A 57,671-nucleotide genomic window follows, 5' to 3' on the forward strand; every position below is an offset into this window, starting at 1 on the left:
GTGCGGGGGGGGGGGGGGGGGGGGGGGGGGGGGGGGGGGGGGGGGGGGGGGGGGGGGCGCGGGGGGGGGGGGGGGGGGGGGGGGGGGCCCCCCCCCCCGGCCCCCCCCCCCCCGCCCGCGGCGCGGATCGTCCCGGGCTGTGCGAACCGGCCCCGACTGTGCGGGGTTTTGGTTGTGGTGAGGGCCCGTCGGTTGGTCGACGGGCCCTCATTTCCAGCCGGGCGTCGTAACGCCACGTGAGGCGCTCGGCGAGCTTCTGGTGAGTGAACTGATCCTGGGGCTCTGCGTGCGCGCGGGCGACAGGGATTCGAGGGCAGGGGTGGTGGCGACCTGCCGTTGAGGGCCGCGGCCGGGTCCAGCGCCGGACAACAGGCGCCGCGGTCCCGGGAGTGCGGGCCGGACCGTCTCCCGAGAGCCCGGGCCGGCGGCTGGGGCCAGGGTTGGGACTATTCGGCGTCCGGGCCCTGCGCTCGCACCTGCTGAACGTGTTCGAGGGAGTCGCGCAGGTCGCTCAGCCACGTGTCCGCGTTGCGCTGCACCAGGCGGACGCACCAGGCGAGGGCTTCGCTGCGGCTTCGGGCGACGCCGCCGGCGATCAGGGTGTCGAGCGTCTGGCGCTCGGGCTGGCGCAGTCGCGTCATCACCGGCGCGGAGACCGTGGTGTACATGGCGCGCTTGCCGCCGCACTCCACGCCCCACGAGACCTTGCGGCCGAACCGGTGCTCGGCCTCGCGCGCGACCCCGATGCGTTCATCGCGGGTGCGTTCCCGGAACTCCGAGATGCGCCCGTCCAGGGAAGCCTCGCGTTCCACCTCGGATACCTCCGCGGCGAGGTCGGGCTCCGGGATCCGGCCGATGACCGTGATCTCCTCGCGGTCCACCGTGACGTCCAGGAGTTCGGCGAAGAGTCCTTCCGGCAGCCGCCCGGCGAACCAACCGCGCAGCGCCTGTTCCTGCTCGTTGGTAATCATGTAATTCAGATTACGCCGCTGACTCCTGGAGGGAAGAGGGTCAGCCCACGGCGTAACGCAGGTCCCGCCTTCGGTGTCCAGCGGCGGCAGGCCAACAGCTCGCGCGTCGCCGGAGCCCGGCCTAGAGTTGCGTATATCAGAGCAGAACGGCAGATATCCCCTGCCCGCGTCTCTGGGAGGGCATATGACCCGTATCTCGCTGACGGTGGACGGCACGGTGTACGAGGACGAGGTGGAGCCCCGCCTTCTGCTTGTTCACTACCTGCGCGACCGTCTGGGCCTCACCGGTACCCCCGTTGGATGCGACACCTCCAACTGCGGGGCCTGCACCGTCGCCCTGGACGGTGACAGCGTCAAGAGCTGCTCGGTACTTGCCGTGCAGGCCGATGGCTGCGACGTGACGACCATTCAAGGGCTCGCTTCCGAGGCCGAATGGGATCCGCTGCAGACGGCGTTCCATCAGCAGCACGCCCTGCAGTGCGGCTACTGCACGCCTGGCATGATCATGGCCGCGCGGGACCTGCTCAAGGAGAACCCCGACCCGACCCCGGAAGAGATCCGGCACGGTCTTGAGGGCAATCTCTGCCGGTGTACCGGCTACCAGAACATCGTGCGCGCCGTTCTCGCGGCGGCGGCCGAGGAGCGCCGCCGCCGCGCTCCCGCGCCCGAAGCCGTAACAGAAGCCGCTCCGGCCACACCAGCAGTCCCGGCCACGGCCGGGCGGGAGGCGCCGGTATGACCGACCAGCTAGCTGCCCCCGAAGTCGGTCGCTCCCGTATCCGCAAGGAGGACGCCCGGCTCGTCACCGGCCGGACCACGTGGACCGACAACATTGCCGTCACGGGCCTGCTGCACATGACGTTCCTGCGCAGCCCCATGGCGCACGCGAAGATCGACCGTGTCGATGTGTCGCCGGCGCTGCAGCGGCCAGGAGTGATCGCCGCCTTCAGCGGCCGGGACCTGGACGAGCTCGGCTCGATGCCCTGTGTGTGGCCGGTGACGGAGGACATCGTCATGCCCGACCACCCCCCGGTGGCCGTCGACGAGGTCCGGCACGCCGGCGACCCGGTGGCCGTCGTGATCGCGCGCGACCGGTACGCGGCGGCCGATGCGCTGGAGGCCGTGGAAGTCGACTACACGCCGCTGCCTCCCGTGCTCGACCTGGAGGCCGCGCTGGCCGACGGCGCCCCACTCGTCCACGCCGACAAGGGCACCAACCGCTGCTACACCTGGCCGCTCGCCACCGGTGACTACGAAGCGGAGAAGGCCCGGGCCGACCTCGTTGTCCACCGTCGCTACACCCAGCAGCGCCTCATCCCGAACGCGATGGAGCCGAGGGCCGTGGTCGCCACCCCGCCCACCGCGTCCAACGAATACACCCTGTACTCATCGACCCAGGTTCCGCACATCGCGCGGGTGACGCTGTCGATGGTGACCGGAATCCCCGAGCACAGACTGCGGGTGATCGCCCCGGACGTCGGCGGAGGCTTCGGCTCCAAGCTCCAGGTGTACGGCGAGGAGGCAGTCGCGCTCGCCGTGGCCAAGCGGCTCGGCCGACCGGTGAAATGGACCGAATCCCGGTCGGAGGGCTACCTGGCCACCCATCACGGCCGCGGCCAGATCCAGGACGTCGAGATCGCGGCGACCCGGGACGGCAAGGTGCTCGGCCTGCGCGTCGATCTGCTCGTCGACATGGGCGCCTATCTGATGCTGATCACCCCCGGCACGCCACTCCTCGGCGCGTTCATGTACCCGGGGATCTACAAGATGAACGCGTACACCTTCAACTGCACCGGCGTCTTCACCACCAAGACACCCACGGACGCCTATCGCGGCGCCGGGCGTCCGGAGGCGACGTTCGCGATCGAGCGGACCATGGACGAACTGGCCGCGGAACTCGGCGTCGACCCGATGGAGCTGCGCCGCCGTAACTGGATCGGCCACGACGAGTTCCCGTACACCTCGATCTCGGGGCTCACCTACGACAGCGGCAACTACGAAGCGGCCACCGACCGGGCGATGGCACTCTTCGGCTACGACGACCTGCGGGCCGAGCAGCGCGAGCGGAACGAACGGAACGACCCGGTGCGGCTCGGCATCGGCATCTCGACGTACACCGAGATGTGCGGACTGGCGCCGAGCCGGATTCTGCGCGATCTGCGCTACGTCGCCGGCGGCTGGGAGGCGGCAACCATCCGCATGCTGCCCACCGGCAAGGTCGAGGTGACCACCGGCACCAGCCCGCACGGGCAGGGTCACGCCACCTGCTGGAGCCAGATCGCGGCCGACGTGCTCGGCGTGCCCTTCGACGACATCGAGGTGGTGCACGGCGACACCAAGGCAGTGCCCCAGGGCATGGATACGTACGGCTCCCGCTCGCTGGTGGTGGGCGGCGTCGCCGTCCACGAGGCCGCGAAGAAGGTGGTGGCCAAGGCCCGTAAGGTCGCCGCGCACCTGCTGGAAGCGAACGAGGCCGACCTGGAGTTCTCCGGCGGAACCTTCTCGGTGAAGGGATCGCCCGAGGCGACGAAGACCATCCAGGAGGTGGCCTTCGCGACGTTCTCGTCCCACGACCTGCCCGACGGCATGGAGCCGACAATCAACGCCGAGCACCTGGTCGATCCGGAAACCTTCTCGTTCCCGTTCGGCACCCACCTGTGCGCGATCGAGGTCGACACCGAGACCGGCCGTGCCCGGATCCGCAGTTACGTCTGCGTCGACGACGTCGGCAAGGTCATCAACCCCATGATCGTCCAGGGGCAGATCCACGGTGGAGTGGCGCAGGGAATCGCCCAGGCGCTGTTCGAGGAGGCGGTGTACGACACCGAGGGCAATCTGGTCTCCGGCACCATGGCGGACTATCTGGTGCCCTCCGCACCGGACCTGCCCGACTTCGTCACCGACCGCACCGAGACCCCGGCGACCTCCAACGCACTCGGCGTCAAAGGCGTCGGCGAGACCGGGACGATCGCGTCCACACCGGCCGTGGTCAACGCGGTCGTGGACGCACTGCGGCCGATGGGCGTGCGCGACGTTGCCATGCCGTGCACACCGCAGCGGATCTGGCAGGCCGTCACGGCGGCCCGGGCCGAGGAGGGAACAGCATGATTCCCGCGGCATTCGACTACGCACGCCCGCAGACGATCGACGAAGCGGTACGCACCCTGGCGGACGGCGGCGAGGAGGCGAAGGTCCTGGCCGGCGGCCAGAGCCTGATCCCCATCCTGCGGCTGCGGCTCGCCTTCCCCGAACTGCTCGTCGACGTCGGCCGGATCCCTGAACTGCGCGGTGTCCGCGAAGACGCCGACACTCTCGTGATCGGGGCCATGACGACCCACCACGACGTCATCCACGACCCGCTGGTGCGCCGTCACGCGGGCCTGCTGGCCGCGGCGACCGAGACGGTCGCCGATCCCTCCGTACGCCATCGCGGCACACTCGGCGGCTCGCTCTCCCACGCCGATCCGGCAGGGGACCTCCCGGCGGTACTGCTCGCACTCGACGGCGAGGTGACCGCCATGGGGCCACAGGGCCGGCGCACCATCCCGGCACGCGACTTCTTCACCGACTACCTGCAGACGGCGCTGCACCCGGACGAGCTGCTGGTCGAGGTCCGGGTGCCGAAGAGCGACAACTGGGGCTTCCACTACGAGAAGTTCAACCTGTCCGCGCAGGCCTGGGCGGTCGTCGGCGTGGCAGCGATGGTGCGGCGCGACGACGGCCACCTCGTCGAGTCCCGGGTCGGCCTGACCAACATGGGCGCGACGCCCCTGCGGGCGAGGGCCACCGAAGAGGCGCTCGCCGGAGCGGACGCCGACCCGGCAGCGGTGGCGCAGGCCGCCGAAGCGGCAGCGGAAGGCACCCGCCCGGCCTCCGACCTGTCGGCTTCGTCCGAGTACCGCGAACACCTCGCACGGGTGCTCACCCGGCGCGCGGTGCTGGCTGCGGCCGGGATGGAGTGAGCGTGTGACGGACGGGCCGGACGAGTTGCGGGCGAGAGTGGAGAAGACCGGCTATCTCCTCGACGACGGTCTCGCCATCGCCTGCTTCCTGGCCCTGAAGCTGCACCGGCCGATCCTCTGCGAGGGCGACGCGGGCACCGGCAAGACCGCGCTCGCCTCCGCTCTCGCCCAGGTCCTGGACGCACCCCTGATCCGACTCCAGTGCTACGAGGGCATCGACGCCTCACAGGCCTTGTACGACTGGGACTTTCCGCGCCAGCTACTGCATCTGCGGGCCGCCGAAGCGGCCGGGGTCACCGATGCGGACCAGCTGGAGAGCGAGCTGTACAGCAGACGGTTCCTCATCGCACGTCCGCTTCTGCAGGCGCTGGAGACGCAGCCTTCGGTACTGCTGGTCGACGAAGTCGACCGGGCCGACGACGAGTTCGAGGCGTTTCTGCTGGAACTGCTCTCCGAGTACACCGTCACCGTCCCGGAGCTGGGCACCCTGCGGGCCTCGTCGCCGCCCGTGGTCGTACTCACCTCCAACCGCACCCGGGAGGTCCACGACGCGCTGAAACGGCGCTGCCTCTACCACTGGTTCGACCACCCCGGCTTCGAACGCGAACTCGCGATCGTCCGCAGGCGACAGCCCCAGGTGACCGAACGGCTCGCCGCGCAAGTGACCGCCGTCGTACAGACGCTGCGCAGCCAAGACCTGCTCAAGCCGCCCGGAGTGGCCGAGACCATCGACTGGGCCGAGGCCCTCGACGCACTCGGCGCGACGGAACTCGACGCGGAACTGGCCGTCGCCACGCTCGGGTCGGTGCTCAAATACCGCGAGGACGCGGAACGGGCCCGTTCACTGGACCTGTCCGCGATCCTCGCGGCGCGAGGAGCGTGAACACCATGCCCGCAGCACCGGCGGTGGACGCCACCGCGGTCGTCGTCGGATTCGCACGGGCATTGCGCGCGGCCGGAGTCGCCACAGGACCGGACCGCGTGCAGACCTTCCTGGGCGCGCTCGAACTCCTCGGGTCCGAGCTGCGTTCCGACGTCTACTGGGCGGGTCGGCTCACCCTCTGCGGCAGTCAGGACGACCTGGAGCGGTACGACCGCGTCTTCGCCGCGTTCTTCGCGCAGCAGCCGCAACCCGGTGACCGGGCGCGCGTCCCGGAGCCCACGCCACTGCTTCGCCTGGTGGCCGCGGATGCTGCCATGTCTCCCGACAGGGAGGAGGACGGCGCGGCGCTGCCGGCGGCCGCCTTGGCCAGCTCGGCGGAGGTCCTGCGCCACCGCGACATGGCCGAGCTGTCCGCGGCCGAGCGGGCACAACTGCGGCGGCTGCTCGCGGCGTTCTCGCTGAGCGGTGAGCCGCGCCGTACCCCACGTCTGCGTCCGGCCCGGCGCGGCGGCGTCGATCCCAGGCGCACCGTCCGTGAGCTGCTGCGCCGTGGCGGGGAACCGGCCCGGCTGCGTCACCGTGCCCCCGCCACCAAGCCGCGCCCCATTGTGCTGCTGCTGGACGTGAGCGGCTCGATGGCCCCGTACGCGGACGCGCTGCTGCGCTTCGCGCACGCCGCCACGCACGGGCCGCAGTCCCGTACCCAGGCCGAGGTGTTCACCATCGGCACCCGGCTGACCAGGGTGACGCGGGAAATGGCCCATCGCGATCCGGACGCGGCGCTGACCGCTGTCGGATCGGCGGTGCCCGACTGGAGCGGAGGCACTCGGCTCGGCGAGATGCTCCGCGCCTTCCTCGACCGGTGGGGTCAGCGCGGAATGGCGCGCGGAGCGGTGGTCGTCGTTCTCTCCGACGGTTGGGAGCGTGGCGACCCGGCGCTGCTCGCGGCTCAGATGCGGCGGCTGCACCGACTGGCGCACCGGGTGGTGTGGGCCAACCCGCTCAAGGCACGTCCGGGATACGCGCCGCTCGCGGCCGGTATGGCGGCGGCGCTGCCCAGCGTCGACGCGTTCGTCGAGGGTCACAGCCTGGGTGCGCTGGAGCGCCTGGCAGCAGTGGTGAGAGGTGCGTGCGATGCGTGAGATCCTCCCTGCGCTCAGCCGCTGGTACAAGGCCGGAACGCCCTTCGGGCTCGCCACCGTTGTCGCGGTCAGCCGCAGTGCGCCGCGCGGCCCCGGTGCGGCAATGGCGGTGGGCCCGGACGACGAAGTCGTGGGCAGCGTCTCCGGCGGCTGTGTGGAGGGGGCCGTTTTCGACATCGCCAAGGAGGTCGTGGAGACCGGTCAGGCACGGCTGCAGGCCTTCGGCTACAGCGACGAGGACGCGTTCGCCGTCGGGCTCACCTGTGGCGGTGAGATCACGCTCCTCGTACGCTCCGTGTCGGCCGCCGTCGACACCTCCTTCGGCGAGGTCGCAGCGTCCGTCGCCGAGCACCGCCCGGTGGTGGTCGCAACGGTGATCGACGGTCCTGCCCAGCGCGGCGCCACGCTCGCCGTGTGGCCCGAGTCGGTGTCCGGCTCGCTGGGATCGAGCGGCCTCGACGCGGCGGTCACCGCCGACGCGCGCGGAGAGCTGGCGCAAGGAGCGACGGGCCGGCGGCACTACGGCCCGCACGGCGAGCGGCGCGAGGACGACGTCACCGTGTTCCTGCAGTCCTTCGCGCCGCCACCGAGGATGCTGGTCTTCGGCGCGATCGACTTCGCCGCCGCGGTGGCCCGGATCGGCGCGTTCCTCGGCTACCGGGTCACGGTGTGCGACGCGCGCCCGGTCTTCGCCGACCCCCGCCGATTCCCGGACGGGGTGGAGGTGGTGGTCGACTGGCCGCACCGGTATTTGCGCGACACGGATGTCGACGGGCGGACCGTGATGTGTGTGCTCACCCACGACCCGAAGTTCGACGTTCCACTGCTCGAGGTCGCTCTGGACTCGCCGGCCGCCTACATCGGCGTGATGGGCAGCCGTCGCACGCACGAGGACCGACTGGCGCGGCTGCGGGAGAGGGGACTGGTCGAGACGGAGCTGGCGCGGCTGCGCTCGCCCATCGGCCTCGACCTCGGCGCCCGTACGCCCGCGGAAGTGGCCGTCTCGATCGCGGCGGAGATCGTTGCTCTGCGCTGGGGCGGCAGCGGCAGCCCGCTGGCGGAGACAGCCGGAGCCATCCACCGTCCGCGTCTGAGGCCGGTGTGAGGAGGAGACCATGGAACTGCAGAACTCGTTCACCGTCCCTGTCCCCGTCGACCAGGCGTGGCGGGTGCTCCTCGACATCGAGCGGGTCGCCCCGTGCATGCCGGGTGCCACCGTGGACAGCGTCGACGGCGAGACCGTCAAGGGAGCCGTGAAGGTGAGGGTCGGCCCGATCACCGTGACCTACCGCGGCACCGCGACCTTCCAGGAGAAGGACGAGTCGGCACACCGGATCGTCCTTGCCGCTCAGGGCAAGGAAGTCCGGGGCCAGGGCACGGCACGGGCCACCGTGACCGGAACGCTGGCCGATCGTGACGGGGGGACGGCGGTCAATGTCGTCACCGATCTGACGATCACCGGACGGCCCGCGCAGTTCGGCCGCGGAGTCATGGCCGAAGTCGGCGACAAGCTCATCGGCCGGTTCGCGGACTGCTTGTCGCAGCAGCTGGCCGGCGCGGAACCGGCTACGGACGCGCCCGCCGAGGCTGCCGCGGAGCCCAACGGCAAAGAGCCCAGCGGCACAGAGCCTTCCGTGGTCGCGGGTGCCGGAACGCGCGAGGCGGAGCCGATCGATCTCCTGCGTACGGCGGGAATGCCGATCGCCAAGCGCGTCGCGGGAGCCCTCGTTCTTGCCGCTCTCGCCGCGCTGACGGTCATCCTCATCCGCAGAAAGCGATGACCGGCCGCCGCCCTGCAGGCTGACACCGGGCTCCTGAAATGGGTGAACACGCACCGCCCCGGACGGTGGGATGAGGCGTCGTCCATCGCGAGGAGATGTGCGTGTCAGTCCTTGCCGAGCTCATCGCTGATCTCCAGGTCCGCGCACGGGGCGATGTCCCGGTGTGAGCCGGGCGGGCGGATCAAAAGCCCGGGTATTGACGGGAGTTGGCCACCGGTTCCAGAATGACACGTCATTCCGTAGCAGGAAGGGACCCGGTCGTGGCGCAGGGCATGGCGGACAAGCGGGAGGCGATACTGCGCGCGGCGGGCAAGGTGTTCGCCGAGCGTGGCTACCACGCGACCGGCATCTCCGACATCGCCCGAGAGCTCGGGGCTGGGCACGGCACCTTCTACCGGTACTTCAAGAACAAGGAGGACATCGCGCGCAGTGTGGTCTCGCGCGCGCTGGGCCAGGTCATGGATGCCCTCGCCGACGAGGACCCCGGCTCCTGCCAGTCGGTGGCGCAGTACCGCGAACAGGTCCGGCGCATCGGCCACAAGCTCTTCGACCTCGTGGCGGCGGAACCCGCGCTGTGCCGCATTCTCTTCTACGACGCCATCGCGATCGACCGGGCCGAGCCGGATCTGGCAGGCAAGGCCATGGAAGCGGCGGCTCAGTACACGGCTGCCTTCATCCACAACGGGCAGGACCGCGGCTTCCTGCGGCGCGATCTCGACGCCCACGTGGTCGGCCTCGCGGTGAACGGAATGATCGTGACCGGGGCGGTTCGGCTGCTGCATGCACAGGATCCCGGCGCCATGCGTGATCCATGGATCCGCACGGTGGAGACGCTCATGTTCGACGGCCTCGGCTCCCGTTGAGCCGCAGGCCCGCAAGGACCGCTCATTTCTTCTGCCTTGAGAACGGAATGACGTGTCATTCCGGAAAGGGAGCGCGATGGTCCAGGTGGATGTCTTCTGGTCCTATGGGATAGGCGCGAGTTTCGCGACCGCCGCCGCCCATCAGCTCGGGACCGGCAACGGCCGCGCAGGGCACGGCGGCCGGTGGTCCAACCCCTACCTGATGGGGACCGTCCTCTACTGCGCGGTGCTGTTCGCGCCCAGCGGCGCATGGCTCCTCTGGGGCTTTCCCGACTGGGAGACGATGCAGGTCGCAAGCGGCCACAGCTCGTTGCCCGCCTGGCTCGTCGCGCTGTTCGCCGCGACGAACGTGAGTCAGGGTGTGCTCGGCTTCTGGGTTGCGGAGCGCCTCATCGCCTCGGGCCGGGTGTACGCGGCTTTCCTGCAGGCGGGGGTCGGATACACCGGCATGTTCTTCATTCTTGTCCACGGCTGGGACGGCCGTGGGTACCAGCGGTTCTTCTCCGCCGACCGGGAGACGTTCGCGGCGGCGTGGCCGGAGCAACCCGGAGCGGGAGAGGCCCTGTCGCGTGCGGGCGACTGGCTCACCTCGCCGGTCGCGCTGACGCTGTACGCCATGGGCGTTGTACTCGTCCCGGTCATGCTGGCGCTGATGGCCTTCTGGATCCGCTCCGGGCAGCGCGATACGGGCGCTGAAACCGTGACGGGCCGCTTCCGCATCCTCGGCGCCGTGCTGGGGGCGGTCTTCGGGGTGGCGCTCGGCACGGCTGCCGTTGCCTCGATCCTGGTGCACCTGCTGGGCTGGTGGTTCGGCGTCCCGGTCGCGGTCCTTCTCGCGGCGCTCCTTGTCGTACGGCGGGGTGGCGCGGCCGATCGCGCCTTCGCGATGCTTGCGCTGCCGGACCGTCACGGCGGCCGGGGACAGAAGGTCCTCGCCACGGGGGACTGACCTGATCGTCATCGGCAGCTCCACACCGCGGCCGGTGTCGGGGTAGCGGCCCCTCGCCCAGGTCCGGCGCGCTGCCGGACCTGGGCCGTTCCCACGGGACCTCACCGGCTTCGTCCACCGGTGCCGAGCAGCGTCACTCCGCTCCGCAGTGGACCGTGGCCGCCGCCCAGTCCGCATGGTCGTGGGCGTTGCCGTCGCCGCCGTCGGTCACCCGCAGCCGGAGCTTCTGTGCGCCGACCACATTGGCCTCGACGGCGACAGCCGCATCCGCGTTGGTGAGCAGCCGGCTCGAGTGAACGCGCTCGCCGTCGGCGTAGACCTCGAAGACGACGCTGCCGTACGGGTCCGCCTCGTCGTCGAGACCGGCCTTGGCAGTGAACGTCGAGCAATTGCCGCCCAGGAAGACCTCCACGCTCGAGTCGGCGTGCACGCCCAGGCCGTGCTCGTACGTCGTACCGCCGATCGTGAGGACCTTCCCGTCGCCGGGGGCGGATTCGCCGTTGCTGGTGTTGCGCTCGACCGGGCCCCAGCCGTTGTCGGCGGTGATGAAGTCCATCGTGGACACACGCACATCACCGCGCGGCGGGGGCGGGGTTCCGTCGACATCGACCGTTGCCCTGCTGTCCACCCGCGCCCCGCCGGTGGAAGAGGCGGAGACCTGGGCGGCGACGGGCCGCAAGCCGTCCGGGGTCTCCTTGCCGCGGGTGATGACGGCGCTCACGGTCGCCGACGTACCGGGGGCCAGATCGCCGATGGGGGAGGTGCCCGGGTCGGCGGTCCAGCCCGTCGGAGGGTCGAAGGTCGCGGCGACGTCCTTCAGCGGCGTGTCGCAGCGGTTGGTTACGGTCAGCTTCGCCGGCGTCGACCGGCCCGCCGGCAAAGTGGTGTCATCGGCGGTGAGTTGCGCGTCCGGAGTGCAGACCACCGGTCCTCGCGGAGTCCCGGTACGGGCCTCCGCGCCGGTCAGCGGGCGCAGCCGCAGTGTGTACGCGTACTCCTGGTCGGGCTGCACCTGGTACTGGGGCAGCACGGTGTGGAAGGTTTCGCTGACCCCGCTGACGGCCCGGTTCAGGTGCAGCGTGTTGCCCTTCGGGTTCTTCCGCAGGGCGAACGGATAGGCCGCCCGGTCGATGCCGGTGTACGGAGTCACTCCCGCGGAGAAGTTCTGCGTCCCCGAGACCAGCAGGCCGCCCGTGCCGTCGGACAGGGAAGCCCAGCGGACGCCCTCGTGGTTGCCGTAGTCCTGCGGCTTGGTGTAGCCGGAGAACTGCCGGTCAACGTTGGTCGCGTACACGCCGACGGGAGCGCCGTCCGTGCGGTCGTTGTAATTCTCCTGCGGCCCGCGCCCGTACCAGGTGAAGGTGTCGTAGCGGTCCGGAAGCGTCAGGGCCAGGCCGATGCGGGGCAGGTAGGGCACCGTGCGGGCTTTGCCCTCGGCGTCGACGCGGTGGTCGATGCGTATCTCTCCGGTGCCCGTGACCGTGTAGCGCAGGGTCTGTGTGAAGGAGGAGCCCTTGACGCCGGGGGCGGCGGCCGTGCTGGGGACGGTGACGGTGACCGCCCCGTCCCGTTCGGCGACCGTGACCTTCCCCGGCGCGGTCTTGAGCCGGTCCAGTCCGGCCTCGCGCCAGGGGCCCTCCTCCGAGCCGATCTCATTGCTGACCGGCGGCCGCCAGGCGTCCAACTCCGGTCCCGCGCCCAGCAGTTCGCGCCCTCTCGCCTTCATGGAGATCAGCTCACCGCTTGTGCGGTCGAAGAGGTAGGAGAAGCCCTTCCCGGCGATCGTGATCCGCGTGCCGGTCTCGCTGGTCTTCACCTTGCCGGGCGCTTCGGCCTTCAGCACACCGGCGAGCTGTCGACCGCCGATGTCGAACTGCTCGACGGCGACAGGGTGTCCGGCCTTCGCCCAGCCGGTGTCCTTGGCCTGCACCGCCTCCACGGTCAGCTGGCGGTCGGCGCCCTTCGGGTTGGCCGGCGGCTTCGGCAGCTGGATTCCCGCCCTCTCACCGGGCTTGAGGGGGAGGACTCGGCCGCCGCGGGCGAGGGTCCTGTCTCCATCCGTGATCTTCCACTGCAGCCGCAGATCGCCGGTGCCGGTGAAGGAGCGCTCGTTGAGCACGGTGATCTTCCCGGCTCCGGCACCCGGGGCCGAGATACGCACGGGTGCGTGGACGGCGGCCATGGCTCGAGCCTCGGGCTGAACGGTGCGGTCGGTGGAGACCACTCCGTCCACGCCGCCGGTGCCGGACCCGTACGAGTAGTAAGTCCCCTTCGTGGTGAGGGTGTCGAAGTCGAGCGCGAGGACCGCGTCGGAGGCGGGGTCGGTCTCCAGCTGCTGCGGGGTGAGCGCCTTGTGGTAGACGCGGACCTGGTCGACCGTGCCGTGCGTCATGCGGGTGGTGATGTTCTCCTGGCCGGTCTCGGGGTCACGGCCGATGTTCACCGGCTGGGCGGAGTACGCAATCGTGCCCTCCCAGCCGGTCGCGGCCACCTCCTTGCCGTCCATGAAGACCTTGAGCGCGGCGCCGTCGAAGGTGGCCGAGATCCGGTGCCATTTCCCGTACCAGTCACCGGGCACCTTCGCCGCGGCCGCGTGCCAGGTGCCGCCGCCGTAGACGGAGAACTCCAGGGTGTCCTTGTCCGTCATCTTCAGCATGTAGCTGTGATTGCCCTTGGCGATCACGGTGAAGTCGCCGGTCCACTCGGCCGGCTGGACCCAGGAGTCAAGTGTGAGGCCGCCGGAGACCGCGTCGAGCTTCGGGTCCCGGTAGACCTCCACAAAGTCGTCCAGGCCGGAGAGCGCGAGCGCCTTGCCGCGGTGCCCGGCGACATGGTCCGGCTTTCCGGTGACGTAGGAGAGAATGCCGTTCCCCGAGGAATCGGGGGTGGTGACCAGCGGCTGGGCGATGTTCTGCTCCGCCCAGTCCCAGATGTAGCCGCCCTGCACCTGGGGGTATGTGCGGACCACGTCCCAGAATTCGCGGAAGTTGCCGAGCGAATTGCCCATGGCGTGGGCGTACTCGCCCATGATGATGGGCTTGGTGGTGGCCTTGGCCTTCTCCTCGAGGCCCGATGGTGACGGGTAGCGCGGCCCCCACACGTCGGCGAACGGGGCGTCGCCGTCGGGGGAGTTGGACTGGTGGTAGACCGGCCGGGACGGGTCGTTCTTGTCGAGGAAGTCCGCCATCGCGTAGTGCGCCTTGCCGAGCCCTGCCTCGTTGCCGGTGTCCCACATCAGCACGCTGGGGTGGTTCTTGTCCCGCTGGTACATCGCCGTGAAGCGGTCCATGAACGCTTTCTGCCACTCGGGCCGCTCGGCCAGGCAGTTGTCGGGGCAGCCGTCGTGGTGGTGGGTCTCGATGTCCACCTCGTCGTCGATCCACAAGCCCTGTGCGTCGGCCAGCTCGTACAGATACGGATCGGACGGATAGTGGGAGGTGCGTACCGAGTTGATGTTGAGCTGCTTCATCAGCGACACATCGGACGCGGTGCGTTCGCGCGTCGCATGGCGGCCGGTTCTGGGGTCGGTCTCGGCTCGGTTGGTGCCCTTGATCAGGATCCGCTTGCCGTTGACGAGCAGCTGCTTGTCCTTGACCTCTATCCCGCGGAAGCCGACCGGCTGGGCGGTGGTGTGCGTCACCTGGCCGTCCGCGCCCAGGAGTTGCACGACGAGGGTGTAGAGGTTGGGCGTCTCGTCGGTCCACTTCGCCGGAGCGGCGACGTCGGCCCTGAGGGTGGCGGATGGCACGCCGCCGCCGGGATCAACCTGGCCCGACATCGTTGTCACCTTGCGTCCGCGCTGGTCGTAGAGCGTTCCGGTGACCTTGTGCGCACCGTCTGCCGCCGTGTCCTTGGCGGTCACATCGACCTTGGCGCTCAGCCGCGCATCACGGTACTGGGCGTCCAGGTCGGTCTTGATGGTGACATCTCGTACGTAGGTGGCGGGTGTGGAGTACAGCTCGATCGAGCGGAAGATGCCCGCGAAGCGCCACTGGTCGTAGTCCTCCAGGTGAGCTCCCGAACTCCAGCGGTGGACCTGGAGCGCGATGGTGTTCTTCCCCGGGCGCAGATGCTCGCTGATGTCGAACTCGGCGGGTGTGTAGCCGCCTTGGTCGTATCCCGCGTACGCGCCGTTGACCCAGACCAGATAGCCGCTGGTGACACCCTCGAACCGCAGGAACGTCCGGCGCTTCTGCCAGTTGCCCGGCAGCTCGAAGTTACGGACGTACGCCCCGGTCGGGTTGACGTCGTGCGGGACCTTCGGCGGGTCGTCCGGATACATCTCGGTGGGGATGTTGCGGAAGACGGGGTGGTCGAGACCGTCCGTCTGCCAGGTGTGCGGGACCTTGACGCTCTTCCAGCCGCTCCCGGCCGTGTCGTACCCGGGCGAGAAGAAGCCCTTGGGGACATCCTCGGGACGCTTGGACATGTGCAGCTTCCAGGTTCCGTCGAGCGAGGCGGTCCACGGGCTGTCGGAGCCGCCTTCGAGCGCGCTCGCCGTGTTTGCGTACGGAGTCAACTCGGCGTGCGCCGGCTCCTGTCCGATTCCGGTCGCTTCCGGATCCTCGAGCAGTCGGTAGACGTCGGCGGGAGGGTCCGCGGCACCGGCTGCCGCGGCAGCTGCGGAGGGCACGGGCGCCGCGAGCGCCCCGGCGAGGGCCAGCACGGCCAGTCCTCGGAACGTACGGCGGAGTCGGAGCATCAAGTGGACCACTCTCCTGGTGAGATGCGAATCGCTCCAGAACCAACAGGACCGCACAGTAGCGAACGCGAACACATGCGCCTAGAGGTCCGATGCGATGACTTCGCGCCCAGGAGAGAGAGGCGAAATGACTGTGCCGACGCGTGGCGTTGGTCGCCGACCGGCATCTGGCGGGGCGTGTAGCGTCGCTTCACTACTTCTGGTTCGGGGTGGGTGATGGCGGGTTGCATGGCAACGTATGTGCTCATCCCCGGTGCTGACGGCCATGCTTGGTACTGGCATCGCCTTGTGCCGGAGTTGCGCCGGCGGGGACACGACGTGGTGGCTGTCGACCTGCCTCGGGAAAGCTCCGCCGGGCTCGCCGAACACGCGGACGCTGTGGTGCGGGCGATCGGCGACCGAGCCGGCGTGGTGCTCGTGGCGCAGTCACTCGCCGGGTTCACCGCGCCTCTGGTCTGCGAACGGGTGGCGGTCGACCAGCTGATTCTCGTCAATGCCATGGTGCCGGCCTACGGCGAGACGGCAGGGCAGTGGTGGGAGAACACGGGCCAGGCCGCGGCGCGTTCGGCGTACGCGGTCGGTCAAGGACGCGGGCCGGCCCCCGAGTTCGATCTGCTGATCGACTTCTTCCACGACGTTCCGCAGGAAGTGACCGAGGAGGCGATGGCTCAGGGAGACTCCGAGCCGTCCGCGGCCCTGTTCACCCAGCTGTGGCCGCTGCGGGAGTGGCCGCATGTGCCGACACGGTTTGTGCAGGGCCGCGAGGACCGGTTCTTCCCGATCGAGTTCCAGCGCCGGATCGTCGGGGAACGGCTCGGCATCACCGTCGAGGACATGCCCGGGGGACACCTCAGCGCGCTCAGTCGGCCGGCGGAACTCGCCGACATGATCTGTCGCTCATGAACCGTCGGGCGCACAACGGTTGCCGCTCTGCTCGGGCGTGTCTCAGGGAGCGTCCGCACCTCGCCCTGGCTCGTCGGGGGCGACGAGCGACTGGGTGAGCGGGATCCGGGAGAGCGTGAAGACGCCCGTGGCGATCATGAGGACGCCGAGCAGCTGCGGCAGCAGCCACCAGCCGGAGCGGACGTGTTCCTCGTAGATGATGATGCCGAGGGCCATGCTCACCGTCGCGTCGCCGAGGGTGATCGCGGGCTGGGAGGCGACCAGGGGGCCGGCCTGCATCGCGTTCTCCAGCAGGAAGAGCGCGCCCGCGCCCATCGCCGCGAAGGCATAGGTCTGCCAGGCGGTGAAGAAGGCCGCGACCCCCTCGTCGTCCAGGATGTGCATCGCCGCCTTCATCAGCGCCGCGGTCACCGCGTAACTGATGGCGGTGGCCGTGCCCAGACAGGCCGCGCGGGCACGGCCCTCGGGGCGTCCGAGCGCCGCCAGGGCGAGCACGACGACCGCTCCGATGCACACCGCGAGCGCGGGGACCCAGCGATCCAGCGGTACATGGGTGCGGTTGCCCCTGGGTGACGAGGCGGCAAGGGCGACGCCGAGACCCGCCACCACACAGGTCACGGCGACCCAGCCGACGCGGGGGAGGTGCCGGCGCAGCAGGAGCGAGGCGACGATCAGGGTGAGCGGCAGTTCGAGGACGAAGAGGGGCTGGACCACCGTCAGCGGCCCCGTCGCCAGGGCCACCGCCTGGCAGACGGCGGCGGCGATGACGGCGAGGATGCCGGCCAGCCAGACAGGGCGCCGCAGCAGATCGAGCATCAGCCCCGCGCGGAAGCCGTCGGATCGCGGCACGCTGAGGGCCGCCCGGCGCTGCAGCACGGTGGCGACGGCGTTGCTGAGCGCCGCGCCGAGCGCGAAGGAGACCGGCAGCAGGGTATGCACCGTGGTCGGCCTCCGGCGGTCAGCGGTCGTCGAGGTTCAGACCGGAGGCGGGCTGTGAGAACAGCCGTCGGGCGTTGGCGTCGAGGGCGGCGAAGCCCTCGACCAGCTGTGCCGCGACCCGCCAGCCGCCGTCCGTCCCGTCACCTGATCGCCCGTCACCCGGAGCGTCACCCGGCGCCTCGGCCGACCGTCCGTGACCCGGTGCATCGATGGGCTCCAGCGGTGGAGCGAACTCCCAGACGTGGAACGCCTTTCCGGTAAAGGTGTCGCTCACCGGCGATCCGTCGAGCCGGTGTCGTAGAAAGAATTCCAGCCGGGTGTGGGCGCGCCAGCGGCCGTCGGGCAGCCGCTCGGGCCGGGACATCTGCTCCACCGTGTGGGATTCGTCGAAGAACTCGGCACGGGCGTCGAGGAAGTCCCGCAGCCCCTGCTCGCCCTGCCAGATCAGCCCGTCGACGAAGCCCGTACGGAAGTCGTCGGTGAGCACTGCCTCCCGCATCCGCTCCGCCGGCGCATGGGCCTGCAGCAGAGCGAAGTACCGCTCGATCGTGTCCCAGATCAGCGGGGCAGCGCGCTCGGAAGACATGCGACCTCCCACATTCCGGCTCGGTCCGGCGGCCCGTACCGCCGCCGGACCGAGCCCGTGCACTTCCTGCCATGGTGGCCCCGGACCGCCTTCCCCCGCGATCGGGACCGGCCGGGCTGCGGACCGGCGACCGTGAGCCGACAATGGGACAAGGGCGCCCGCCGGACCCACTCGCGACGTCGTGACGGAGTCGGCTGAGAGGAACGTGCGCATGCGCGCAGAGTCGTCGTCGGCCGTGCGGAAAGGGGCCTTCACCGCGGTCGCGGTCGCGCTGTTCTGCATTCAGGTCGACTTCTTCGCGCTGAACCTGGCCATCCCCGGAATCGCGGACGAGCTCGGCGTATCGTCTTCGGCCGCCCAGTGGACGCTCTCCGCGTACATGCTCGCTCTCGGCTGCTTCTTCATCGTGGGCGGCAGACTGGGGGACGTCTTCGGTCGGCGGGGCATCCTGCTCGTCGGTATCGCGCTGTTCGTGGCCGGTTCCGTGGGGTGCGCGCTCGCTCCCCAACTGGCGCTGCTGGTGGCCGCCCGGATCGTCCAGGGCATTGGTGCCGGCCTTGTCTTCCCGGTGTCCGTCGCCGTGATCAGCAATGCCTTCCCTCAGGAGAGCCGGGCCCGCGCGCTGGGCGCTGCCTTCGGTATCGCCAACATCGGCACCGCACTGGGCCCGTTCGTGGGCGGCGGCTTCACCGAAGGCCCTGGCTGGCGCTGGATCTTCTGGCTGCTCGCGCTGCTCAGCACCCTGGGGCTCCTCATCGCGGTCGTGTACGTCCCCGACTCACGGGACACCTCGGCGCCCCGCCAGCTCGATCTGCTCGGCTGCTGCACCATCGTGTGCTGTCTGGCCGCTCTCACGCTGGCCGTGGAACGCGGCAGCGCCTGGGGCTGGGACAGCGCTCGCACCCTCACCCTCTTCGGGGTTGCGGTGCTGGCGGGCGGGCTCTTTCTGCTGCGCGAACGGCTGGCCCGGCATCCGCTGGTCGACCTGCGCCTGTTCCGCAACATCCCGTACGTCCTGGTGACCGGCATGGGTACGGTCGCCAACATGGGCTACGCCGTCACGGTCTTCCTGGCGACCCTCTATCTCCAGGGCGTGCGTGGTCTGTCCCCGCTCGTGGCGGGCTTCGTGTTCCTGGCCCCTGCCGTGCTCGTGGCTCTGACCGGGCCGCTGGGAGCGCGGCTGGCACCGCGGATGCGTCCCACGGCGGTCATGGCCCTCGCCGGAGCGATTGCCGGAACGGGGATGATCGCGCTCAGCAATGTCACGGCATGGTGGCTGTACGTACCCGTGTTCGCCTGGTGCGGGCTCGGTCTCGGGCTGGGCTGGACCTTCTCCAGCCTCGCCACCCAGCAGGTCGTACCGCCCGCCCGAGCGGGCGAGGCGTCCGGTGTCCTGCTGACCTTCCTGGTCACACTGGGTGCCGTCGCCCTCGCCGGCGCGGCGGCCACGATCACGGCGATGACCCCGGAACGGCCGCCCGAGGACGCCTACGACGCGATCCTGCGCGTGGGCGGAGCCGTGATCCTGCTGGCGTCCGTCGTCGTCATGGTCGTACGCCACCGGCTCGTCGTCCACGGCAAGGTCCCGGCGCTGTCCATGCACGTTCCCTGGCCGCCCGCGGGCGCGGGCGGCAGTACCCGTGAGGCCCGGCCGTGACCGGCACACGCACCACCGAACGGCAGAAGGCGCGCCGCCGCTCCGCCTGGCGCAATCCAAAGCGGGCGTCGATCGTGCACCGGGCCGTCCGGGTGACCACTGCTGCCAGTGCCGGGTTCTATCCATTCGTGTACGGGGTGGATCGGCCGACGACGGCGCTGTACGCCCTCTTCGGGCCGGTGGCGCTCGGAATGCTGTCACCGATCCCCGGGTCCGGGCGGCAGCGGGCCGCCGTGATGCTGCGCGCGCTGCCGGTCGGCCTGGTGCTGGTCGCGCTGGGGACGGTGCTGGCGGTAAACACCTGGGCGGCGGTTCTCGGGATGCTGGTCGTCGGATTCGTCCTCTCCTTCGCCGCGGTGGCGGGGCCCCGCCCGGCCGGAGCGGCCCCCGGGCTTCAGCTCTTCTACATCCTGGCCTGCTTCCCGCCCTACGAGCCGGGCGCTCTCTGGTCCCGGCTGGCGGGCCTCACCCTGGGTGTATTGCTGCTCGTCGCCTGCGAGCGCTTCCTGCTGCCCGAGCCGCCGACCGCCTCCTACCGGGAAAGCCTCGCGGACGCTGTCGCGATCGCGGGCCGTGCCGCCGCCGCGGCAGCCACGGTCCAGCCTGCTGAGGCGGCCGCCGTTGCGGCGGACCGGCTGCGGGCGACCGGCCGACAGCTGCGGCTTTCCCATCTTCCGCCCGCCGAACGGCCCGCCGGGGCCGGGCGTGTGGACCGAGCCCTGGCACAGGCGGGTGCCGCCGCCCGTCGACTGCTGGACCAACTGGCGCACTTGGGCGAAACCCCAACGACGGTCGGCACCGCCACCACCACCGCCACGACAGGCCGGGGCGCGGGCGCCGAATCGGGCGCCGACGCGAACGCTGCGTCGGCCGATCTCCTCGGCCGCATCGCGGCACTCTGCGCCGTCACCGCGACAGCCCTGCGCACCGGCCGGCCGCCTCCACAGCCCGGGCCCCCGGCCCTGGACACGGCGATACAGGACTTCCAGGCGCTGCGTATCACGCAGGCGACCGGACCGCCCGAGGCCGTGCCTCCCGTGCCGCTGCTGCGACGCCAGGCCGCGGTCCTGGCCACTGCCGAGTCGGCGCGGGTTCTCGAGGCCGCCGTACGGGTCGGCCTGGACGGCAGGCGCACGCCGCCGATCCAGCCGCGCGAACTCTTCTGGTACGCCGACGTGCGTACCCCCCTCCTGTGGTGGCGGCGCCTCGCCGGCAATATGACGCTGCGTTCGGTCCAGTTCCAGAACGCCGCCCGGACCGCGCTCGGGCTGGGCGCTGCCCGGCTGGTGGCAGGCTCCCTGGATCTGTCCCACGGCTTCTGGGTGCTGCTCGCGGTGCTCACTCTCGGCCGCACCACTGCCGCGGGCACGTGGAAGGCCGTGCGGCCGGCGCTGGTCGGCACCCTCGCCGGCGCGGTCGCGGCGGGCACACTGCTGTTCGTCGTCGGTCGGCACACCGATGCGTACGCGCCGGTCCTCGCCCCCGCCATGCTGGCCGCGTTCGCGCTCGGGCCGCTGCTCGGGATCGCCTGGGCGCAGGGCCTGTTCACGCTGGTGGTTTCAGCGGCGTTCGCCCAGATCGCCCCCGCCTCCTGGCAGCTGGCCGAGAACAGGATCGTGGATGTCGTCACGGGCAGTGCGATCGGTCTGCTGTGCGGGCTGCTCGCCTGGCCGGCCGGAGCTCGGCGCGAGGTGCGAAAAACCATGGCCGCCCTGCTGCACTCCTCCGGCCCGCTGATCACCGGGACCGTCGGGGTGCTCCTGGCCACGCCGCCGGGAGCCGCGCCGCTGCCGCCCACGCTCCCCGTCCTGCACCGAATGCGCCTCGCCGAGTCCGCGTACCTCCAGTACCGGAGCGAACCGAGTGATCCGTCGGCAGTGCCCATCGACTGGCAGGCCGTGCTCATCACGGCGAACCACATCCTGCTCGGCGCCCAATGGCTGCCGCGCTTCGACCTGCCCGCGGTCACCATCACACCGGAGGCCGCCGCATGGGCCCGTACGGCGGCCGACCGGCTCGTCCTGGCCGTCGACCGGGTCGCGGCGCTCAGCGCCGGGGAGAGACCGGCGCCTGCGCTTCCGGCGTACCGCCCGCCTCCAGAGGTGACGGGCGGCGCACCCCTGCCCATGCTGATCGACCTCGAGCGCTGGCTCAGCAGCCTCACCGCACAACTCGCCCGCATCGAGAGCTCGATGGGGCGCCCCTAGCGAAAGCGGCGGTCAGACGAAAAGGGGCGGTCGCTGAAATGCGGCGGTCAGACGAAGTTGACCTCGGCGCGCCGCAGCAGAGGATCGTCCACCAGCTGCCAGAGAGGTACGGCGTAGTTGCCGAGGCGGTAGCGGCCGCCGAAATGGAGGCCGAGGACGCGATGGTCGACGAGGTCGAAGACGGGGGAGCCGCTGTTGCCGCCCAGGGTGGAGCAGTCGTGCTTCATGACGTTCTGCTCGGGCACGAGCTCCGTGGTGGTGCCGGGCTGCAGGCGTTTGACGTTGTAGATGTCCATGAAGATTCTGCGCATGGACTCCGGTTCGTTGCGACGGCCGTCGTACGCCGGATAGCCGACGCAGTACACCGGACGTCCGGGCAGATCGGCGGGTCCGTCCGCGGCCACCGCGAGCGGGGTCGGCAGCGCAGTGCCGCCCACGGCCGAGGAGACTCGCAGCAGGGCCATGTCGACGTCCTGATGAATGCCGAGCACCTCGTCGATGTCGTATGCCGGTCCGCTGTCCGTCGGGAGTGCGCCGTACTCCTCGGCCATGTCGACGCTGGCGCTCATGCCCTGCTGGAAGGTCCAGCCGGCGCCGTTGCCGCGTGCGAATTCCATCGCCACATGACGGTTCGTCATGATGACGTCGGGGCTGACGAGGAAGGCGGTGCCGAGCCAGTCCAGGCTGGTGTGCCCGAAGACCTCGACCCGGCCGACGCGCGCGATCGAGTCGCGGATCGCGGCCCGGTGACTGTCCAGGACCGCCCAGTCGCCCTGCTGCGAGGTGAAGTCCTGGTTCTGGACGAGGATGGCGGGTCGGCCTTCCAGCAGGACGATGGCCTCCATCCCGAAGGACTCGTCGTCACTGATCTCGTCGGTGCGCCCGTCGGCGAGCTTCTCCAGACCGTTCGCGCCCGCCGACAGAACGCGGTCCCGTTCCTGCTGGGCGAACTGGGAAATCTGGCCGACAGCCTGCTCCTCCGCGGGGAGTTCCCCCGATGATTCGGCGACTTCGCGCCACAGTCCCTCCCGTACCCGTTGCGCGACCTCCCGCAGGTCGGTGAAGACGTGTTCGGGATCGGTAGCCACCGGTGATCTGCTGCGGTTGCCCATATCGCCCTCCTCAGTCTCTTCAGCCGCGTTGTGCTGTCTCGATCTCGGCATGGATCGCGGGGCTGTTGGTCTTCAGGTCGCGCATGATGCTCTCCATCTGAGTGCCGACGTTGACAAAGGCCGTCGTCCTGCCCTGGAACATCACGTCCTCCACGCGCCGCGTGCCACGGTGGAGCGCCACCACCTTCCAGTCGTCCGTGAAGACGGGGGATCCGGAGGATCCGCCGCGGGTGTCGGTGAAGTAGCGCACATCGCTCTCGTCCGCCGCGTACACGAGGTTGTTGCGCAGGGCGACGCGCTTCGGCTGTCCGCCGGGGTGCTGGATGATGTTGACGGCCACGACGTCGCCGTCGGCGACAGACAGAGGTTCCTTCGCCAGCTTGAGTACCGGCCGGGCGGGCTCGGCGGTCAGCCGGAGGACCGCGTAGTCGAGTTCCGGGTCCGCTGCGACGAGTTCACTGACGGTGGCCTCCTCGGTCTCCACGTCGTCCGTGTCGTAGTCGAACCGGGCGCGTGCATGGCGCGCCTGAAGGCTCAGGTCGTCGGTGTCGGCCTGAGGCCGCCCCGCGCCGGTGCCGGACCGGGCGTTGACCACATGGTGGTTCGTGATGAGGAGGGCCGGGGCGATGAGCCATCCCGTGCCGGAGTGCGGAAAACCGTTCGGCTGGAGCGGTGCGCCGCCCTGGTAGGGGGGAACCTTGATGCGGGCGACCGCCGTTCCGGCCAGGTCGCCGCCCCGGAGGAAGTCGAAGGGGACGGTGTCGTCGCGGTGGACGATCTCTTCCTTGATTTCCGGGGCGGGTATTCCTGCCATGATGTCCGGCTCACCGCCGGCACTCCGGGCCACATCGTCCAGGGTGCGCTGCAGGAGGGCGAGCGGTGCGGCTTCGGTGGTCTGGGCGACGGCGTTGCGAAGCCAGATCTCCAGCGGCACAGAGCCGTCCACGAGCCGCTCGACACGGTTCATCTCGTTCAGGTCCGAATGCACCTGCCGTCCGGGCGCCGGAAGCAGCGGAAGCGTGCCACGGTACTTGGGCATGATGCCGTCGAACAGCAGCGGCCGGACCATGGGATCGGCGAGCCCGGTCTCCAGAGCCGCGTCCCGCACCTGGAGGATCTCGTCGGGTGAGAGATACGCGGTCATGACCGACCAGGCCGCACGGGGCCGTCTCCTTCGCTTCCGTTGTTCTCCTCCGCCCGGTGGGCCTCGTGTGTCCCCTTCGTACGACCGGCGGCGCCCGCGCCCATGGCGGCGGCCACCCCGGCCGCGATCTCACCGCTCCTGTCATGTACGGCGAGCAGCCGACGGGCGAGTTCGTCGAGGGTGCCGCGGTCGCGGGCCAGGCGCAGGATCCCGGTGGTGCTGGAGGGACCGGCTTCCGCTTGCGGCTTGGAAGGCCCGGCAGCATCGCCCAGGATGTCCATCAGCGCCCCGAGCAGCGCAGGTTGACGGCAGGCCGCACTGCGTATCGCCGCTCCGAGGGTTTCCAGTGCCTCGTCGTCCCCCGGCAGGCCCACGACCTCCAGCGCATGCTCGAGCGCTCCGGGATCCTGCGCGAAGATCTGCGAAGCGACGGCACGTACGAGCGCGGGCTGGTCGGCGAGGACGGCGTCGGGCAACAGCCGCAGCCGCAGGGCGAGCTGGCTGCCGGCCTCGAGATCAGGGGCGTCGGCGCCGGCGGCGAGCCGGGCCCGGGCCAGCAATGCACCCATCGCTTCGAGATCCTGCCCGAGCTGCACCGCGATGTCCTCCGCCACCTGCAGGTCGTGGCGGGCGCTCGCCAGGTCCTCGGCGTCCTCCGCGAGGCGGGCCGACAGCAACAGCAGCTCCAGTTGCAGTTCGGCGCATCCCGCGCCCTGCGCGGCGGCGACGGCGTCCGACGCCGCCTTCCGCGCCTCCTGCCGCCGGCCGAGCCTGCTCAGCGTCTCGGCCAGCAGGGAATGCAACGGGCTGCACGGTGTCCACGGCCGGCGTTCCCCGAGCCGTACGAACGCCGCTTCGGTGAAGCCCTGAGCAAGCAGATCCTCGACCTCACGGGCGGTGATCTGCTCCCAGTCCTCCTGATCGGCGCTCGCCATGACGTGCTGGGAGGCCTCACCGCCGAGCTTCGCGGTGAGCAGGCCCGCAGCCCTTGGGGTCATGTCCTGCTGCGCCCCGATCAAAAACCGCTCGACGCCGGGCAGCCACCGCTCCTCGACCGACCGCGGGTTCTCGTTGAGCCGCAGCCGGTGATAGATCTCCTCGGCGCGTGCCTCCAGCCCGTCCCACGCGGCGTAGTACTCGACCGCGCGCCGTTCGACGGTGCGCATCACGTCGGTCTGGTCACGGCCCGGCAGGCGCAGCATGATGGCGCGGATGTCGGTGCGGTGCCGCACGGCCTCGGCGCCGGCCGGTTCCACCAGGTCGAGACGGGAGAGTTCGTGGAAGAGCTGTCGGGCCTCGTCAAGGGTTTCCACTCGCAGCCCGCAGGGTGCGGCGAGGACGTCCTTGATGATCTCGGGGGTGATGATCCGGAGCACCAGTCCAGGGTGGGCGAGGCGGCGTACGTCCTCGTTCGCGATGTGGTTGAGGATGCGGTCGTACAGGATGCCCTGAACGAGCATCTGGTCGACGTGGCGGAAGAACTCTTGGCTCCGGGCGGGCAGGCTGCGGACCAGTTCAGCCATCCCGTCGGTCTTGTCTGCGGCGAGGGTCGCGGCTCGGGCGGCCAGTTTGAGGCTGAGCGGGTGGCCTCCGACCCGCTCGGCCAACACCCGCGCCACCTGGGGGTCCTCGACGCCGCAGGACGTCAGGAGACCCACGGCGGCCTGCGGATCGAGTTCGAGGAGTGCGATGTCCTTTCCTGTCCCTCGCGCCGGATGGTCGACCGGAGCGCGACCGGAGACGATGACGCGCAGCCGCGGGTAGACGTCCTGGAACGAGACGCACATCGTCCACATCCTGCCCAGGATGGGTGAACCCCGGTACTGGGCCTCCTCGAACGAGTCGATGACCAGTACGAACGGCGGGTTCTCCCGGCCTGTCGACGCCACCGCCCGCACCAGGACATCGGCGACGCGCCGGATGAGGCCGGCCTCGCGATGGGTGGCCAGCAGCTGAAACTCATGCGAGGAGGTGCGTCCCAGGACTGACCGGGTGGTGGCCAGTTCGTGCAACTGTGTCACCCGGTCCTGACCCTCCCGCTGACTGCGGGCCGCCTGCTGGCACTCGTCCGCCAGTGCGTCCAGCTCGTCTCGGTGAGCGGGGTACTGGATGCCGAGCTGCCGCGCGACCTCGGCGATGAGGGTGACCGGTTCGTGGATCGAGAGAGTGGGCCGCTCGAAGTCGATGTACGCGAAGGGGTAGCCGGGGGTGTGGTCGTCGATGCTGTCGAGCAGCAACTTGGCGAGGAGAGTGCTTTTGCCCATACCACCGGGTCCATGGATGACCAGCGGGGGCACCGGCATGTGGCGGGCCCCCGTCGGGAGGGCATGCCCGGGCTGTGGCGGGCGGCCGGCCGCGGACTCGACAGGAGTGCTGATGTAGCCGCGCAGCTCGTCGAGTTCGCGGGTGCGCCCCTGGAACGGTCCGTGTACGAGGCGTTCGAGAGGTTGCAGAAGTCTGATCTGCTCCAGGGTGTGCTGGAGTTCACGGCTGTCCGGAAGCCCGTTCATGCCCGGCAGACGCGAGAGCCACAGCACCGCCTGGAGGGTGTCGGCCAGTTCGTCTGCGGTCTGGCCGGTCGGCGGTGGCCGGCTGCCGGACAGATAGGCAAGGCAGATGCGCTCCGGCCCGGGCTCGTCCTGGAACTGGTCGAGGTTGCACTCCAGCGCCCGCCGGGCGGCCTCCGGTCCGGCCAGGCCTCGCAACGCTTCGTCGCGTACGTCGGCCCTGAGGCTCCATACGGCTCTTTCCTTCATGCCCATGGTCGTGCAGTCGTCGAGCAGCTCCAGGACCGCGCCTCCGGTGGCGCAATCCTCGTCGGGCAGCCGGAGCCGCATGGGATCGAAACGGGTGAGCAGGCAGGCTGCTTCCCGGTAGCTTCCGCGGGCGTCCGAGACGGCGTGGGAGATCTCCTCACCGGCGCGCAGCTCATGGCGCAATCGGGCGGCGAAGATCTCCCGCGCCTCAGAGGGTTTGGTAGACACGGATGGCCCCCTCGGCTGCCGTGCAGATCCTCCGCATATAGCTTTCGTCGCCGATGCCGTCCCTTTCCGTGGCCCGGAGTACCTCTTGGACGGCCACGTCCACGAGTTCGGCGATCGTGGATTCCTCAGGTTCTGCGGTACCGAGGAACCCGGGAGGGGATTCGTGGAAGTACTGGTCGAAGAAGTTGCACAGATCGGCGGGTTCGGCGACCCGGGCCGTGTCCCAGCAGAGACTTCCCCGTAGTTCGTACGGCAGTTGGCGCATTGCGGGCCCGTAGCCGAGGAGCACGAGCCGGGGCGCCTGGTCGCCTCTTACGGCGGCGTGCTCGTAGATGGCGAGGGCCAGTTGCCCGATGAAGTCGTACACGTCGGAGCTGGGGTCGAGCTTGTCGCACTCGTCGAGGACCAGCCAGAATCGGTCTTCGACGGCTGTCGCCCTGCCGACCACCCAGTGCACGGCGTCGTCGATGGACGGCAGCAGATCGTTGAGTTCGGTGGGGTTCAGCGGTGAAAGTCCCGCGCGGGGGTCGGCGACGAAATCCGCGAGCCGACGGACGACTTTGTCCGCGGTGGTGGTGTGCGACAGCGTGACTCTCGCCGGACGGAATCCGTAGTGCTGCCCGATGTGGCGAATGAAGTTGTAGGTGTACGACCTGCCGCTGCCCGGATCGCCATCGACCAGAAGCACGGATTTTTCCGGGTCGCCGACGAACTGGCGCAGGGTCTCCCGCAGGTTCTGACGGTCGATGAAGACCTCGGTCCCATTCTTGAGGACGCAGGTACGGAAATTGTCCTGCGAGGCGTGGGCGCGATAGTCCTCACGCAGGCGGGCCTGGAATTCAAGGGCTTTGGAGACTTCCGGAAGCACCGCGAGCCTGTCGACCGCGGCGAGGACCTCGACGATTTTGAGCTGCCGCTGGATGTCTTTGCGTGAAGCTTGAACCAGTGCACGGGCGTTCTCCGCGCTGACCGCCGTCAGCTGCAGGGCGGAGACGAAATCTGGAGAGAAGCCGTACTGGACGAGCTGGGTGTGCGGGTCGGTGGTGTCGAGAAGGTACTCCCGTACCCACATGGTGACGAGATCCCATTCCGTTTCGGCCAACGGCATTCCGCACCTGCCCAGCCGCCCCTGGGGAGCAAGAGGCGAATCAACTGCTACTTGTCATGTTTCCATCCGAATTACGCTCACGCAAGATGGTTGAGAATCCGCCGCAATGGCTCTCTGATCTGTGGATTTCCCAGGTACTCGGTGATGCCGTGATGGTTCCTGCTGTCGTTCGTCACCAGCAGGTCGGTGACCCGTTCGGCCGGCGCGTAGGCGGGGCTGAGTGTGTGGTTGAGGGCAACCAGATCCCGCAGGTCCGAAGCGTTGTGCCAGGCCCGCACGCCGGCCGGGACCGCGGGCACTTTCGCCAGGTGATCCCGCACCTCCGTGAGCGCCAGGGGCGATCCGACGGTGACGAAGAGCTCGACCTCCCGTCCCCGCTCCGCCAGCACTTCGTAGGCGACGATGGAGCCGAGGCTGTGTCCGACCACCGCCACCGGGGCGCCGTCCAGGCCTTCCAGAGCCTCCTCGACCACGTCGCGTATCGCCTGTCCCGCACCGCCGAAGAAATAGGCATGGACGTCTTTGAAGGTGTGCTTGACGAGCGTCCGGAATACCGCCTTGCGGGCCGGTCCGGGCAGCGGCAGCGCCTCGAGCGGGGGTTCGGTTGCCGGCCCGGTCTCCCGGGTTTCGGCGGTCTCCCCGGTCTCGGCGAGCGTGTCCGCGAGATAGGTCATGTCACGCAGCCAGTTGCCGAGCGCGTCCTTCGACTCGTCGGCGCCGGGCACTCCTTCCGGCGCGATGCCGCCGGCTTCGAACCGCGCTTCGCCGAGGGTTCTCGCCACGAATTCATCGGGCGCCTCCCACTCCACCGGCGCCGGTGTCCCCTCGGTTTCGTCCGGCCCGCCGTCCAGGGGGTCGGGCCGGAAATCGGGCAACGGCGCCTCGTGCCGGAGCGGAGCCCAGTACGCCATGCGCGAGAGCTCGGCCATGTTCCTGCCGAAAAGCGCTCTGTCCCACTGCGACTTGAGCAATTCCGGGCGGACCTTGTTCCCGTTGCCGTGGACGTAGATGACTCTGGGTTGCATCGTGCCTCCCGACACCGCAGGGACGCCGGTCAATGCCAGTATTGGCCGATCGCGAACCAACCGCCATTCGGCCCATCCGCCGCTCAGGCCCCCAGGACGATGCCGCTGTGCGACTCCAGTCGTTTCCATCCCCTCCGGGGCGCGCGTGTATGTGTGGGCATCAGGTCGGCGGCAGGCAGCGGCTCGAGGTCCAGCGAGACAGGACCGTTCAGGCGGTTGGGGCCGCCTTGAGGTTGGGACGGCGGGAGTCCACGGAAGCATCCAGACGGTGCCCGTCACCCCGGCACAGTCCCCCTCACCAAGGAGACCCCCATGGCCACCGGCCTCTCCCTTCATGTCGGACTCAACAATGTCGACCCAGCGAAGTACGGCGGCTGGGACGGTGAGCTCGTCGCCTGCGAGAACGACGCCAACGACATGTCCCGGCTGGCTCGCGAAGCCGGCTTCGACGACCTGACCCTGCTCACCGCGGACGGAACCGTCGAGAACATCACCGCCGAGCTGCGCAAGGCAGCCAGGAGGCTGACCAGCGGCGACATCCTGCTGTTCAGCTACTCGGGCCACGGCGGCCAAGTGTGGAACGCCGACGGCTCGGACGACGAACGGGACGACTTCGACGAAACCCTCGTGTTCTACGACCGGGAGTTCCTCGACGACGAGCTCTACAGGGAGTTCGGACGCTTCGCCGACGGCGTCCGCATCGTGACCTTTCTCGACTGCTGCCACAGCGGCACCGCCATTGAGGCGTCTCCCAGCGAGAACGGGAACACCCCACGGCTCATGCCCATCTTCAAGCAGCACGAGATCTATGAACGGGACAAGGAGTTCTTCCAGCAGCTCCAGCGCGAGCTCGCCGCCGAGAAAGGCCGTGAGCAGGCCGCGAGCGGCCTGCTCATCTCCGCCTGCCAGGACAACCAGGTGGCCTCCGACGGCCCGGTCAACGGCAAGTTCACCGAGGTCCTGCTGAGGGTCTGGGACAACGGGTCGTTCAGCGGCGGATACCGCGCGTTCCACCGCGACATCCTGCGCCGTATGCCGGCGGACCAGAGCCCGAACTTCTACCTGGCCGGCCGGGCGGGCGACGAGTTCGTCGAGCAGCGGCCCTTCACGGTGTGAGCCTCAAGGCTGGGGCCGGGCGGCGCTGAAGTGGGAGCCTCAATCGGCGTATTCGGAAGGGTGACAACTGAAGCGACTCATTGACTTCGCCCACCGACGCTGATTCAGTGGCTCATCCACTGAGCCACTGAATCGCGAAGGAGGGACGGCATGGAGGCGCTGCCCCGCGAGACCATCGTCGATGTCCTCGAGACCAGGCTGCGCGAGGACATCCTCGCCGGGCGGCATCAGGCCGGCAGCTATCTGCCGCCGGAGCGCCAACTCGCCGACGGATACGGCGTCACCCGTACCACCCTCAAGCACGCCTTCGGTCGCCTCGTCCAGGCCGGACTGCTGGAGACGCGGCACGGAGTGGGCACACGGGTACGCGACTATGCGCGGCTCGGCGGGGCCGATCTGCTGCCCATGCTGGTACGGCACAGTCCCGACTGGATAGGCGAAATCTTCGAAGTGCGGCGCAGTATTGGTGCGTTGATCGCCGAGCGGGCAGCGGTCCGCGCCACCGAGGAGCACCGGGCCGAGCTGCGTGCCCTGCTGGCGGCGGTGCGGACGGCCGACGGCGGGGACGCGGTGCAGCTGGCCGACATCGAGGTACACCGGGCGCTGGCCCGCGCCACCGGGAATCGCGTGTACGTGCTGCTGACCAACACTCTCTTCAACGCCTATCTGCCGGTGCGGGCCGCCCTCGTGGGCCCTTTCGCCAGCCCCGATGCGGCACACGCCAGGCTGGAACCCGTGGTCGAAGCCGTGGCGGCGGGTGACGAGAGCGCCGCGCGGCGAGCCGCGGAGACCTATCTGACGGCAACGGAGCGGATCATGCTGGAGGGCCTCGTATGAGTACACGTACGCGCAGGGGAACCAGGGGCACCGCGTTCCGGGAGACCATGCTCGGCACGGTCAGGCTCGAGGGGGAGGACCGGGCCCGCGCCGTCCGCCTCGACCTGGGCGCCGCGGCAGATCGCGTGCTGCGCCCCCGTGGCACGACCGAGGCGCGGATCACCGGCCGGATACGCATCGCCGGATGGGCCGACGACCCTTGTGCCGAGGGCGAGTTGGAGATATCACCGCTGGCCGGACGGCGTATCCGCTACCGGATCTCCTTCACGGCCGGCGATCGCCGACTCACCTTCGACGGCTGGAAGTCCGTGACGCCACGCAGGCCGCTGAGGTCGATGACCGTGCTGCCGTTCACGCTGTACGAGGAGGGCGTACAGGCCGGCGAAGGCACCTTGCGCTTCCCCGTGACGACGGGGCTCGTGCCCTTCCTCGCGAGCTTCCGTTTCCCGCGGCAGGAGGACGCGGGTGCGCACCTGGCGCCGCGCTGGAACGGCGAGCCGGGCCGCACCGAAGTCTGGTACACGACCTTGACCGATCCGGCGACCGGCACCGGGCTGTGGCTGCATCATGAGCTCACCGCGCCCGCTGACGGATCCGAGGCGTTCGCCCACGGCTGGGCCGCGGTGTTCCCCAAGGACGGTCCGGTACGGCACGCGCGTTTCGGCCCCGCGAAATGGACCGGGACCGGGGACGGCTTCACCGCGGACGGCGTGTCTGCCGGGCCCGGACGGCTCTCCGGCTCGGCGGGCACATTGCGCTGGGATCTGGCAGAACACGCCGATGGGACACCGCTGTTCACCTTCCCCCGCTGGTCCTGGCGCCGGCCTCTGCTGCCGGCCGCGCAGATGCTGCCGGCCGCGCGGGCCTCGTACGGCGGGACATTCTCGTACGAGAACACGACCCTGACCCCGGTCGGCGCGCCCGGAGCCTCCGCCCGGATCTACGGCCACGGCAACGCGCGCCGCTGGGCCTGGCTGCACGCGGATCTCGGCGCGGGCGATGTGCTGGAGATCGTGGCCGCGGTCTCCATGCGGCCCGGACTGCGCAGGCTGCCACCGCTGGTCTTTCTGCGGCTGCGCAGGGGCGGCCGTACCTGGCCGCGGCGGGCCGAGCGCACGGCGGTCGGCTGGGCCGGATTCGGGCGGTTCCGCTCCGCCATCGGGCTGCCCACCTGGACGGTGACCGGACGCGCGGGCCTGCGCCGCATCCGCGTCGAGGTCACCCAGCCCGAGGACCGCACGCTCGCGCTCGACTACACCGACCCCGACGGCTCTCACGCGATCTGCCGCAACAGTGAAAGCGCGGACGCGCACATCCTGTTGCAGCGCTGGTGGGGCGGCTGGCGCACCGAGGCCGAGTGGACCTTGGCCGGCACGGCGCACGCGGAGGTGGGCACGCGATGAGTCTCGACGGTCTCGTGGCCGCGCTCATCGCCGACGACGGCACCGCGGACTGGCCCGCCCGGGTCCCCGGCAGGCTGGAGGCCGTCATCGGCTCGATGCCCTCGCCGGCCCGTGCCGGGGTACGGGCGGCGGCGGGCGCCGTCGACGCGTATGCCGTGGTACGGACCGGACGCAGGCTCGCCGCTCTCACCGCCGCGGAGCGAGAGACCGTGCTCGGCGCCCTCGGTGCGCGCCCCGCGCTCCTGCCTCTCCTCGACGTACTCAAGGTGCCGGTCCTGCTTGCTGCCGGAACTGAGCGCATGCTCGAACACGGCCTACGCGCACCTGCGTTGGCGCGCGAGGATCCACCGCTCGACTGCACGCCGTCCCTCGACTGGCCGGCGCGCTCCACCGCCGACGCCGTGGTCATCGGCTCCGGCGCGGGCGGCGCCATGGCCGCACGGACCCTGGCCCGGGCGGGTCTCCGCGTCGTCGTACTCGAAGAAGGGCAGCACCACTCCACGGCGTCCTTCGGGCGGCGCACCCCGCTCGACCGATTCGCCGAGCTCTACCGGGACGGCGGGGCCACCGTCGCCGTGGGCAGTCCACCGCTGCTGCTTCCGGTGGGCCGGGCGGTCGGCGGTACGACGGTCGTCAACTCCGGGACCTGCTACCGCACTCCGGACCATGTCCTGGCGCGCTGGACGGGCGACTTCGGCTTCTCGCTCGCCGAGCGCTTCGGCCCGTACCTCGACGAGGCCGAACGCACGCTGCGGGTGGCCACCCAGCCGCTGGACGTCCTCGGCAACAACGGCCGGCTCGCGCTCGCCGGGGCCGAGCGCCTCGGCTGGCGGGCCGCGCCCCTGCGTCGCAACGCGACCGGCTGCAAGGGCTCCTGCCAGTGCGTGGTGGGCTGTCCGACCGGCGCCAAACAGAGCGTGCAGCTGTCGGTCCTGCCCGATGCCTGCGCCGCAGGAGCCCGCATCGTCACCGGCGCGCAGGCCCGACGCGTCCTGGTCGACGCCGGCCGTCCGGGCGGCCCGCGCGCGGCGGGCGTCGCCGTACGACGGGAGAACGGAGGCGAATTCGAGATCCTCGCCCCGCTGATCGTCGTTGCCGCAGGTGCCCTGCAGTCCCCGCCCCTGCTGCGCCGCTCGGGCCTCGGCCGGCATCCGAGGCTCGGCCGCAACCTCAGCGTCCACCCGGCGACCAGCGTCGCCGGCCGGTTCGCCGAGCCGGTCACCGCCTGGGAGGGAGTGCTGCAGAGCGTCGGTGTGGAGGAGCTGCACGGCGACGGTGTACTGATCGAAGCCACCGCGACCCCGCCGGGCATGGGCTCCTTCGTACTGCCGGGTCTGGGCAGCGAGTTGCGGCGCGAGCTGGAGAGCGCCGACCGGCTCGCCACCCTCGGAGCGATGATCGCCGACCGTCCGTCCGGCCGCGTACTGGGCCGGGAGCGAACACTGCTCCGCTACGACCTGGACCGGCGCGACGGGGACCGTTTGATGCGTGCCGTACGCGCCATGGGGCAACTCCTCTTCGCGGCGGGCGCGGAAGAGGTCCTCACCGGCATCCCCACCGCGCCCCGCGTCCGCACCCTGTCCGAACTGGACGAGACCCTCGCACACGTGGGCCCGCGCCGGCTGCACCTGTCCGCGTACCACCCCACGGGCACGGTGTCCGCAGGCGCCGACGCGCAGCGCTTCCCGGCCGACCCCGCCGGGCGGCTGCGCGGCGTGCACGGAGTATTGATCGCGGACGGCGCGGTGCTGCCGGGCTGCCCCGAGGTCAATCCGCAGCTGAGCATCATGGCCGCGGCGCTGGCGGTCGCCGAGGGCCACCTGGAGGGGTGACGGGCCGCGCCCGTTGTGCGGCTGCTCGGGTCGCTTCTGCGAGCGTCGTGCGCCCCGACGGTTGCCCACCGCCGGCCTGCCTCCCGCAGCAAGGGGCGGGACGGATGCCTGGAGATGCCCCTCTGCCCGGCCCACTGCGCTTGTGCCGGTGCCGGTCAGGGCGGATTCTGGAGGCAATGAACCGGGCTGGTGTGGCGCCATGAGCGCGTGGAGCGCGGCAAAAACTGCCGATTTCCGTGGCCCGCTCGACGTCGCGAGGGCTGCCACGGTGGTACTCGATGCCCAGGACACGGTCATCGGATGGAGCCGCGCAGCCGAGGTTCTCCTCGGCTACCCGCAGAACGAGATCGTCGGACGGCCGCTGGCCACGTTCCTGTCGCCCCGGCAGGCCTCCGAAAGCACTGTGGATCAGGAGTCCGCCCTGGCCTCGGGCACGCCGCTGAGCGGGAGTGAGATCCGCGTCGCCAAGCACCGGGACGGCCGTAGCCTGCTGGTCGCAACCTTGGTGTGTCCCCTGCCCGGCGCCGGCGCGGCGGCTCGTGTGCTCGTCGCGGCCGAACTGGAGCAGCTACGGCTGTGGGAATCCCGGCTGGCCCTGCTGCACGGCCTGGCCACCCAGTCGCCCGTCGGGCTGGGCATCTATGACACCGATCTGCGCCTGACGTGGTGCAACGCCGCATACGAACGGGAGATCGGGCTGCCGTTCGCCGAGTTTCGCGGCCTGCGGGCCGATGAGATGTACTCCGAGGGGAGGTTTGTGACGAAGGGGTACCCGGACACTCTCGACGCCGTCATGCACCACGTACTCGACACCGGCGAGCCGATCGTCGACCTGCACTTTCGCGGTGAGCCGCCCAGCGACCCCGGAAAAGACCACCTCTGGTCATGCTCCTACTACCGGTTGCAGGACGCCGACGGGCATGTATTCGGATTGTGCGAGGACGCATTCGACATCACTGAGCGCTACGAGGCCCAGCGGCGGCTGGCCCTGCTTGTCGAGGCCGGGCGCGCAGTCGGCACGGCCCTCGATGTGATTGTCACTGCCGAGGAGATCACCGAGGTGGCGGTCCCGGAGTTCGCCGACAGCGTCACGGTCGACCTGGTGAGGGAGGTGCTGGAGGGTGAGGTGCCGGCCGCCGACAGCCGGGGGGCACCTGCTCTCGTACGGGCCGCCTCCCGCTCCGCCCCGGCGACGAGCGGGCCGGGCGGTTCCGGCGATCGGGGCGATCCGGAGGAGCCGCGTCAGTCTTCGCCCGTCGCCTACCCGCCTGGTTCGCCGCAGTACCGCGCTCTCTCCTCCGGCGGGCTCACGCTGGTGGACGACACCTTGGTTGTGCCGTTGCGGGCAGGGGGCGACACGCTGGGACTGATCACTTTCCTCCGTAGTGCCACGTTGGCCACGTTCGAGAGCGGCGAGGTCGCACTCGCCGACGAGCTGGCGGCCCGTACGGCGGTGTGCATCGACAACGCCCGGCGCTTCACCCGTGAACGCACGGCCTCACTCGCCCTGCAGCGCCACCTTCTGCCGCAACATCTGCCGCAGCCGTCGGCGGTCGACCTGGCGCATCGCTATCTGCCTACGGACAACCTGACAGGGGTCGGCGGCGACTGGTTCGACGTCATCGCGCTTTCCGGAACCCGGGTGGGACTCGTCGTCGGGGATGTGGTCGGCCATGGCCTGCAGGCCGCGGCCACCATGGGACGGCTGCGCACCACCGTACGCGCGCTCGCACAGCTGGACCTGGCCCCGGACGAACTGCTCATGAGACTCGACAATCTGGTGGGCACGGCGGCGGAGGAACAGTCGGAAGCACTCGGCACGCCCGCCACTCATGAGGACGACGCCACCGGGGCGACGTGTCTCTACGTGGTCTACGATCCGGTCTCGCGACGCTGCAGCATGGCCCGGGCGGGGCACCTGCCGCCGGTGGTGGTGGACCCCGACGGCCGCGTGTCCTTCCCGGATCTGCCAGCCGGGCCGCCGCTGGGGCTCGGCGGCCTGCCGTTCGAGTCCATGGAGATCGAGCTGCCGGTGGGCAGCCTGTTGGCCCTCTTCACCGACGGCCTGGTCGAAACCCGCGACCGCGACGTCGATCAGGGGCTCGACAACCTGGGACGGGTGCTCGGCGACCTCGGCGGGTCACTGGATGAACTGTGCGACCGCGTAATGTCGGGACTCCTGCCGGACGGTACGACAGAAGACGACGCGGCACTGCTGATCGTCCGTACCCGTGAACTCGACGCCGGGCAGGTGGCCGAATGGGAGCTGCCCGCCGAACCGGTCGCAGTGGGCCATGCCCGGGAGCTGGCCACCGGACAGCTTCACGAATGGCGCCTGGAAGAGCTGTCGTTCTCGACCGAGCTCGTCGTCAGCGAGCTGGTCACCAATGCGATCCGGCATGCGGAGGGTCCGTTGCGTCTGCGTCTCATCCGTGATCGCACGCTCGTATGCGAGGTCGCGGACACCGGCCACACCTCGCCACACCTGCGCCACAGTGCGGAGGACGACGAGGGCGGGCGGGGGCTGTTCATCGTCGCGCAGCTTGTTCACCGATGGGGCACGCGTTACACCGAGTCCGGGAAGACCATCTGGACGGAACAGACGTTTCCTTCGGAGGGATGAGGGGCGGCGGGGCTGTTGCACCGTACAGTCGCCCCGCCCGAGAAGGGGCGGGGCGACTGCTGTGTGGTTGCGCGGCCGGGCACCACGCCCGGCGGCGCAACGGCGGGCGGGCAGCCCTGTCAGGCATGTCAGCCCAGCGCCACCGTGAACACATGGATGTTCTGGTTGTCCGGCAGTGTCACGCTCCTGATGGTCTTGCCGGAGGGCGCGTGGAAGGACTTGGTGGCAAAGATGTAGGCGTCCACCACGTCCTTGTCGCCGCCGCTGACATTGCGGTACGGGGTCCTGGCGACGGTCTCGTTCCCGTACTGGACCGTGCCGCCCCCGCCGCCGACCGTCCAGTCGGTGAAGGACAGATCGGCTGTGCCCGAACTGCCGTCGGTGTACGTCACCTTCGCCGTCGCCGCCTGGTTGCCGTTGACCGCGCTGCCGACGAAGGAGAGCGCGGCCGGCGTGCCGACGAGGTCGATCGTCTGGCCGGTGGCCGAGGCGTTGTCGGGGCGGGCCACTGGTGATGCGGGCCAGGTGAACTCAAGGCCCTGGGTGGTGCCCTTGGCGCCCGGCGCGAGTCCGGCGCCGGTGAGTGCCTGGCGCGAGTAGCTCCAGCCGCCGCCGTCGTAGTCGGCTTCGTCGTGCTCGCCCGCATCGTCGGAGGCGCCGGCGTTGTTGTACGCGGCGAGCAGACTGCCGGGCTTCGCGACAGTGAGGGTGACCGGCTGCTTCACGGCCAGGCCACCGTCACTCGTGACGGCCACCTCGGCATCGTAGAAGCCTTCCGCCGTCCGCTCTCCTGCCGTCAGCTTGATCTCGGCGACGCCATCCGGCCCGACCGTGCCGGAGGCGGGTGAGGCGGTGAGTCCGGCCGGCGCGGTGACCTTGAAGTCCACGTCCGGTCCCTCGCCTGAACTCACCTGTACAGCCGCGACCTTGACGGTCAGTGAGCCGCCGGGAGCGATGGTCCCGGTGGTCGGTCCGACGCCGATCTGGTAAGGCTGCTCGCCGGTGCGGAACGACGGCGGGGTGCTGTCGGCGGCCGAACCCCAGGAGCGGTTGGGCTCCTTGCCGAGGGTGTAGTCGAGGCTCCCGCCACGAGCGACGAGGGAGGCGGGCAGCCACGGCCTGTCGCTCGTCGCGCCGTTGAGCTTCAGTGACTGGACATACGGGGCGTCGGCGGCCGCGCCCGGTGCCCTCACGGTGATGTCACGATGGCCGCGCTCGATCTGGATGCGCGGGAACAGCGGTGACGACAGGACGAGTTCGGCGCGCGATGGCACCTGCGGGTACATGCCCATCGCGGAGAAGACGTACCAGGAGGACATGGCGCCGAGGTCGTCGTTGCCTGGAATGCCCTCGGGCGCGGTGGACCACAGTTTCCGCATCGCGGCCCGTACGGTCTCCTGCGTCTTGTACGGCTGGCCTGCGTACGCGTACAGGTAGGGCACGTTGATGGACGGTTCGTTGTCCATCTCGGACTTGTCGCCGCCGCTGCCGGTGAAGGCCCAGCTGCCGTCGGAGTTGTGGAAGAAGGAGTCCAGGCGCTTTATGGCCTGGTCCTTGCCGCCCATCGCCGCGAAGAGACCCGCGGCATTGTGCGGGACCATCCAGGTGTACTGGGCCGCGGTGCCCTCGACGAAGCCATTGCCGGTGGCCGGTGTGAAGCCGGTGACCCAGCTGCCGTCGGCCTTGCGGTTGGCGATGTATCCGCCGGTCGGGTCGGCGGCGGCGTTGAAGTTGTTCTGCCACCACTGGGCACGCTCGGCGAACGTCTTGGCCGTCCTCTTCCTGCCTGCCGCGGTGGCGAGCTGGGAGAGGGCGAAGTCGGCGCCGGAGATCTCCAGGGTCTCGGCCGCGCCGCCCCAGGCATTCGAGACGGACGGCATGTAGTGGCTGGCCAGGTACTTGTCGAGGGACGGCCGCTGCCCCACCGAAAGGATCGGCTTTCCGGCCGGGCTCAGATCCTTCTCGGTCGGTACGGTCGCCGCCTTGACCAGCGAGTCCAGTGCTCCTCCCAGGTCGAAGCCGTCGCCGCCGAAGGCGTGGATGCCGGCGAGGGCGGCGGGCGACGGGTCTCCGTTCATGACGTGCGTACCGCCGGAGTTGTGGATCCACCGGTCCCACAGGCCGCCGTTCTGGCGGGCGAGGTTGTACAGCGACTGGGCGATGTCCGAGCCGGTGTGCGGCTTGATGAGCGTCAGAAGCTGGAGCTGCGAGCGGTAGACGTCCCAGCCCGAGAAGGTGCCGTACTGGGCCTTCTGCCTGCCTCCTACCGTGTGGACCTTGCCGTCGCTGCCCGCGTACCGCCCGTCGGAGTCGTTGACGACGTTGGGGTGCAGGAGGGCGTGGTAGAGCGCGGAGTAGAAGGTCGTGCGGTCGGTGTCGGAGCCGCCACCGACGCGGATGGCGGAGAGTTCGCGACGCCAGGCGTCGTGCGCGGCCCGCCGTACGTCGTCGAAGGAGCGGGCCGGCGGGTTCTCGGCGGCGAGATTGGCCTCGGCGCCCTTCTGGTCGACATAGGAGATCGCCACCTTCACGCCGACGGGGTCCTTGCCGGGCGCGAACTGAACGTATCCGCCCGAGCCCTTGCCCGCGGCAGGGCGGCCGTCGGTGCCGAAGCCGCCCGTCCCGCCGTCGGCCGTGGTGGCGCTCGGCTTCAACTCGCCGTCCTTCCAGGTCCCGTGGGACGTGAAGGCGCGGTCGAAGGTGGCGGTGAAGTGGACCGTGTAGTAGCTGCGCCGTCCCTCGGGATCGAGGTATCCGCAGAAGTTTCCGCTGGTGACCGAGCCGGAGACGGTGCGGCGCTGCGGATCGATGTCGATCCGCGCGTCCGTGGAGCCGACCTCGGAGTTGGCGCTGCGGATGAGGAGCGAGGCCGCCTTGTCCTCGGGGAACATGAAGCGGCCGGAGCCGGTACGGGTGGTGGCGCTCAGGTCGGCGGTGACGCCGGACTTCAGCGCGACCTTGTAGTGACCTGGTTCGGCGGTTTCGTCGGCGTGGCTGAAGTCGGATGCGTACACCGCGTCCTTGGTGTCCGCGGCGGGGGAGGAGGTGACCTCGCCCGCGTACGGGAAGAGCGGGATGTCGCCGGAGCCGCCCGCGCAACCGGTGCCGGACATATGGGTCAGGCTGAAGCCGCGGATGCGGGTGGCGTCGTATTGATAACCGCCCGGAGCGGCAGTGCGGGTGGCGTCTCCGCGGGTGTTCTCGGGACTCCAGGAGAGCATCCCCTGCGGGAGAACGGCGCCGGGAAAGGTGTTGCCGCCGTTCCTGCTGCCGATCAGCGGGTTGACGTAGGCGGTTGGATCACTGACGAGGGGCAATGCCGTGTCCGCCGCCGCGGGAGCGGCGAGCGCGGGCACGGTGAGCCCCACGGTCAGCGCCACGGCCGCGAAGGCGGCCGGGAGCTTCAAGGGCATGGCGGTCCTGCCTTGTCGGAAGGGCCACGCACGACGGGTCGAACAAGCCGGAGGGGACCGTACCGCACATCCCACGCATCCCGTAAGGGCACCCTCGCCCCCGTGTACTCAAGCCGCTCAGCCCCCGATTCCGAACACCCTTGACGACACTGGGCGGTTGGCGTTCTACTGATCGGCATCTCCCGATTGACAACGTTGTCGCGCTGCGCGGGTCGAACAAGCCCAAGCCCGTCCAAGGTCGGCAACACAGAGGGGCGCGTCATGAAGTGGCCCTCACCCGCCACGACGCCGAGCGCTGACCGGGCGCTCGGCCGGTTGCTTGTGCCGCCGCTGGAAGCGGAATCGCGATGGAGCAGCGAGCCCCTGCCGAATCCCTCGGCAGGGGCTCCCGGTGCTGGTGCCGGACGTCAGGCCACTGCGCCCCCGCCGTGTGCCAGTGGCCACTCCCGGTGCAGGCTGCCCAGGGGGATGCGGTGCTGGAACACGGGCGTACCGAAGATGGACAACTGCAGCTGCAGCCATCCCGTCAGATCCACCCCGCCGTAGATCTTCCAGGATCCCGCGACGGTTCCCGGTGTCGCGACAGCGGTGGCCTCGCCTCGTAGGTAGGGGGCGAGATCGGCGGTGACGCCGACCGCGCCGTACAGACCGACCGTGGCCTCGGCGCCGAGGGCGGCCTTCACGTTGCCGGCCGCGGTCACCTTCGCCCGTACCGGGGTGCCGGTCATGTCGGAGGTACTGACAGGCTTCCATCCACCCGACTTCGAGTAGCTGCCGCCGATCCGGAAGCCACCCTTGAGGTCCTGCTTGATGTCGACGGTGACGGTGCCGTCCGCGGCCACCTGGGCGTACGCCGTGAGGTCGAGATTCACCACCACCGGCACAGGCCCGACCTGGATCACGGGATCGGCGTGCAGCTTGGCGAACGGAATCCGCACCGGCTTGCCGCCCGCGACGGCTTTGCCCTTCAGCTGCCACTGCGACGTCCAGTCACCGCTCAGTCCCAGGAAGGCGGCGTCCGGCGTGAGGACGGAGGACCCGTCGTACGAGAACTCGACCGCGGGTGCCAGCTGCACATAGCCGGCGACCGACGCCGCCCCCGCCACGGGAGCGCCCTCGGTGACCGGCAGCGGAACCGACGCGCCGACATCGATCCGCAGGCTTCCGAGCGGCAACTTCGCACCTTGGGGGCCGACATGGATGTTCCCGGCCTTCGCCCAGGAGACCTTTACTCCCTGGACCAGCGGCTCGACGTCGACGGTCGCCGGATCGACCGGGACCGTGCCCTGTGCCTTGTCGTCACCGAGCAGCGCGCTGAGCTTCGCCGGCTCAGTCCTGACTTCGGTGCCCTTGTCGGTCTTTCCCGCCACGTCGGTGACCTTGGCGAGCAGCCCGTCGGGCGCTCCGGGTGTGGGACCGCTGGCGATGACGTCGCCGACGGCGGGAGTGTTCTTGGCGGGTGTGGCCCCTGAAGGGGCTTTCTCCGCGCTGGATATGACAGCCCGTCGACTGGCGCGGTCGTAGGAGGCGACCTTCAGTGGCGACTTCTTCGCCTTCCCGCCGCCGTCTGCCCGCGCGACGGCGGTCGGCTTCCCCTCGGGCACCCCGTCCACGGCAAGCTGCCGCGAGGGGCTGGGGTCCGGGTTCGCGATGCTGGTGGGGTGCTGGGCGCCGGCGGCCGCGGCGGGTGGTGTCCCGGTCCCGGCCGAACAGCCGGTTGCGAGCAGGGAAATGGAGGCCAGAGTCAGTAAAACGACATGTCTGGCAGGGAGCTTACGCACGTAGGAATCCTCGGAGCGTGTGTTGGGGGAGACGCGCAACAGGGGAAGGACTCGCCTGTACCAGCGAGTAACAACTGGCCGTACGATCCCACACGCATCAGGGCCATAGCGGAGATTCCTGGGAATCCGGGGGATGACCTGGATCACATCGCCGCCCCGCGAACTGCCGTGCGCACGAAGGCCACTTCGGGCGGTCCGGGAACGACGACATCCCGCTCGATCGGCCGGAGAGCGAATGGAATCGCGTCATATGCGGTCACGAGAGTGGGCGGGGGGACATCCGTATCCCTCAACGACCCTTGGTGTAAAGGCACTTGTGTGCTTCACGCTTGCCGATGAGGATGCTGCCCGGGCCGACCGAAGCGCCGGAGAACCTGTGGCGGACCCCGCCCGATCTCGATGTCACCGGTACCAACGGGCAGGAGCCGATCTTGCTCCGCGAGGGCCTGCTGCACATGATCGAGGAGATCGAGGAGTACGCCCGGCAGAACGGCCACGCCGACTTTCTGCGCGAGTGGATCGACGGAAGAGTGGGTCAGTGGGCGTCGGGCCGGTTCGGCGCCCCCGACGGGAACCAGCCACACCACGGAGACCGCCGCACTGTTCTCGAGCACGCTCGAGGCACAGTCGTCGTCGAAGCGGACCGGGATCGCCGCCGGCGCCCGCTTCGCGCCGGTCTGCCACAAACCTGATGCGGCCCTGGCGTCGGCCGGACCTCTGTGGAACAGGGCGGGCGCCCGGTCGCACGAGACCAGATCTGCGGAACACACGTAGAAGCCCGCACGCGGCGCCCGCCTTCCCTAGGCTGGAAGTGACAGGTCCCAGATGCGTGACGAGGTGGGTGTGCCTCCTCGGAGGGCGGCTCGCTCTGCGAAGACCGGTCGGATGCGAGGGAAGATGAGACGTCCGGCGATGGAGCCACCGAGCCCACGGGTGCACCCCGTGGGCCGGGCGAAGCGTGTCCGCTCCCGGCGACCGGGGCGCTGGGGACTGTGAGAGAGCGGATCCGGGTCTTCGGTGGGGCGGTGCTCGCCGCTGTCTATGTGCTGGGCAAGAGGAACGACAGTCTGGAACTTGCGGAGTCGGCGGGAGGGTCCGGCGCCCTGTACGGGCTGTCGCCCAGCTATCCCCTCTCCGGTCATTCTCCCGTGGCGGACGCCTTCCACACCGGCCGTCCCCTGTGGTTGAACGCGGCGGGGATCGCCGCCTACGGCGAGAACCCCCCGGAGATCCTGCCCGCCAACATCTCGCTGGGCGCACTGCCGCTCGGTGCGAACGGCATTCCGCTGGGCTGTCTGGTTGTCGTGGACGACGTCGCGGACGGCTTCGACGCCGACCGGCGCAACTTTCTGGAGCTCTACGCCGACCAGGTCACCGCATGGCTCGAAGCAGGCGGTGAACCTGACTCCCGCGCCGGCCGCACGGGGCCCCGGCCGCTGCTGGGCCCCGCCCTGGACCGCTTCTGCGTCGGCTCGTTCACCCTGCTCCTGAGCACGGGGCGGATCGACGTGGACGCCCGGGTGCTCAACCTGGTCGACATCCCGCGGGACGACTTCGACGGACGTTTGGAGACGCTGCTGGCGCACACCGTCCCCGACGATCTGCCCGCGCTGATGTCCGTCGTCGAGCCGGGCCACATAACCTCCGGTGGCCGGGAACTCGAGTTCCGCATCCGCCGCCCCACCGGCGAACTGCGCTGGCTACGCCTGCGGTACCGGGTGCTGGCGGACAGCGAAGGCAAGCCGGAGCGGGTGCTCGGAGTGGTCGCCGACGCCTCGCATCTGCGGCCCACCGCCGACGAGGTCTCCAGGGTGCAGCGACTGTCCGTCGCGCTGGCCGGTGCGATGACCGTCCGGGACGTCAGCAGGGCGGTGGTCGCCGCCCTGCGCGACCCGCTGGAAGCAGATCGGGTGGCTCTTGCCGAGCTGGAGGGCGACCGGTTGGTGGTCACAGTCCTCGATCCACCGGAACCCGATGCCTGGCCGGGGCTCTGGCGGTCCGAATGGCGGTCCGAGTGGCCCGATGCGCCCGCGGGCGCGCTGCCCACGCTGGAGGCCGCGGTGCGCGAGGGCCGTATGAGCCTGTGGACGGCGGGTTCCACCCTTGAACCGGGCCTCAGGGGCGTGGGCCCCGGTGGTCTCGCTGTCCTGCCGCTCCCGGCCGAAGGCCAGGTGGTCGGCGCGTGCCTGGTCGGATGGGACGAGCCGCACGCGTTCGGCCCCGAGGAGCGGTACCTGCTCACCGCGACCGCGGGCCTGGTGGGACAGGCCCTGGTGCGCGCCCGTGCGCTCGACGCCGAGCACGAGCTCGCCACGATGCTCCAGCGCAGCCTGCTGCCCCGTAAGCTCCCGCGGCTGTCCGGCGCGGTGGCGGTCGCCCGCTATCTGCCGGCGACGGTGGGACTGGCGGTGGGCGGCGACTGGTACGACGTGATCCCGCTCTCCGAGAACCATGTGGCGCTGGTCGTCGGGGATGTGCAGGGGCACAACGCGGGTGCCGCGACGATCATGGGCCAGATGCGTACGGCGATCAGGGCCTATGCCGTGGAGGGCCATCCGCCCGACGTGGTCGTCTCCCGCGCCAATCGCCTGCTCGTCGGCATGGAGACCGACCTCTTCGCCACCTGCTGCTATGTCGCCATCGACATGGAGGAGGGCACCGCCTGGTGCGTCCGGGCGGGGCATCTCCCGCCGTTGCTTCGTATCCCGGGCGGCGGCACCGCGGAGGTGGAGATCGAGGGTGGGCCGCCGCTGGGCGTGGTGGCGGAGGCGGAGTTCCCGATGACCACGGTCGCACTGGCCCCGGGCGCGGTTCTCGCGCTGCTGACGGACGGCCTCGTCGAGTCGTCGAGCCTTCACCTGGACGACGGCCTGCGCCGCGTGTGCGACGCACTCTCCACCGCCGATCCGTCCGATGCCGGGCGGATGGCCGACGACCTGCTCGGCGGCGTCAACCGGCGCGACGACGATGTGGCCCTGATGCTCCTGCGCTACGACGGGATAGGGGTCCGGCCGCTCCGGGCGACCTGGACGGTGTGGAGGCTGCCCGACGCCGTCGCGCACGCGCGCCGCTTCACCTCCCGCACACTGCGCTCCTGGAACGTGACGGAAGAGCGCGACGCGATCCTGCTGATCGCCTCCGAGCTGGTCACCAATGCCTTGGTGCACACCCAGGGTCAGGTGCGCCTCGACCTCACATTCACGGGGGAGCGGCTGAGGGTGGCGGTGAGCGACTCGTCGCCGCGCGCGCCCGTCAAACCGGCGAGTATGGACTGGGAGGCGACCGGTGGCCGGGGGATCCTGCTCGTCGAGGCGGTGTCGGCGTCGTACGGCTCCGTGCCGCTCGGCGGCGGGAAGCAGGTGTGGGCGGAGGCCGTCCTGCCACGGCGCGAGCTCTGACCGGGGGTATGCAGGTAGGCCAGGGCCCTGTCGAGAGGGGTGCGGTCACGAGATATCTTGATGTCGAGCAATGTTGCAGACGTGGAGCGGAGCACCCGGTGACTGACTCGACCATCATCTATACGCACACTGACGAGGCCCCGGCCCTGGCGACCCATTCGTTCTTGCCTGTGGTCCAGGCCTACGCCTCGACGGCCGGGGTCACTGTGGAGACGCGTGACATCTCGCTCGCGGGGCGCATTATCGCCAGCTTCCCCGAGCACCTGGAAGAGGGCCAGCGGGTCGACGACGCCCTCGCCGAGCTCGGCGATCTGGCCAAGACGCCCGGCGCGAACATCATCAAGCTGCCGAACATCTCGGCTTCGATCCCGCAGCTGAAGGCGGCGATCGCTGAGCTGCAGCAGCAGGGCTACGCGCTGCCGGACTACCCGGACGACCCGAAGTCCGACGAGGACCGTGACGTCCGCGCGCGTTACGACAAGGTCAAGGGCAGTGCCGTCAACCCGGTGCTGCGTGAGGGCAACTCCGACCGCCGTGCCCCGGCGTCGGTGAAGAACTACGCCAAGGCGCACCCGCACAGGATGGGTGCGTGGGTCTCCGACTCGAAGACGAACGTCGCGCACATGGACGCCGACGACTTCCGCTCCACCGAGAAGTCCGCGGTCATCGCCGAGGACGGCTCACTGCGCATCGAGCTGGCGGGGGACGACGGCAGCACCACCGTCCTGCGCGAGTCGGTGCCCGTGCTGACGGGCGAGGTTGTGGACGCGTCGGTGATGCGGGTGGCGGCGCTGCGTGAGTTCTTCACCGCGCAGGTCGCGCGTGCCAAGGCCGAGGGCGTGCTGTTCTCGGTGCACCTGAAGGCCACGATGATGAAGGTCTCCGACCCGATCATCTTCGGTCACGTAGTACGGGCCTTCTTCCCGAAGACGTTCGCCGAGCACGGCGCGGCGCTCGCCGCGGCCGGACTGAGCCCGAACGACGGGCTCGGTGGCATCCTCAAGGGCCTGGAGTCGCTGCCCGAGGGCGCGGCGATCAAGGCGTCCTTCGAGGCCGAGCTCGCTGAGGGCCCGGCCCTGGCGATGGTCGACTCCGACCGGGGCATCACCAATCTGCACGTACCGAGCGATGTCATCGTCGACGCCTCCATGCCGGCCATGATCCGCACCTCCGGTCACATGTGGGGCCCGGACGGCCAGGAGGCCGACACCCTCGCGGTTCTCCCCGACAGCAGCTACGCCGGCATCTACCAGGTCGTCATCGACGACTGCCGCGCGAACGGCGCCTTCGACCCGTCGACGATGGGCTCGGTGCCCAACGTCGGCCTCATGGCGCAGAAGGCCGAGGAGTACGGCAGCCACGACAAGACCTTCGAGATCCCCGCCACGGGAACGGTGCGGGTCGTCGACGGCGGTGGCAACGTCGTGCTCGAGCAGGCCGTGGGCGCCGGCGACATCTTCCGCATGTGCCAGACCAAGGACCTGCCGATCCAGGACTGGGTCAAGCTCGCCGTCACCCGCGCCCGCGCGACCGGCGACCCGGCGGTGTTCTGGCTCGACGAGGGCCGCGCGCACGATGCGGTCCTCATTGAGAAGGTCAAGACCTATCTCGCCGAGCACGACACCGACGGGCTGCAGATCGAGATCTTGTCGCCGGTCGACGCGACCGCGTTCTCCCTGGAGCGCATCCGCCGCGGCGAGGACACGATCTCGGTCACCGGCAACGTGCTGCGCGACTACCTGACCGACCTGTTCCCGATCCTTGAGCTCGGCACGAGCGCGAAGATGCTCTCCGTCGTCCCGCTCATGAACGGTGGCGGACTGTTCGAGACCGGCGCCGGCGGCTCCGCGCCCAAGCACGTCCAGCAGCTCGTCAAGGAGAACTACCTGCGCTGGGACAGCCTGGGCGAGTTCCTCGCGCTCGCGGTCAGCTTCGAGCACCTCGCGCAGACGACGGGCAACGCGCGCGCTCAGGTGCTCGCCGACACGCTCGACCGTGCCACCGGCGCCTTCCTCAATGAGAACAAGTCGCCCAGCCGTCGGCTTGGTGGCATCGACAACCGCGGGAGCCACTTCTACCTGGCGCTCTACTGGGCGCAGGAGCTGGCGAAGCAGACCGACGACGCCCAGCTCGCGGAGGCGTTCGCCGCCCTCGCCAAGACGCTGAGCGAGCAGGAGCAGACCATCGTCGACGAGCTGATCGCGGTGCAGGGTTCGCCGGCCGACATCGGTGGCTACTACCAGCCCGACGCGTCCAAGGCCTCGGCGGTCATGCGTCCGTCGGCGACCTTCAACCAGGCCCTCGCGATCCTCGGCTGACGCGATGGCTGCGGACGGGTGAGGGTGCCCGGGTCTTGCCACTGCCCATGCGGCGATCGTTGGGCTGAAGCCCGATAAGAGCCTTTGCCGCGGAGGCACCCGTCCTCCGTCCGCACCTGTTCCGCCCCGGCCGGCACTTTCGTCCGGCCGGGGCGGTCCCGTCTGTCCTGCTTGTCGTCCGCATCGCGCCCTTCGGCTTCCTCATCCGTGGGCCGCGCTCAAGGAACTCGCACTGCCTGCGCTGCCGGTCACCAGAACACCCACGGCCGGCCGCCGAGTTGCTGATGCCCACGACCACCAGGCCGCGGACTGGGCATCACTGCACCGAGGTTTGGGGCGGCAGACACGGAACGGTGGCAGCGTCACCGTCCCGCACGGCTTGCACCACGGCGTCATGGAGTGTGCGGCTGTCGCTCTCGGAAGGGCAGGACGTCGGACTGCCCGACATCGTGAACCAGTCCGATGCCCCGCTGTACTGCACAGCGACCCGTGCTTCACCATCCGCCCAGGTGGTGTGCACGGTGAGGTCCCCGGTCACCACGCCGACCTCGTCCGTGAGCACCCCTCCGCGCCCTGAGAACACTCCGGTAGTCGTCCACGATGCCCAGCTCATCCTCCCAGCGTCACACTGCCGCCTCGCATGCGCGACTCGTGTTCGGGCGCGGTCAGCGGCCGGCGGTGATGGCCGCCACGATGGCCTTGACGAGGCGTGCGACGTAGCCGTCGTCGGTCGGCCCGCCGACGGCCAGCATGCGGAAGTACAGCGGGGCGCCGAAGAGGTCGATGGCGAGGCTCGTGTCGATGTCGGGCGGCAGTTCGCCACGCTCCGTCGCCCGGCGCAGGAGCGTCGCCACGGCTGCGCGACGGGGCTCGAGGACCGCCTGGTGAAGGGCCTCGTGCAAGGTGCTGTTGCGAGCCGACTCGGCCAGCAGATCAGGGATGATCCGGCCCACCAGCGGATGCCGCAGCGCTTCCATGGTCTCCCTGATGAACCTCTCGACATCGCCACTCAGCGACCCCGAGTCCGTCGTGGTGGGGATGTGTTCGGCGGCCATCTCGGACACAAGGTCCACCACCATCGCCTCTTTGGAAGGCCAGCGGCGGTAGAGCGCGGCCTTGCCGACGCCCGCGCGGCGGGTCACGGCTTCCATGGACATACGGGCGTACCCGGTCTCCGCCAGCTCCTCGAACATGGCCCGTCGGATCGTCTCGGTCACGGACTCCCGGAGGAGAGCGGCGCCGGCGGCAGGGCGGACGAGATCGCTGGCAGGGCTTGTGTCCATGATCGGAGATTAGCACGGAACGGAACGGTTGCGTTCCGTCAATTCCCGGTGTACGTTCCGCGCAATGCTCCGGAACGGTGCCGTTCCGTTCCGCTGGGAGGTTCTGATGAAGTTCCTTTTCGACGACAAGGCGATCTCCGACTGGCTGGACGAACGACTGGCCGTGTGATGGGACTCGACGCCGAAGTGCACCCCGGCAGCACGGCCGACGGCACCCGCCGACGCGCCCGCACCGTCCTGGTCGTGCTGGCGCTCTTCATCGTGATCAACGCCGCGGACAAGGCCGTACTCGGCCTCACCGCGGACCCGATCAGGGACGATCTCGGTCTCACTGCAACCGAGTTCGGTACCGTCGCCAGCAGCTTCTACCTGCTGTTCAGCGTCTCGGCCGTCGCGGTCGGCTTCCTTGGCGACCGGATCCGTGCCCGGCCGCTGCTCGCCGCACTCGCGCTGGTCTGGGCCGCGGCGCAGCTCCCGATCCTGCTGCCCGCGGCCGGCTTCGGCGCCCTCGTCGCCACCCGTGTGGTGCTCGGCGCGGGCGAGGGGCCGGGGTATCCGCTGGCCAACTACACGGCGTTCACCTGGTTTCCGGGCAAGGAGCGGGCGCTGCCCTCCGCCGTGGTTGTCGCCGGGGGCGCGGGCGGCACCATTGTGGCCGCCCCCCTTGTCATCCTGGTCAGCAACACCCTCGGGTGGCGCGCCGCCTTCGGTCTGCTGGGCGGGATCGGGATCCTCTGGGTGATCGCCTGGCTGCGGCTCGGCGGAAGCGGACCGTACGCCGCACGGGTGGACGCCACCGCCCCGGTCGGGGATGCCTTGCCCGTTGCTGTACCGGGCGCGGCCGTCGGCGAGGCGCCCTTCCGGCGCATCATCACCACTGGCACCTGGCTCGGGGCCACGTTCTCCGCCTTCACGGTGATGTGGACCCTGGCCCTCGGATTCGCCTGGCTGCCGCTGTTCCTGGAGGAACAGGCGGGATTCAGCGACGCGGAGATCAGCGGGATCCTCGGGCTGCCCGCACTGTCGATGGCCGTCCTTGTCCTCACAGCCGGAGTCGCCGCCCAGCGGCTGCTGCGCCGGGGCACCACCGCCCGGGTCGCCCAGGGCCTGCTCGGCGCACTGCTGCCACTGCTCGCCGGGGCCTGCCTGCTGCTGACCACCCGCGTGGGGCCCGGCGCCCTCCTGCTGCCGCTGGTGGTGGCCTTCTCCGCCGGCAACGGGCAGACACCGCTGACCAACTCGGCCATCGCGGACATCTGCCCGCCCGGGCGGCGCAGCGCCGCCCTGGGTCTGTCGTACGCGCTCGCCGCCCTCTCCAGCCTGCTCGCGCCGTACGTCACCGGCCGGATCATTGATGCGGCACCGAGTGAAGCGCTGGGGTATGGCCAGGCCTTCGATGTCGCGGCCTGGCTGCTGATCGCCGGCGGTGTGATCTCGATGCTCCTGGTACGGCCCGACCGGGACGCCCTGTTGCTGGGTACCCAGCGAAGGAGTGACATCTGATGCTGTCCGACATCGCCGTTGTCCAGGGGGCTCGTACGCCGGTGGGGCGGTACCGGGGCGCGCTGCGTTCGGTCCCCGCGCACCGGCTCGGTGCCATGGTGATTCAGGAAGCGATCGTGCGCGCCGACGTCGAGCTGTACGCCGTCGACGAAGTGGTCCTGGGCTGTGTGGGACAGGTGGGGCCGGACGCGTTCAACGCCCGGCGCGCGGCACTCGCCGCCGGACTGCCGGTCCACGTCCGCGCCTACAACGTCAACCGGCTGTGCGGGTCCGGCATCCAGGCCGTCTGGTCCGCCGCGCAGACTCTCGCCCTCGGTGAGGCCGAGATCATGGTGGCCGGTGGCAACGAGTCGATGACCCGCCAGCCGCTGCTCGACTACAGCGAGCGGGCCCCCGACGAACTCTTCGGGCAGCACCGGATCGACGGCACCGTCTCGCTGGTCACCGACCCGTTCGCGCACGCTCCGATGGGTATGACGGGTGAGCGCGTGGCGGAGCTGTTCTCCATCTCCCGGGAGCGCCAGGACCGTTGGGCCGCCGAGAGCCAGCGCCGCGCCGCCGCGGCCCTTGCGGACGGGCGGTTCGCCGACCAGATCGTGCCCGTGATCACTCCGGACGGCGCTGTCGCGCAGGACGAACACCCGCGCCCTGGCACCACCCTGCAGAAACTCGCGGCGCTCGCTCCCGCGTTCACCGATGACGGCACGGTCACTGCGGGGAACTCGGCGGGGCTCAACGACGGTGCCGCCGCCGTGGTGCTGATGCGCGGTGCCGATCTCCCTCACGGAACCGCCCCCTTGTGCTGGCTGCGCGACACGGTCGTCACTGCGCTCGAACCGGAGATCATGGGATTCGCGCCCGCCGAGGCCATCAGGAAACTGCTGCAGCGCACCGGCCTCCTCCTGGACGACGTCCAGGTGATCGAGCTCAACGAGGCCTTCGCCGCCCAGGTCCTTGCCGTGATGGACGACCTCAAGCTCGAGCCCGACCGGGTCAATCCGAACGGCGGGGCGATCGCGCTCGGACACCCCATCGGCGCCACGGGCACGATCCTGCTGCTCAAGGCCGCGCACGAACTGCGCCGCACCGGCGGGCGGTTCGCCGTGATCGCCATGTGCATCGGAGGTGGCCAGGGCATCGCCGCGCTGATCGAGAATCCGGGGAGTGTCTGATGGGCGAGTATGTCTGGTTCCCGGGCCGCGAGTTGACCGAGCACAGCAATGTTGCCGCGTTCTGCCGCGCCCACCGCATCGACGGATACCGCGAGCTGCACGGCCGTTCCGTCGCCGATCCGGAGTGGTACTGGTCCCACGCCGCTCGTGACATCGGCATCGTCTGGCACGAACCGCCGCTGCGCACCTGCGACGACCGCGGTGGTATCGCCGCCACCCGCTGGTTCCCGGGCGGCCGCACGAATCTCGTCGACTCCTGCCTCGAACGCCATGTGCGGGAGGGCCGTGGTGACGCCGTCGCGTTGCGCTGGGAGCGCGAGGACGGGTCCGGCGGCCGGCTCGGCTACGGCGAGGTGGCGCAGCTGAGCGCCCGGGTCGCCACCGGGCTGCGCGGCCTCGGGGTGGGGGTGGGGGACCGGGTGGCGGCATTTCTGCCACCCGGTCCCGAGGCCTTCGTGCTGCTCTTCGCCTGCGCCCGCATCGGAGCCGTACTGGTGCCGATGTTCTCCGGCTTCGGCTCCGAGGCGCTCGCCGTACGGCTGGCCGACGCCGAGGCACAGGTGCTCGTCACTGCTGCTGCCACGACCCGGCGCGGCACTCCGCACGACATGGAGTCGGTCGCCCGTGCAGCGGCGGAGAAGGTGCCCCCAGTACATCATCTCGTCGTCGTCACCGAGGAGTTGACGCGCGGGTCGAGGGACGACACGTCATCGGCCCGTCCGGCGGCCACGAGCTGGGACCGGCTGGTCGCGGCGGAGCCCGCCGCGACCGTCTCGCTCCCCGCCAGCGCCCCCTTCCTCCTCATGCACACCTCCGGCACCACCGGACGGCCCAAGGGCGCGGTCCATACCCACGGCGGCTTTCCGTTGCAGGTCGGCTCGGAAGTCCGCTACAACCTCGACGTCCGCCCGGACGATGTGGCCTTCTGGGTCACCGACCCCGGCTGGATCATGTTTCCGCTCATCGCCGTCGGCTGCACCCTCGCGGGTGCCTGCGTCCTGGCGTACGAAGGCGCGATCGACCATCCGGACCCTGCCCGCCTGTGGCGGCTGCTGGACGACCACCGGGTCACGGTCTTCGGGAGCTCGCCCAGCCTTTCGCGGACGCTGATGACGCGAGACCCCGCCCCGCCCGCCCCCACCCGGCTGAGGATCCTGGGCTCCACCGGGGAACCATGGACCGAGGATGCCTGGCAGTGGTATTTCGCGGAATTCGGCGGCCGGCGCTGCCCCGTGATCAATATCAGCGGAGGTACGGAGGTCGGTGGGTCGCTCCTGGGCTCCTCGCCCACCGTGCCGCAGTCGCCCTGCAGCTTTGCCGGCCCCTGCCTCGGCATCGATGCCGCCGTCGTCGGTGCCGACGGCGCCGACGTCGCCGCGGGAGAACTGGGCGAGCTGGTGATCCGGCGATCCTGGCCCGGGATGACCCGCGGACTGTGGCGGGCACCGGAGCGTTTCGCCCATACGTACTTCAGCCGGCGGCCGGGCCGCTGGTCCCACGGCGACCTGGCCTCCCGCGTCGGCGAGGAGTGGTTCCTGCACGGCCGGCTGGACGACGTCATCAAGGTGGCAGGCAAGCGGCTCGGGCCGGCCGAGGTGGAAGAGGCCGTCCTCCGGGACCCGGCAGTGGCCGAGGCCGCAGCCGTCGGGGTGCCGCACCGCATCAAGGGGGAAGTCCTCTGGTGCTTCGTGGTCCCCTCGCGCGGCCCGCTTGCCGCGGCGGACGCAGACCGGATCCGTGAGCGCGTGGCCGACGCGCTCGGGCACGCCTTCCGGCCCGGCCGCGTGATTGCACTTCCCGCACTGCCCAGGACCCGTACCGGAAAGGTGATGCGGCGCCTGATCCGCGACTGTGTCACCGGCGATCCGCCCGGCGACCTGTCCACGCTCGTGAATCCCCGGAGCCTCGAAGCACTGCGCTCCGTCGTCCCCGACGCGCCGGACCACTGACCCGGACCACTGACCCGACCACAGCCCCCAGACCACCAACAGCAGCCAGCGACAAGGGAGTTCCATGCCGACGATCGACATTCTCCTGCCCGGCTTCGCCATCGACACCGACCAGGGCTATCCCGCCTTCTGCGGAGTCTTCCTGGTCCGCGGAACCGACGCCGCGGGGCGGAACCGGAACATCCTCGTCGACGCCGCGCACGTCGGACGGCGCCCCCACCTGTGGGACGCGCTCGCCGCCCGCGGGCTCACGGCGGCGGACATCGACACCGTGGTGCTCACGCACGCCCACTGGGACCACGTACAGAACATCGATCTGTTCCCGCAGGCGACCCTGCTGATCCACACCGACGAGCGGCGGTACGCCCACACGCCGCACACCAACGACTGGGCCACCCCCGCGTGGACCGGACTGCTGCTGGAACAACTACCCGTCCGCGAGATCGCGGACGGGGAGGACATCATCCCCGGTGTCACCGCTGTCGGGCTGCCGGGGCATTCGCCCGGCAGCATCGGGGTGCTGGTGGACACCGATGCCGGGCGGAGCGCGATCACCGGCGACGCACTGCACTTCGCCTACGTTGCCCAGACGCGCCGCAACCCCCTCGTCTTCTGGGACGCCGAGCAGGCATCACGCAGCATCGAACGGATCATCGATCTGGCGGATGTCATCTACCCCGGCCACGACCGCCCCTTCCGCCTCACCGCCGACAATGAGATCGACTACCTCGAGCCGTTCGCGCTGACGGTGACGGGGCTGCGGCCCGACGCCGACGGGCTCGTCTTCGCGGACGGTTCGGCACGCCCGCTGTGGGTCATGCCCGGCATCCACGACCAGCGCCCGAGGTACGAGAAGAACGCCGAGGAGATAACACGCCGGATCACACAGGTTCCCCGTGTCGTCCGCCCGGATTCGCGATGAGCTCGGTCAGCGAGCGGTTGAGTACGTCGAAGAACGGTCCGGGCTCCTCACGCGGGAAGAAGTGGCCGCCCGGCACAGTGGACATCCGGAAGCGCTGGGCGTACCGCTCCCACAACCACACGGCGCCCGGGTCCACGAGCCGGTCGTCCTCACCCGCGAAGGCATGGATGTCGAGCGGCAGGCGCGCCTCCTCGTCGCCCGGATCAGGCAGCCCCGCCCGCCGGTGACTGGCACAGATCCGCAAGTCGTCCCGGATGATGGGCAGCAGGGCCCGCAGCCAGTCGTCCCGGCCCAGGAACTGTGGGCTGAGCCCTCCGATGTCCACCAGGAAACGGGCGAGTTCCACGTCCGTGTACCGGTCGGCCGGCGGCAGCGGCGGAGTGAGGTGCGGGGCACCGTAGGCGCCGAGGAACAGCATCAGCGGCGCCCGGCCGCCGCCCCGCATCCGGGCTGCCGCCAGCGCGAAGGCCACCAGGGCGCCCATGCTGTGCCCGTAGACGGCGTACGGCCGGTCCAGCCAGGGGGCGAGTTCGCGCTCGAGGGCCTCGGCCAGCGTCCCGGCATCGCGGAAGCGGGGCTCGCGGAAGCGTGACTCGCGCCCGGGCAACTGCACCGGCAGGACGTCGATTTCGGGCGCCACCCGGGCAGGCCACGGGGCGAAGAACGAGGCCCCGCCACCCGCGTGGTGGAAGCAGAACAGCCGCAGCCGGGCGTCCTCTCGGGGCGCCCGGACCAGGCAGGCCGTCGGCGTCGAGACGGTGGTCGTCATGCGCGGACCACCACGTCGTACATCTCCCGGAAGGTGATGGCCTCCAACAGCCCGGCCACCGGGACAGGCCGGCCCGTGAGGCTCTCCACGACGGTGACCAGGCGCAGCAGGTGCACCGAGTCCCACTCGGGGACGTCGTCCAGGGGGCGGTCGAGGTCCTCGGGCGTGACGTGCAGGCCGAGCTCCTCCTCCAGGAGGGTGCAGAACGCCGCGGTGTCCGCGATGGCGGTGGTCATGTCCGGTCTCCCTCGAAGGCGGTGTGCAGGCGCAGATGGGCGGGTGCGGGGGCGATGTCGCGCAGGTCGTGGTGGAAGGAGGCGACAGCGGGGTCGTACGGGTCCGGCCCGGCGGGGGTGAAGCCGTGGTCGGTGTAGAAGGAGGCGAAGGCGGCGTTCCTGGGCGTGGGCAGATAGCGGCCCGTCGTGACGCGGGCGCCGGTGGCGCGGGCATGATCGAGCACCGCACTCAGGCATCCGCTCTCGATGCCCCGGGAGAAGACCCTGCAACTCAACACGAAGTTGTCGATGCGCAGCTGCTCCGCGTCGCGGCGCAGGAACACCGCACCGACGAGCCCGTGGTCGCCGAACCGGTCTCGGGCGGACACCACGAGCGCGCTGTGGCCCGGGAGTCCGGCCCACTGAAGCACCTGCGGAACCTGCATGCGCGCGGTTGCGAGGTGGAACTGGTTGGTGCGCAGGGTGAGTTGGGAAACCCGCGGTGCCTCCGACGGGTCCGCCGGCCGCACGGTGACCTCGATTCCGAGCCCGTCCAGGTAGTCCTGGTAGGAGCCGATGTCCTCGCGGAACTCCTGCCGCCGGGCCTCCGTACGATAGCGGCCCGTCCGTTCGCGGTCCTCCTCGGTGAGCTGGGGCAGGTCGAACCAGCCGTCGGCGAGCAGCGCGGACGGATGCAGGGCCGGCTCCTGGTCGACGTGGACCACGGCGACCTCGGGCAGCTGCTCCCTGACCAGACCGCACTCGAAGAGGCTGTCGTCGACGAAGACGAAGCTGTCAAGGCCAAGGCCCAGCCGCTCGGATATGTCCCGCAGGTTGTCGTGCTTGGCCGACCAGTTGGCGTTGACACAGACGAAGTCGTCCTCGCGCAGCAGCATCGAAGGATGGTCGCGCAGCACCTCGCGCACCGCGCCCGCGTCGTTCTTGCTGCTCACGGCGAGTAGCACGCCCTGTGAGCCGAGCTGGGCGAGCACCCGCTGGAACTCCAGGAAGGCCTCCCCGCGCAACCCGGCGCCGAGCTCGATGCCGTCCGGGCCCTCCTCACCGAGCACTCCGCCCCACAGTGTGCCGTCCAGGTCCAGCACCAGGCATTTACGAGTCCTGCCCAGGCGGCCCAGGACGAGATGGCCGACCTCCCTCGCGTAGCCGGAGAGCAGCCCCTCGGCCAGCCTGGCCTTGGCGTACAGGCCGGTGCGTGGCTCGTACGCGGGCGTGCCCAGGCTCACCAACGGGTCGAGGTCGACGACGACCACCCCGGGATGCTCCTGGGCGAGGGCGAGCAGCCCGCTGTTGAACTCGCGCCACACGGCGCCCAGCCGGGCCCGGGAGCGCAGATCGACCAGTTGGTGGGCGTGGTGGAGCAGCAGCGGCACGGTGTTGAGTACCAAGAGCCCCCGGCCGCAGTCCTGGTGGGTGTTCACTGCCTTGCCGAGGAGAGCCAGTCTGTCCCGGGCCGCAGCCTCGACATCCTCGACCCGCCAGGGCACGGCCACCTGCTCGAAGACCGTATGCGGGTCGAGGAGGCACAGGGTGAGCAGGGGCTGCCGGGCGCCGTCGCCGGACCGTGCGGGCCCCAGCAGGTCCTGCAGATACGAGCCGTAGGGGGAGACCACCGGGTCGAGCAGCAGCCCGTGCCGGGCGAGTTGAGCGGTGAGCGGGCCGACGAGCGGTGCGACCGTGGACTGGCCGGTGACGGCGACGGTGACCACCGGCAGGTCCGGGTGGAGCCGTGCGACCGCCTCGCGGTCGAGACGGGCCAGCAGCTGGCCCGCCGCAGGCAGATCGCTCTCCGGTATACGGGTGACCAGGGCACGGACCGATCCGTACTCGGCTTCCAGCCGGCCGGCGGCGTACGCGCTGCGCAGAGTGCGCAGCGCCCCGGGATCCCGCCAGGTGCCGCTGTCGCCCGCGGCGGTGACCGCGGTGCGGGGCGTGGTGTGCGTCGTGGTGCGGGCCGTGGTGTCTGCCGCGGTGCGTTCCGTGGTGGTCATGTGCGCTCCAGAGCGATGCCGGACTTGATCCACTTGCTGGACTCGACAGCGACCGCGACGGCGCGTCCGGGGCCCTGCCACTGCTCGGTCAGCTCGGCGAGCTGGAGGAACGGCAGGGCGTTGCCGTTGTTGCCGACGGTGCGTACGACGTTGATGCGCCGGGCGTCCGGGGCGGGCATCTCCGCGGAGATACGGTCGCTCATCCGGCCG

At 70.2% G+C, this 57,671-nt stretch carries 41 protein-coding genes (1 of these 41 cut by a window edge); 24 read left to right on the top strand and 17 right to left on the bottom strand.

Features of this window, described 5'->3' with window-relative positions:
* Nucleotides 1-446: 446 nt before the first annotated feature.
* A complete protein-coding gene (locus ACFYXH_RS12705; protein WP_389562080.1) occupies nucleotides 447-971 on the bottom strand; it encodes a hypothetical protein in 525 nt (174 codons plus the stop codon).
* 184 nt (nucleotides 972-1,155) lie between these two features.
* Here ACFYXH_RS12705 and ACFYXH_RS12710 point away from each other — a divergent pair, with 184 nt between their 5' ends.
* From ACFYXH_RS12710 to ACFYXH_RS12750, 9 genes are all read left to right on the top strand, one after another.
* Nucleotides 1,156-1,710 (top strand): (2Fe-2S)-binding protein, encoded by a 555-nt coding sequence (locus ACFYXH_RS12710; protein ID WP_389562081.1) that lies wholly within the window; start codon nucleotides 1,156-1,158, stop codon nucleotides 1,708-1,710.
* Nucleotides 1,707-4,079: a xanthine dehydrogenase family protein molybdopterin-binding subunit gene (locus tag ACFYXH_RS12715; protein WP_389562082.1), complete on the top strand. Its 2,373-nt coding sequence runs from the start codon at nucleotides 1,707-1,709 to the stop codon at nucleotides 4,077-4,079. The genes ACFYXH_RS12710 and ACFYXH_RS12715 overlap by 4 nt, the downstream gene beginning before the upstream one ends.
* Nucleotides 4,076-4,933, top strand: a complete 858-nt coding sequence (locus ACFYXH_RS12720) for an FAD binding domain-containing protein (protein ID WP_389562083.1) — start codon at nucleotides 4,076-4,078, stop codon at nucleotides 4,931-4,933. The genes ACFYXH_RS12715 and ACFYXH_RS12720 overlap by 4 nt, the downstream gene beginning before the upstream one ends.
* A 4-nt stretch (nucleotides 4,934-4,937) precedes the next feature.
* The gene (locus ACFYXH_RS12725; RefSeq protein ID WP_389562084.1) at nucleotides 4,938-5,816 is read left to right on the top strand and encodes an AAA family ATPase; all 879 of its coding nucleotides are present in this window, start codon (nucleotides 4,938-4,940) and stop codon (nucleotides 5,814-5,816) included.
* A 5-nt stretch (nucleotides 5,817-5,821) separates the two neighbouring features.
* Nucleotides 5,822-6,958, top strand: a complete 1,137-nt coding sequence (locus tag ACFYXH_RS12730) for a VWA domain-containing protein (protein ID WP_389562085.1) — start codon at nucleotides 5,822-5,824, stop codon at nucleotides 6,956-6,958.
* A complete protein-coding gene (locus tag ACFYXH_RS12735) occupies nucleotides 6,951-8,063 on the top strand; it encodes an XdhC family protein (protein ID WP_389562086.1) in 1,113 nt (370 codons plus the stop codon). The genes ACFYXH_RS12730 and ACFYXH_RS12735 overlap by 8 nt, the downstream gene beginning before the upstream one ends.
* 10 nt (nucleotides 8,064-8,073) lie before the next feature.
* Nucleotides 8,074-8,739 carry an SRPBCC family protein gene (locus ACFYXH_RS12740; RefSeq protein ID WP_389562087.1) on the top strand — a complete coding sequence of 222 codons (666 nt, stop codon included), beginning with the start codon at nucleotides 8,074-8,076 and terminating at the stop codon, nucleotides 8,737-8,739.
* Between the two features lie 224 nt (nucleotides 8,740-8,963).
* Nucleotides 8,964-9,602: a TetR/AcrR family transcriptional regulator gene (locus tag ACFYXH_RS12745; protein WP_389562088.1), complete on the top strand. Its 639-nt coding sequence runs from the start codon at nucleotides 8,964-8,966 to the stop codon at nucleotides 9,600-9,602.
* A 76-nt stretch (nucleotides 9,603-9,678) separates the two neighbouring features.
* Nucleotides 9,679-10,551: a hypothetical protein gene (locus tag ACFYXH_RS12750; protein WP_389562089.1), complete on the top strand. Its 873-nt coding sequence runs from the start codon at nucleotides 9,679-9,681 to the stop codon at nucleotides 10,549-10,551.
* A 133-nt stretch (nucleotides 10,552-10,684) separates the two neighbouring features.
* Here the strand turns inward: ACFYXH_RS12750 and ACFYXH_RS12755 are convergent, their stop codons facing one another.
* Nucleotides 10,685-15,253, bottom strand: coding sequence for a glycoside hydrolase family 2 TIM barrel-domain containing protein (locus ACFYXH_RS12755; protein ID WP_389562249.1), 4,569 nt, complete (start codon nucleotides 15,251-15,253; stop codon nucleotides 10,685-10,687).
* 228 nt (nucleotides 15,254-15,481) lie between these two features.
* Between ACFYXH_RS12755 and ACFYXH_RS12760 the strand changes: the two genes are divergently transcribed.
* Nucleotides 15,482-16,156 (top strand): alpha/beta fold hydrolase, encoded by a 675-nt coding sequence (locus ACFYXH_RS12760; RefSeq protein ID WP_389562090.1) that lies wholly within the window; start codon nucleotides 15,482-15,484, stop codon nucleotides 16,154-16,156.
* 42 nt (nucleotides 16,157-16,198) lie between these two features.
* Here ACFYXH_RS12760 and ACFYXH_RS12765 read toward each other — a convergent pair whose 3' ends face one another.
* Nucleotides 16,199-17,095, bottom strand: a complete 897-nt coding sequence (locus tag ACFYXH_RS12765) for a DMT family transporter (RefSeq protein WP_389562091.1) — start codon at nucleotides 17,093-17,095, stop codon at nucleotides 16,199-16,201.
* A 19-nt stretch (nucleotides 17,096-17,114) separates the two neighbouring features.
* Nucleotides 17,115-17,681: a hypothetical protein gene (locus tag ACFYXH_RS12770; RefSeq protein WP_389562092.1), complete on the bottom strand. Its 567-nt coding sequence runs from the start codon at nucleotides 17,679-17,681 to the stop codon at nucleotides 17,115-17,117.
* Nucleotides 17,682-17,892: 211 nt separating this feature from the next.
* On the opposite strand from ACFYXH_RS12770, the gene ACFYXH_RS12775 reads away from it, so the two are divergent.
* Nucleotides 17,893-19,338 (top strand): MFS transporter, encoded by a 1,446-nt coding sequence (locus ACFYXH_RS12775; RefSeq protein WP_389562093.1) that lies wholly within the window; start codon nucleotides 17,893-17,895, stop codon nucleotides 19,336-19,338.
* Between the two features lie 92 nt (nucleotides 19,339-19,430).
* Nucleotides 19,431-21,545: an FUSC family protein gene (locus ACFYXH_RS12780; RefSeq protein ID WP_389562250.1), complete on the top strand. Its 2,115-nt coding sequence runs from the start codon at nucleotides 19,431-19,433 to the stop codon at nucleotides 21,543-21,545.
* A 47-nt stretch (nucleotides 21,546-21,592) separates the two neighbouring features.
* Here ACFYXH_RS12780 and ACFYXH_RS12785 read toward each other — a convergent pair whose 3' ends face one another.
* From ACFYXH_RS12785 to ACFYXH_RS12805, 5 genes are all read right to left on the bottom strand, one after another.
* Entirely contained in the window at nucleotides 21,593-22,657 is a 1,065-nt protein-coding gene (locus ACFYXH_RS12785; RefSeq protein ID WP_389562094.1) for a trypsin-like serine peptidase, read from the bottom strand.
* Nucleotides 22,658-22,676: 19 nt separating this feature from the next.
* Nucleotides 22,677-23,801 carry a trypsin-like peptidase domain-containing protein gene (locus ACFYXH_RS12790; RefSeq protein WP_389562095.1) on the bottom strand — a complete coding sequence of 375 codons (1,125 nt, stop codon included), beginning with the start codon at nucleotides 23,799-23,801 and terminating at the stop codon, nucleotides 22,677-22,679.
* Nucleotides 23,798-26,785 (bottom strand): AAA family ATPase, encoded by a 2,988-nt coding sequence (locus ACFYXH_RS12795; protein ID WP_389562096.1) that lies wholly within the window; start codon nucleotides 26,783-26,785, stop codon nucleotides 23,798-23,800. The genes ACFYXH_RS12790 and ACFYXH_RS12795 overlap by 4 nt, the downstream gene beginning before the upstream one ends.
* Nucleotides 26,766-27,893 carry a hypothetical protein gene (locus tag ACFYXH_RS12800; protein WP_389562097.1) on the bottom strand — a complete coding sequence of 376 codons (1,128 nt, stop codon included), beginning with the start codon at nucleotides 27,891-27,893 and terminating at the stop codon, nucleotides 26,766-26,768. The genes ACFYXH_RS12795 and ACFYXH_RS12800 overlap by 20 nt, the downstream gene beginning before the upstream one ends.
* Nucleotides 27,894-27,970: 77 nt before the next feature.
* Nucleotides 27,971-28,918, bottom strand: coding sequence for a hypothetical protein (locus ACFYXH_RS12805; protein ID WP_389562098.1), 948 nt, complete (start codon nucleotides 28,916-28,918; stop codon nucleotides 27,971-27,973).
* A 312-nt stretch (nucleotides 28,919-29,230) separates the two neighbouring features.
* Here ACFYXH_RS12805 and ACFYXH_RS12810 point away from each other — a divergent pair, with 312 nt between their 5' ends.
* The 5 genes from ACFYXH_RS12810 to ACFYXH_RS12830 all read left to right on the top strand — a co-directional run bounded on the left by ACFYXH_RS12810 (nucleotide 29,231) and on the right by ACFYXH_RS12830 (nucleotide 36,729).
* Nucleotides 29,231-30,034, top strand: a complete 804-nt coding sequence (locus tag ACFYXH_RS12810; protein WP_389562099.1) for a caspase domain-containing protein — start codon at nucleotides 29,231-29,233, stop codon at nucleotides 30,032-30,034.
* 150 nt (nucleotides 30,035-30,184) lie between these two features.
* Entirely contained in the window at nucleotides 30,185-30,871 is a 687-nt protein-coding gene (locus tag ACFYXH_RS12815; protein ID WP_389562100.1) for a FadR/GntR family transcriptional regulator, read from the top strand.
* Nucleotides 30,868-32,274, top strand: coding sequence for a hypothetical protein (locus ACFYXH_RS12820; protein ID WP_389562101.1), 1,407 nt, complete (start codon nucleotides 30,868-30,870; stop codon nucleotides 32,272-32,274). The genes ACFYXH_RS12815 and ACFYXH_RS12820 overlap by 4 nt, the downstream gene beginning before the upstream one ends.
* Nucleotides 32,271-34,106 carry a GMC family oxidoreductase N-terminal domain-containing protein gene (locus ACFYXH_RS12825; RefSeq protein ID WP_389562102.1) on the top strand — a complete coding sequence of 612 codons (1,836 nt, stop codon included), beginning with the start codon at nucleotides 32,271-32,273 and terminating at the stop codon, nucleotides 34,104-34,106. Before ACFYXH_RS12820 ends, ACFYXH_RS12825 begins: the two co-directional genes overlap by 4 nt.
* 199 nt (nucleotides 34,107-34,305) lie before the next feature.
* On the top strand, nucleotides 34,306-36,729 hold the full coding sequence (locus ACFYXH_RS12830) for a SpoIIE family protein phosphatase (protein ID WP_389562103.1): 2,424 nt from the start codon (nucleotides 34,306-34,308) through the stop codon (nucleotides 36,727-36,729).
* A 128-nt stretch (nucleotides 36,730-36,857) separates the two neighbouring features.
* On the opposite strand, the gene ACFYXH_RS12835 is transcribed toward ACFYXH_RS12830, so the two are convergent.
* Both ACFYXH_RS12835 and ACFYXH_RS12840 read right to left on the bottom strand, forming a co-directional pair.
* Entirely contained in the window at nucleotides 36,858-40,142 is a 3,285-nt protein-coding gene (locus ACFYXH_RS12835; RefSeq protein WP_389562104.1) for a GH92 family glycosyl hydrolase, read from the bottom strand.
* A gap of 407 nt (nucleotides 40,143-40,549) precedes the next feature.
* Nucleotides 40,550-41,923: a hypothetical protein gene (locus ACFYXH_RS12840; protein WP_389562105.1), complete on the bottom strand. Its 1,374-nt coding sequence runs from the start codon at nucleotides 41,921-41,923 to the stop codon at nucleotides 40,550-40,552.
* A gap of 335 nt (nucleotides 41,924-42,258) precedes the next feature.
* Between ACFYXH_RS12840 and ACFYXH_RS12845 the strand changes: the two genes are divergently transcribed.
* From ACFYXH_RS12845 to ACFYXH_RS12855, 3 genes are all read left to right on the top strand, one after another.
* Nucleotides 42,259-42,615, top strand: a complete 357-nt coding sequence (locus tag ACFYXH_RS12845; protein ID WP_389562106.1) for a DUF664 domain-containing protein — start codon at nucleotides 42,259-42,261, stop codon at nucleotides 42,613-42,615.
* A gap of 300 nt (nucleotides 42,616-42,915) precedes the next feature.
* On the top strand, nucleotides 42,916-45,321 hold the full coding sequence (locus ACFYXH_RS12850; protein WP_389562107.1) for a SpoIIE family protein phosphatase: 2,406 nt from the start codon (nucleotides 42,916-42,918) through the stop codon (nucleotides 45,319-45,321).
* 98 nt (nucleotides 45,322-45,419) lie between these two features.
* Nucleotides 45,420-47,639 (top strand): NADP-dependent isocitrate dehydrogenase, encoded by a 2,220-nt coding sequence (locus ACFYXH_RS12855; RefSeq protein WP_389562108.1) that lies wholly within the window; start codon nucleotides 45,420-45,422, stop codon nucleotides 47,637-47,639.
* Nucleotides 47,640-47,955: 316 nt separating this feature from the next.
* On the opposite strand, the gene ACFYXH_RS12860 is transcribed toward ACFYXH_RS12855, so the two are convergent.
* Together ACFYXH_RS12860 and ACFYXH_RS12865 are read right to left on the bottom strand one after the other, a co-directional pair.
* The gene (locus ACFYXH_RS12860; protein ID WP_362692439.1) at nucleotides 47,956-48,252 is read right to left on the bottom strand and encodes a hypothetical protein; all 297 of its coding nucleotides are present in this window, start codon (nucleotides 48,250-48,252) and stop codon (nucleotides 47,956-47,958) included.
* Nucleotides 48,253-48,304: 52 nt separating this feature from the next.
* Nucleotides 48,305-48,922: a TetR/AcrR family transcriptional regulator gene (locus ACFYXH_RS12865; protein ID WP_389562109.1), complete on the bottom strand. Its 618-nt coding sequence runs from the start codon at nucleotides 48,920-48,922 to the stop codon at nucleotides 48,305-48,307.
* A 168-nt stretch (nucleotides 48,923-49,090) separates the two neighbouring features.
* On the opposite strand from ACFYXH_RS12865, the gene ACFYXH_RS12870 reads away from it, so the two are divergent.
* The 4 genes from ACFYXH_RS12870 to ACFYXH_RS12885 all read left to right on the top strand — a co-directional run bounded on the left by ACFYXH_RS12870 (nucleotide 49,091) and on the right by ACFYXH_RS12885 (nucleotide 54,468).
* Nucleotides 49,091-50,425: an MFS transporter gene (locus tag ACFYXH_RS12870; RefSeq protein ID WP_389562251.1), complete on the top strand. Its 1,335-nt coding sequence runs from the start codon at nucleotides 49,091-49,093 to the stop codon at nucleotides 50,423-50,425.
* Entirely contained in the window at nucleotides 50,425-51,597 is a 1,173-nt protein-coding gene (locus tag ACFYXH_RS12875) for a thiolase family protein (protein ID WP_389562110.1), read from the top strand. Before ACFYXH_RS12870 ends, ACFYXH_RS12875 begins: the two co-directional genes overlap by 1 nt.
* The gene (locus tag ACFYXH_RS12880) at nucleotides 51,597-53,546 is read left to right on the top strand and encodes an AMP-binding protein (RefSeq protein ID WP_389562111.1); all 1,950 of its coding nucleotides are present in this window, start codon (nucleotides 51,597-51,599) and stop codon (nucleotides 53,544-53,546) included. Before ACFYXH_RS12875 ends, ACFYXH_RS12880 begins: the two co-directional genes overlap by 1 nt.
* A 64-nt stretch (nucleotides 53,547-53,610) precedes the next feature.
* The gene (locus ACFYXH_RS12885; protein WP_389562112.1) at nucleotides 53,611-54,468 is read left to right on the top strand and encodes an MBL fold metallo-hydrolase; all 858 of its coding nucleotides are present in this window, start codon (nucleotides 53,611-53,613) and stop codon (nucleotides 54,466-54,468) included.
* Here the strand turns inward: ACFYXH_RS12885 and ACFYXH_RS12890 are convergent.
* The 4 genes in view from ACFYXH_RS12890 to ACFYXH_RS12905 are tightly spaced (each overlapping or abutting the next) and all read right to left on the bottom strand, a layout consistent with a single transcriptional unit that may run on beyond the window.
* Nucleotides 54,428-55,237, bottom strand: a complete 810-nt coding sequence (locus ACFYXH_RS12890; RefSeq protein ID WP_389562113.1) for a thioesterase II family protein — start codon at nucleotides 55,235-55,237, stop codon at nucleotides 54,428-54,430. The genes ACFYXH_RS12885 and ACFYXH_RS12890 overlap by 41 nt on opposite strands.
* Nucleotides 55,234-55,473 carry an acyl carrier protein gene (locus tag ACFYXH_RS12895; RefSeq protein WP_362692417.1) on the bottom strand — a complete coding sequence of 80 codons (240 nt, stop codon included), beginning with the start codon at nucleotides 55,471-55,473 and terminating at the stop codon, nucleotides 55,234-55,236. Before ACFYXH_RS12895 ends, ACFYXH_RS12890 begins: the two co-directional genes overlap by 4 nt.
* Nucleotides 55,470-57,461 (bottom strand): HAD-IIIC family phosphatase, encoded by a 1,992-nt coding sequence (locus ACFYXH_RS12900; protein ID WP_389562114.1) that lies wholly within the window; start codon nucleotides 57,459-57,461, stop codon nucleotides 55,470-55,472. The genes ACFYXH_RS12895 and ACFYXH_RS12900 overlap by 4 nt, the downstream gene beginning before the upstream one ends.
* On the bottom strand, nucleotides 57,458-57,671 hold the final stretch of the coding sequence (locus tag ACFYXH_RS12905; protein ID WP_389562115.1) for a 3-oxoacyl-ACP synthase III family protein. It continues 809 nt past the right edge of the window; only the last 214 of its 1,023 coding nucleotides appear in the window; its start codon lies beyond the right edge, outside the window; its stop codon occupies nucleotides 57,458-57,460. The genes ACFYXH_RS12900 and ACFYXH_RS12905 overlap by 4 nt, the downstream gene beginning before the upstream one ends.

The sequence above is a fragment of the Streptomyces sp. NPDC002730 genome (genome assembly GCF_042888805.1).
Classification (GTDB): Bacteria; Actinomycetota; Actinomycetes; order Streptomycetales; family Streptomycetaceae; genus Streptomyces.

Coding starts and splice junctions, on each gene's coding strand:
- ACFYXH_RS12880 (WP_389562111.1), top strand. CDS start 51,597: ATGGGCGAGTATGTCTGGTTCCCGGGCCGCGAGTTGACCGAGCACAGC.
- ACFYXH_RS12865 (WP_389562109.1), bottom strand. CDS start 48,922: ATGGACACAAGCCCTGCCAGCGATCTCGTCCGCCCTGCCGCCGGCGCC.
- ACFYXH_RS12825 (WP_389562102.1), top strand. CDS start 32,271: ATGAGTCTCGACGGTCTCGTGGCCGCGCTCATCGCCGACGACGGCACC.
- ACFYXH_RS12790 (WP_389562095.1), bottom strand. CDS start 23,801: ATGACCGCGTATCTCTCACCCGACGAGATCCTCCAGGTGCGGGACGCG.
- ACFYXH_RS12715 (WP_389562082.1), top strand. CDS start 1,707: ATGACCGACCAGCTAGCTGCCCCCGAAGTCGGTCGCTCCCGTATCCGC.
- ACFYXH_RS12805 (WP_389562098.1), bottom strand. CDS start 28,918: ATGCAACCCAGAGTCATCTACGTCCACGGCAACGGGAACAAGGTCCGC.
- ACFYXH_RS12800 (WP_389562097.1), bottom strand. CDS start 27,893: ATGCCGTTGGCCGAAACGGAATGGGATCTCGTCACCATGTGGGTACGG.
- ACFYXH_RS12740 (WP_389562087.1), top strand. CDS start 8,074: ATGGAACTGCAGAACTCGTTCACCGTCCCTGTCCCCGTCGACCAGGCG.
- ACFYXH_RS12900 (WP_389562114.1), bottom strand. CDS start 57,461: ATGACCACCACGGAACGCACCGCGGCAGACACCACGGCCCGCACCACG.
- ACFYXH_RS12720 (WP_389562083.1), top strand. CDS start 4,076: ATGATTCCCGCGGCATTCGACTACGCACGCCCGCAGACGATCGACGAA.
- ACFYXH_RS12870 (WP_389562251.1), top strand. CDS start 49,091: ATGGGACTCGACGCCGAAGTGCACCCCGGCAGCACGGCCGACGGCACC.
- ACFYXH_RS12845 (WP_389562106.1), top strand. CDS start 42,259: ATGAGGATGCTGCCCGGGCCGACCGAAGCGCCGGAGAACCTGTGGCGG.
- ACFYXH_RS12745 (WP_389562088.1), top strand. CDS start 8,964: ATGACACGTCATTCCGTAGCAGGAAGGGACCCGGTCGTGGCGCAGGGC.
- ACFYXH_RS12750 (WP_389562089.1), top strand. CDS start 9,679: ATGGTCCAGGTGGATGTCTTCTGGTCCTATGGGATAGGCGCGAGTTTC.
- ACFYXH_RS12830 (WP_389562103.1), top strand. CDS start 34,306: ATGAGCGCGTGGAGCGCGGCAAAAACTGCCGATTTCCGTGGCCCGCTC.
- ACFYXH_RS12860 (WP_362692439.1), bottom strand. CDS start 48,252: ATGAGCTGGGCATCGTGGACGACTACCGGAGTGTTCTCAGGGCGCGGA.
- ACFYXH_RS12810 (WP_389562099.1), top strand. CDS start 29,231: ATGGCCACCGGCCTCTCCCTTCATGTCGGACTCAACAATGTCGACCCA.
- ACFYXH_RS12730 (WP_389562085.1), top strand. CDS start 5,822: ATGCCCGCAGCACCGGCGGTGGACGCCACCGCGGTCGTCGTCGGATTC.
- ACFYXH_RS12835 (WP_389562104.1), bottom strand. CDS start 40,142: ATGCCCTTGAAGCTCCCGGCCGCCTTCGCGGCCGTGGCGCTGACCGTG.
- ACFYXH_RS12875 (WP_389562110.1), top strand. CDS start 50,425: ATGCTGTCCGACATCGCCGTTGTCCAGGGGGCTCGTACGCCGGTGGGG.
- ACFYXH_RS12815 (WP_389562100.1), top strand. CDS start 30,185: ATGGAGGCGCTGCCCCGCGAGACCATCGTCGATGTCCTCGAGACCAGG.
- ACFYXH_RS12885 (WP_389562112.1), top strand. CDS start 53,611: ATGCCGACGATCGACATTCTCCTGCCCGGCTTCGCCATCGACACCGAC.
- ACFYXH_RS12785 (WP_389562094.1), bottom strand. CDS start 22,657: ATGGGCAACCGCAGCAGATCACCGGTGGCTACCGATCCCGAACACGTC.
- ACFYXH_RS12770 (WP_389562092.1), bottom strand. CDS start 17,681: ATGTCTTCCGAGCGCGCTGCCCCGCTGATCTGGGACACGATCGAGCGG.
- ACFYXH_RS12820 (WP_389562101.1), top strand. CDS start 30,868: ATGAGTACACGTACGCGCAGGGGAACCAGGGGCACCGCGTTCCGGGAG.
- ACFYXH_RS12895 (WP_362692417.1), bottom strand. CDS start 55,473: ATGACCACCGCCATCGCGGACACCGCGGCGTTCTGCACCCTCCTGGAG.
- ACFYXH_RS12735 (WP_389562086.1), top strand. CDS start 6,951: ATGCGTGAGATCCTCCCTGCGCTCAGCCGCTGGTACAAGGCCGGAACG.
- ACFYXH_RS12755 (WP_389562249.1), bottom strand. CDS start 15,253: ATGCTCCGACTCCGCCGTACGTTCCGAGGACTGGCCGTGCTGGCCCTC.
- ACFYXH_RS12775 (WP_389562093.1), top strand. CDS start 17,893: ATGCGCGCAGAGTCGTCGTCGGCCGTGCGGAAAGGGGCCTTCACCGCG.
- ACFYXH_RS12710 (WP_389562081.1), top strand. CDS start 1,156: ATGACCCGTATCTCGCTGACGGTGGACGGCACGGTGTACGAGGACGAG.
- ACFYXH_RS12760 (WP_389562090.1), top strand. CDS start 15,482: ATGGCAACGTATGTGCTCATCCCCGGTGCTGACGGCCATGCTTGGTAC.
- ACFYXH_RS12890 (WP_389562113.1), bottom strand. CDS start 55,237: ATGACGACCACCGTCTCGACGCCGACGGCCTGCCTGGTCCGGGCGCCC.
- ACFYXH_RS12705 (WP_389562080.1), bottom strand. CDS start 971: ATGATTACCAACGAGCAGGAACAGGCGCTGCGCGGTTGGTTCGCCGGG.